This window comes from Paraburkholderia sp. RL17-373-BIF-A (genome assembly GCF_046030175.1).
Taxonomy (GTDB): Bacteria; Pseudomonadota; Gammaproteobacteria; order Burkholderiales; family Burkholderiaceae; genus Paraburkholderia.
On record NZ_JARESO010000014.1, the window covers coordinates 1 to 57,325 of the forward strand.

Here is a 57,325-nt window from a genome sequence, read left to right on the forward strand (position 1 = left end):
GCGCGCGCGGCGCTGCGGCCGCGTCGCGCTCTAAACAATTCCCCCATCGCACGCGGGCGCGCCGACAAGGCGGCGCGCATGTCGATACCGACTTCACACTGCTTGCTGACAGACTACTGCATCTCGTTCGAGGCGAAACGCCGCCCGGTTGATGCGCGCGCTTTCGCCTCGATCGACGTTATGCAAGGGCCTCTGCCACTACGGCTTGAATCCAGGCCCGCAAGCGGCTCCCTCGCTGGCTTAGTTACCGAAGTACACCGACTTCGGGCCCGACATCGGCTGAACCACGCCGCCCGCTTGCGACGAACCACTTGTCGCACCACCGTAACCGCTGGTATCGGCGACCGGCTCCTGGGTCTGCGCGACGGCTGGGTTCTGCGCCTGTACGCGCTGTTCGGCAGCCTGAATGTCGGCCGGATAGGTCGAGTCGTTCGACGCACCCGGGTTGTAGCCGGCTTGTTCGACCCGGATCAGATCGGCGCGAACTTCCGCGCGGGTGATGGGCTGTTGGCTCGACTGAGCGAACGAAGCGATCGGAGCGGCGAGCACGGCTGCAATGGCGACTGCCTTGATGAGCGATTTCATGATGATTTACCTCCAGACCTGGTTTTATTTGCGACGCTTGCCACACCATGTGAGAAGCGAGTGATTTCAGTCTAGTCACCAGATCGCCAAGGGAAAACCCTAGATTTCGAGATACATAATTGTCGCAATCGCAAGAATGGGTCGAAATTTACCGCAGACCTCAATCCAAATAGCATGTTTGGCGTAATAATTGTCGGGATCGTAACCCTTTGTGTCTGAAGTTTCAAAAATGCATCTGATCTGAGCGTGTTCTGCCGGCATACGCGTGATCGCCGGGCAAATTTACGCCCTCTTCGGCGCACCGGATTGGGGCGTCAGCAGGAGCTTGCGCGGCCCGCTGACAAAGGCGCTGCCGGGTTCGAAAAACCTGAGCGGCCGATGCATTTCGCGCGACAAGCCAATGCGCGTCGTCACTCCCACCGGTAGTTCGCCCCGCTCCATGACGCCGATCCACAAGCTGCGGCCCGAGCACAGATCCCAGCCGTCGAACGCCGGGCCGATGCCGAGCGCCGTCGTGAGCCGGCCGGGTCCGCGCGCAAGATCGCGCAACGGCACGCCGGGCCGCCGCGCTTCCATGAGCGGCAGGCCTTCGAGCGGCTCGATTGCACGCAACAGAATACCGGCGCCGACCTCCTCGGCTTCGGCGGACATGTTGAGCATGTACGACAGCCCATAGGTGAGCCGCACATACGCGTGACCCGGCGCGAGAAACATCGAACCGTTATGCGGACGTCGGCCCATGAACGCATGACTGGTCGAATCGCCGAGCGGATACGCCTCGGTCTCGACGATGCGTCCGCTCATGCGCCCTTCGGGCAGATCGTGCACGAGGTATTTGCCGATCATGAAGCGCGCGAGTTCGACGGTATCGAGCGGTAATTCGTCACGAAGCAATGGCAGGATGGGAAGTTGATGTTTCCGCATGCGTTAGACCTTATTCTTAAAGCGCATGGTGTGGGACCAAAAGCTATGCAAACGGTATGGGATGGGATGCGTGCAACCGCGCCGTCGCGAGCCGCCAACGGCGCGAGCCAACGCTCTGGTTCCAGCGGTTGAGCGCCATCGGTCAGTTTTCATCGGCCCATTCGTTGTACCAAAACCTCACTTCCGTGCTGCGCTGCCATCACCATGGCACTAATTGGAGTATCGTGTGTTTCCGGCCTGCAGCACAGCCTTTGCCGGCTCGCGTGTGTTTCGGCCCGCCCGAATCAGCATACAGTTTGAAAGCATTCGCACGATCCGCAGCACCGTTCCATTCAGTTTTGATCCCGATGTACCTGCTGGTGTAGCGCACTGCCTCATTCGGGGGCGGTTGTACCCATGACAATAGGAGAGAGTTGAATGAAAGCATTCCCGGCAATCAAGATGATCGGCAGCGCGCTGATCGTTCTCGCGTCCCTCAATGCGTATGCGCAAACCAGCGACGCCGCAGCTCCGGCCGCGGCATCGGAGTCGGCGCAACCGACGGCCAAGCAGACCAAGGCGGCCAATCGCGCCCTGGGACGCAAGGTCCGCACTGCACTGTCGAAGACCAAAGGCCTGAGCGTGGCGAACATCACCGTGCGTGCACGCGGCGGCGCAGTGACGCTGGCTGGCTCCGTGCCCGAGCAGCAGCAAGTCGACCTGGCCACTCAGGCGGCGCAAGGCGTGGCCGGCGTGACGTCGGTCAAGAACGCCCTGACGATTCGTCCGGTCGGCCAGTAATCGAGTGAACCTGCTGTAATCACATAGCCGGACGCCAATGCCCTGTCACAGGGGCGTTGGCACCACCGGAGCGGTTTCGCCGCACGCGGCACCCGTAGTATCCTCGACACACCGGGGTTCGCCCGACATCCCGCGTTTAGCCGACGGAACCTCAATGCCTACCGGTCGCCGTAGCCACCGCGCATTCGTCACACACCAGCCACGTCCGCCACGCGTTATCCGCGCAATTCTGCGTGACCCGATCCCTTTCTCCAGCAGTCGCCGTTTGCGCTACAGCATGCCGGACGCACGCCATCGTCGTGTGTCCCTGAGCATGGACAAAGCCACGATCACGAACAATTATCCTTTATAATTTAATGTGTTAGGGCGTGTTGTTTAGAAGTTGCATGAACATATGCGCTCGCTTCAAGCCAAGGCGGAAGCCGTTCGCGCCCCGCCGGGCCACTCAATACAAGCATTAAAAGGAAGCCCAATGACCACGCCTGCGACCGTTCTGCCCCGCTGGACCATTGCCGTGCCATTCGTCGCGTGGATCGTGGTCGGTATCGCGTATGCCATGCCGGACAGCGGCCTGCTGCTCGTGCTGGTCGGCGTGGCGTTGTGTGCCGCGGTCTTCACGGCGGTGCACCATGCGGAAGTGGTCGCGCATCGGGTCGGCGAACCGTTCGGCACGCTGGTGCTGGCGGTGGCCGTCACTGTGATCGAAGTCGCGCTGATCGTCTCGGTCATGCTCACGTCCGGTCCGGAAAAGGCCGGTCTCGCGCGCGACACGGTATTCGCCGCGGTGATGATCGTCTGCAACGGCATTGTCGGCATTTGCCTGCTGGTGGGCGGTATCCGCCATCGCGAGCAGGATTTTCAAAGCCGTGGCGCCGCTGCGGCGCTGGCCGTGCTCGCGTCGCTGTCCGTGCTGACGCTGGTCATGCCGAACTACACCACCACGAACGTCGGCCCGGTCCTGTCGTCATCGCAACTGGCGTTTGCCGGGGTGTCGTCCCTCGTGCTGTATGGCGTGTTCGTGTTCGTGCAAACCGTGCGCCATCGCGATTACTTTCTGGCCGGCACGCCGGACGAGGACGTCCATGCCGCGCCGCCGAGCGCCGGCCAGGCGATGGCGGCCGGCGGCTTGCTGCTGGTGTGCCTCGTCGCGGTGGTATTGCTTGCAAAGGTGCTCTCGCCGGTGGTCGAAACCGCGGTCAAGAATGCGGGCGCGCCGGCCGCCGTGGTCGGCATTGTGATTGCCGCGCTCGTGTTGCTGCCTGAAGGGCTGGCCGCGGTGCGCGCGGCGCGCGCCGACCGTTTGCAGAACAGCCTGAATCTCGCACTCGGCTCGGCGCTGGCCAGTATCGGCCTGACGATTCCGACCGTCGCCTGCGTCTTTCTGTACACCGGCCAGCCGCTGGTGCTCGGCATCGACGGCAAGGAAACCGTGCTGCTCGTCCTCACGCTGATAGTCGGCACGCTCACGCTCAGCTCAGGCCGCACGACGATTCTGCAAGGCGCCGTGCATCTGTCGCTGTTCGCGGCGTATCTGTTTCTGTCGTTCGCGCCTTGACCTTGGGCGCCAGAGCCTGAAAGAGCGGCGTCGGGTCGGCTGACCCACGCCGCCACGACAACCGGACTACTCTTCCCAGTGCGCCGCGATCCAGTCGCGGAACAGATTCAGCTTCTGCTGATGCGCGACCGAGTCCGGGTAGACGAAGTAGTAACGCCAGCCGGTCTTGAGCACCGTATCGAACGGCCGCACGAGACGCTTGGCCGCGACGTCCTCGTCGATCAGCGCAAGATCGCTGATCGCGACACCGAACCCCTGTAACGCGGCGTTGGTCGCCATATCGAGCGTGTCGAAGCTCGGGCCGTGCTCGGCGTCGATCGCCGCGGCGTGCGCGGCATCGATCTCGGTTACCTTGGCAAGCCACATCTTCCAGTCGCGATGATCGCGCGTGGGATGCAGCAGCGTGTGACGCGCGAGATCAGCCACCTCGGCAAGCGGCTTGTCTTTCAGCAGATCGGGCGCGCACACGGGCGTCAGACGCTCCTCGAACAACGGCACCGCCTGCACGTCCGCCCCCGGCGACGAGCCGTAAATGATTGCGGCGTCGAACGGTTCGAGCTGGAAATCGACGTCGTGCTGCCACGTGGTCGTGATCTGCACGTGCAGTTCGGGATACTCGGCCTGGAAGCGCATGATCTTCGGCAGCATCCAGCGCATCACACAGGTCGGCACTTTCAGCGCGAGATCGGTGCGCTGCCGGGTAAGGCGCAGCGAAATTTCCTCGATGCGCGCGAAGCTCTCCTTCACGGCCGGCAGCAACAATTCCCCTTCGGCGGTGAGCGTCAGGCCTTTCGCGTGGCGCTTGAAGAGCGGAAACTTGTAGTAGTCCTCGAGCGCGATGATTTGCCGGCTGACCGCGCCCTGCGTCAGGCATAGATGGTCGGCGGCGCGCGTGAAACTGCGATGCCGCGCCACGGTTTCGAAAATCTGCAGCGCGTTGAGCGGCGGTAGGCGGCGCATCGTGGGTGTCCAGTACGATCAGGAAAAATCATTGCGTGGGCGTGGCGGCGCGGGTCGTCGCCTGCCGCCAGAATGCCTCTCGCGGGCCTACAGGATACGCGATCACAAATTGCCGCACGAGCAGCGGTGAACACGACGGTCATGCATTCGGCTCATGCCGATGCCACAACTTGCCGTTAACCAGGCCAGCATGCACCGGCACAGGGCAAAACACGTCCGCAACCGCACCAGAACCGAGCTTTCCTCATACCTCCACGAGGGCGCGAATCGTCGACGAAACATGGACGTTAACCCGCATGCGCTACTGCCTCGGCGCTCCCGCCCTCTGACGGGCGTGCGCCGCCCCAGTCGCGCGACGGCCTTCGCATGAGCTTACGTCATGCCCTCCATGCGCATATTTCGTTTGTTGAGGGATTTTGGCAAACCTAGAGTGCATCCACACGCAGCGCAGGCAAGCAACGCAAACGAGCGATGCAGCGGCGGCGGTCACAGCGATATCACCAGGCAACAGGCGTTCAACACAGGAGACCGCCATGGAAGAGATCAAACGGGGTAGAAGGCAGGCCATCAAGTCGATCGGCGCGGCTCTCGCGGCATCCACCTTGCCGATGCCGTTCATCAATCTGCGCGCGCAGGAACACAACTTCAGCGGCAAGACGCTGCGTCTCTTGACGTGGTCGGACGACACGGGCGCCGCCGCTCTGCGCAATATCGCCGCCACGTTCACGGCGAAAACCGGCGCCAAAGTGATCGCCGACCGCGCCGACGGCACCTCCGGCATGGTCGCGAAGGTCAAGGCCGCGGGCGATCGTCCCACCTACGACGTCATCACCTTGGCCGGCGTCGGCGCAGCCGGTCTCGGCGACGCCGGTCTGCTGATGAAGCCCGATCTGGACAAGCTGCCGAACCTGAAAGACGTCGCGGCGCAGTACCGCACGGGCGCGAACGGCTTCGGCGTCGGCTACCTGCTGTGGTCGGACGGGTTGATCTACAACACGTCGACAGTCAAGACCGCGCCGGCATCGTACGAAGCATTGTGGGATCCCAAATACGCCGGCCGCCTGTTCCTGCCGCCGCCCGAGTGGGCCGAAGCGGTGGACCTGGCGATCATCGCCGCGAAGATGAACGGCGGTTCGCAGCAGAACATCGAGCCGGGTTTCAAGAAACTGATGCTGTTGAAAGATCGCGTGATGACGCTCGGCGAGAACCCGAACCAGGTGGCCGATCTGTTCCGCACCGGGTCGCTCGATATCGGCGGCATCTATTCGCCAGCGTTCTTCCCCAACCAGATCCGCAAGCCCGAGTACAAGATGGGCGTGACCTACGGCATGAAGGAAGGCTTCGCCACGCAGCTGATGTTCACCGTGATCCCCAAGGCGCATCCGGGCGACAGCGATCTGATCCACGCCTTCATCAACCATTCGCTCGACGCGGGCGTGCAAGGCCGCATGGCCGCCGACGTGCTGAACGGCCCGGTCAATTCGAAAGCGGTGATTCCCGCCGAGAGCCGCGCGTTCGTGCCGAGTCCGCAGCAGATCGCCGAGAAAGCCGTGCTGCATGACGACAAGGCGCTCGCCGTGGTGCAGCCGGCGTGGATCAAGCGTTACACCGAAATCTTCTCGGCATGACCGCGATGCTCGCGCGCTTTTCGCGGCGTGCTTCACCGGCGTCCGATCCGGCCTCGGACGCCGCGGCGGGCGCGTCCAGTCTCGGACCGGACACGCCTGCCGCCAACGCGATGGCAAAGGCGCGGCCGTGGCTACTGCTCGCGCCGATCCTGCTGTTTCTCGCCATCCTCGGCGCGGCGGCGCTGGTCGTGCTGCGCATGAGTTTCGGCACGCAGGGCAACGAGTGGCGCGGCTTCACGCTGCAAAACTACACGGACCTGCTCGACGGCTACTTCATGAAGTCGTTGTGGCTCACGTTGAAGCTCGCGTTCCAAAGCATGATCTGCGCAGTGCTGCTGGCGATTCCGGTCGCACTGGCGATGGCGCGCACGAAGTCGCGGCTCGCACGGCGGCTTCTGCTCGCGGGCGTACTGCTGCCGCTGCTCGTCAATCTGCTGCTGCAAGGCTATGGCTGGCTGATCATTCTCGGGCCGGCCGGCCTGCTCAATCACGCGCTGCTCGGCAGCGGCCTCGTGCAACGTCCGTTGATGTGGCTTTACCGCGAAAACGGCGTGCTGCTCGGCTTGATCCAGACGGCGTTTCCGCTCGCCGTGCTGCCGCTCTCGAGCGCGATGCGCGCGGTCTCGAGTTCCTACGAAGAAGCCGCCGCCACGCTCGGCGCGACGCGCTGGCAAACGCTGCGTCACGTGCTGTTGCCGCTCGCCATGCCCGGTCTCGTGTCCGGCGCGCTGCTCGTATTCGCCTATAACGCGAGCGCGTTCGCCGTGCCGCTGCTGCTCGGCGGACGACGCGTGCCGATGCTCGCCGTGCTAGTCCACGATCAGGTCGCGCCCTTGCTGAACTGGCCGGCGGCCTCCGCGTCGGGTGTCGTTTTGATGGTCGCCACGTTGACGGTGATGGCGCTGTCGCAGCGCCTCGTGCGCCGTACGCAGCGTCTCGCCGAGGAGCCTCACGCATGAGCACGCCCATTCAAACCGCGCCGCCGCCGCGCTTGCAACCGCGTGCACCACGCTTGCCGGCTGTCATGCCCGGCCAGCTCGGCAAGGCCACCGCCCTGCTCGCGGCTATCGTTCTGTTCCTCGCCGCGCTGCCGATCCTCACGATGATCACGATGTCGTTCAGCGCGGCCGACACGCTCGAATTCCCGCCGCATGCCTACGGCTTGCACTGGTATCGCGCCGCGTGGCACAGCTTCGTGTCGCCGGACGCGAGCGACACGCTGTCGATGGGCGGCGCATTGCGCACGAGCCTGATCGTCGCGCTATCGACCATGGTGATCGCCACGCTCGTCTCGGTGCCCGCCGCCTACGCGTTGAGCCGCTACCGCTTTCGCGGCAAGCCCGCGGTCGAACAACTGGTCGCGTTGCCGCTCGTCTATCCGCTCGTGATGCTCGGCCTGTCGCTGCTGTTGGTGTTCAACGTGCTGCCGGTCGAACTCGGCGTGTTCCGCCTGATCATCGCGCACGTGATTCTGGCGCTGCCGTTCACCGTGAAAAATTGCGCGGCGTCGGTCGCCTCGATTGGTCCGGAGTTCGAAGAGGCTGCCTGCGTGATGGGCGCGAGTCCCAGCCGCGCGCTCGTCGACGTGATCCTGCCGCTGATGCGCCCCGGCATTCTCGCCGGCATGCTGTTCGCGTTCATCATCTCGTTCAACGAATTCACGGTCACGTTCTTCCTGTACGGCATCGATACGATGACGCTGCCGGTGTGGCTCTACAGCCGCACGGTGTCGTCGCTCGATCCGACCGTGTTCTGTTTCGCCGTGTTCATCGTCGCGATCGACTTCGCGCTGATCTGGCTGCTCGAAAAGCTGATCGGCGACGAAGGCGTCGCTTTGTGATCGCGCTCTCATGACGCCCTCTTCTTGCTGGAGCATCCGATGACCCATTTAACGTTGCAGGCCGTGACCCGGCGCTTCGGCGCGGCCCATGCCGTCGACAGCGTCGATCTGAGCGTGCCCGACGGCAAGCTGGTGTGCTTCCTCGGCCCGTCCGGCTGCGGCAAGACCACCCTGCTGCGGATGATCGCCGGCCTGGAAACGCCGACCTCGGGCAGCATCCATTTCGCCGGGCGCGACATCACGCGACTGCCGGCGAACCAGCGCGACTTCGGCATGGTGTTCCAGTCGCTCGCACTGTTTCCGCACATGACGGTCGCGCAGAACATCGCGTATCCGCTGAAGCTGCGCAAGACCGCGAAGGACCAGCAGACGCGCCGAGTGGCCGAGTTGCTGGAACTGATCCAGTTGCCGCACATGGCGAACCGGCCGGTCACGCAACTCTCCGGCGGCCAGCGCCAGCGCGTGGCGATTGCGCGCGCGATCGCCTCGCAGCCGAAACTGCTGTTGCTCGACGAACCGCTCTCCGCGCTCGACGCCAAGCTGCGTGAAGCCATGCAGGTGGAGATCCGCCTGCTGCAACAGCGTCTCGGCATCACGACGATCATGGTCACGCACGACCAGCGCGAAGCAATGACGATGGCCGACGAGATCGTCGTGATGGAGAAAGGCCGCATCGCACAGGTCGGCAAGCCGCTCGATATCTATCGCGATCCGGTCAGCGAGTTCGTCGCAGACTTCATCGGTCTCGGCAATATCCTGCCGGTCACCTACGACGGCGCGGGCGGTGTGAGCCTGCCGGGCGGCCGGCGCATCAGCGTGGTGCAACCGGCGCGCGTGCCGGAGTCCAGCAGCGATATCCGCCTGCTGATCCGCCCGGAAGACGTGTGCGTGAAAGCCGCGTCCGACGCCGCGGGTCCGAACCGGCTGCAAGGCACCGTGACGTTTATCCGCGACGTGGGCGCGTCGCTCGAAGCGACCATCGACTGCGCCGGCTTCATCTTGACCGCCGCCACCACGCCGCGCGAAACGCCGGGGCTTACGCTCGGCATGCCGGTGCTCGCGGAATTGCCGCCTCATGCGTGCAAACTGATCGCCGCGCGAGTCGGGCATTGAAGCGCACTGACTCCCACTGAATCGCACGCCACTCAAACCCATTCCAATACCGACATTTTCGACAGAGGAAAGATCATGAACCACCGCCCCGCTGCCCCAACCCGCACCCGCCGCGTGTTCGCCACGCTCGCCGCGACGCTCGCCTTCACCGCCCTCGGCGCACTGTGCGCGTTGCCGTCGGCCGCGCATGCGGACGCGCTCGACAACATCGCCAAGTCGGGTACGGTGCGCATCGGCGTGTTCGAGGACTACCCGCCGTTCGGCTCGATCGGCCCGGACATGAAGCCGATGGGCTACGACATCGACGTCGCCAACCTGATCGGCAAGGCGCTCAACGCCAAGGTCGAACTCGTGCAGGTGACGGGCGACAACCGCATGGCCTACCTCGCCGACCACAAGGCGGACATGCTGCTGTCGGTCGGCCAGACGCCGGAGCGCGAAAAAGTGATCGACTTCTCGCAACCGTACGCGCCGTACTACCTCGCCGTGTTCGGCCCGAAAGCCCTGCCTGTGAAGAACGCCGCCGACCTCGCCGGCAAGTCGATTTCGGTTGCGCGCGGCACGCTGGAAGACCTGAGCGTGACCAAGATCGCGCCGCCCACGGCGAACATCAAACGCTTCGACGATCCTAACGGCGCAATTTCGGCGTTTCTTTCTGGTCAGGTACAGTTGATGGTAGTCGGCAACGACGTCGGCGCCACGATTCTCGCGCGTCATCCCGCCAACGATCCCGAGCAGAAGTTCTCGCTGTTCAGCTCGCCGGATCACGTCGGTTTGAACAAGAACGAGCCGCGTCTGAAGCAGAAGGTCGACGAAACGATTGCCAAGGCCCGCAAGGACGGCACCATGAACGCGATTTCGCAGAAGTGGCTGCGTGCGCCGCTGCCGGCCGACCTCTGAACCTTTTTTGCGCGGACCACGAAGCGTGGTCCGCGCCGGAGTTTGACCTCACGATGAGCGCCACGCCATGACCTATGCGTTCGATTTCAGCGGCTTCGGCCTCTATGCGGGGATGCTCGCGCGCGGCGTCGCCGTGACCTTGGGACTGACAGCCGTCTCCACCGTGCTCGGCGGGATCGTCGGCATTGCCGGTGCGAGCGTGGCGGTGGCCGGGCCGAAATGGGCGCGCTGGGTGGTGGCGAGTTACGTGGAATTGATCCGCAACACGCCGTTCATCGTGCAGTTGTTCTTCGTGTTCTTCGGTTTGCCGAGTCTCGGCATTCATATCGATGAAGTGCAGGCCGCGATTCTCGCCATGACCGTCAATCTCGGCGCTTACGCCATCGAGATCGTGCGCGCCGGCATCGACTCGATTTCACGCGGCCAGGTGCAGGCGGCGCAGGCTCTCGGTCTGCATGGGCGACAAGTGTTTCGCTTCATCGTGCTGCCGCAGGCCATCGCCAACGTGTTTCCCGCGCTGCTGAGCCAGGTGCTGATCGTGATGCTCGGCTCGGCGGTGGTCTCGCAGATCTCCGTGCCCGATCTCACGTACGCGGCCAACTTCATCCAGTCGCGCAACTTCCGCTCGTTCGAGAGCTACCTGATCATCACCGCGACGTATCTGGTGCTGTCGATCGTGCTGCGGCAAATCCTCAACCGGCTCGGTCGTGGTCTGTTCGCGGGCCGTGCGGCGCGCGGCAACGAGAGCGCGCCGCGTAACTGGCGCAACCGCCTGATGTGGCGTGGCGCCCGCACCCTGCCCACGGAGCGTTGATCATGGTCGAATTCACGCTGTGGGACATTGCCCGCAATCTGTTGCTCGCCGCCCGCTGGACGGTGCTGCTGTCGTTGATCGCGTTTGTAGGCGGCGGTATTGTCGGCCTGATTCTGCTCGCGATGCGCGTGTCGCCGATCGCCTGGCTGCGGCGCATCGTCGTGGTGTATGTGGAAGTGTTTCAGGGCACGCCGCTCCTGATGCAGCTCTTTCTGGCGTTTTTCGGCTTGCCGCTGCTCGGTGTCGACGTGTCGCCGTGGGTCGCGGCCACCGTCACTTTGACGCTTTATACGAGCGCCTATCTGGTCGATATCTGGCGCGGCTGTGTGGAAGCCGTGCCGCGTGGTCAGTGGGCCGCGGGTGCGAGTCTCGGTATGACGTTCGCCCAGCAGTTGCGCTATATCGTGTGGCCGCAGGCGCGGAAAATCGCGGTGGCGCCGACGGTCGGCTTTCTCGTGCAAGTGGTGAAAAGCACGGCGCTCGCGTCGATCATCGGCTTCACCGAATTGACCAAGACCGGCACCATGATCACCAACGCCGCGTTCCGCCCGTTCCCGATCTACGGCATGGTCGCAATGATCTACTTCGCGATGTGCTTCCCGCTGACGTGGTACGCGCGGGTGTTGGAGAAACGACAGAAGGTGGGCCAGCATCGTTGAAATTGGCTGCAGCGTGTGAATAAATAAAGCGGCAACCGTGCAGAACGGTTGCCGCTTTTTTATTACTGCCGTGAGAGGACTAGCGAGCCGCGTGTGTCGACTTGCGCAACTTCGCCACGTCGTCCGCAGTCACCGCCGGCGCGCCGTTGTTCCACCCGGCTCGCACGAAGGTCAGCACATCGGCGATCTGCTGGTCGTTGAGCACCGGCGCGTACTTCGGCATCGGATACGGCGCGGGAATGCCGCCAATCACCAGGTCCTCGGTGCCGTTCAGCGTCACGTTGATCAGCGACGACGGATCCTTCTCCAGCACGTTCGGATTGCCGGACAAGGGCGCCAGCATCGGTGCGAAGCCGCGTCCGTCGACACCGTGGCAGTGCATGCAATACGCCGTATAGACCCGCGCGCCGGCATCGTTCGCGGGACGGTTCAGCGACACCTTCGTCGCCTGCGGGTCGTACTTATAAGGCGGCGCACCGCTGCCGCCCGCCGGCGGCAGCGACTTCAGATACGTCGACATGGCGGCGATGTCCGTATCGTTCATGCCCTGCGTGCTGTTGTTGATCACGCTGGTCATCGAACCGAACGCCGAGGCATGGCGATTCGCGCCGGTCTTCAGAAACGCCTGCAGGTCCTGATCGTTCCAGCGGCCGAGACCGACGTTCTGCTCGCCGGTGAGGTTCGCCGCGAACCAGCCGTCGAGCAGGCCGCCGGTGAGGAACGCGCTGCCGCTTTCATCGAGCGCCTTCTCCTGGAACGCGATGCCGCGCGGCGTGTGGCACGAACCGCAGTGCCCGAGCCCCTGAATCAGATACGCGCCGCGATTCCAGGCCACGTCCTTGCCCGGCTTGTCCTGATAGACGCCTTTCTCCAGGAAGACCATGTTCCAGAACTTCAACGGCCAGCGCATGTTCATCGGCCACTTGATGTCGGGCTCGCGATTCGCCTGCTGCACCGGCGCCACGCCGCTCATGAAATACGCGTACAGCGCTTTCATGTCGTCGTCGTTGACCTTGGCGTACGACGGATACGGCATCGCCGGATAGAGGTTGTGGCCGTCTTTGGCGACGCCTTCGCGCATCGCCCGCGCGAAGTCCTCTTCTGTATAGCCGCCGATGCCGGTCTGCTGGTCGGGCGTGATGTTGGTGGTGTAGATCTGGCCCATCGGCGTGGTCATCGGCAGGCCGCCCGCGAACGGCTTGCCCTTCGGTGCCGTGTGACAGGCGACGCAGTCGCCGACCTTCGCCAGATAAGCGCCGCGTTGGACCAACGCCTGATCCGCTGCCAGCGCCGGCGTCTGCGCGAGGAACGGCAGCGTAACGCACAACGCCGCACCGAAACCCTTCAGAGTGTTTTTCATGTCGGGCTCCGATCAGGCGGTTTGCAGTTGGCTGCCAACCGGCAATTGCCGCAGCCGCTTGCCGGTGGCCGCAAAAATCGCGTTGGTCAGCGCGGGCGCAAGCGCCGCCGTGCCGGGTTCGCCGATACCGCCGGGCGCCTCGCTGCTCTTCACGATATGCACCTCGATCGGCGGCGTCTGATCGATGCGCAGCATCCGGTAGTCGGTGAAGTTGTTCTGCTCGACGCGGCCGTCCTTGATCGTGATCTCGCTGTAGAGCGCCGCCGTGATGCCGAAGATGATGCCGCCCTGCACCTGCGCTTCGATCGTGTTCGGATTGACCACCATGCCGCAATCGACCGCGCACACCACGTGCTTGACCGCCACCTCGCCCTGATCCACCGCGACGTCGACGACGATCGCAAAGAAGCTGCCGAACGCATGCATGACCGACACGCCGCGCCCCTGTCCCTTCGGCAGCGCGCTGCCCCAGTTCGCCGCCTGCGTGGCGACGTTGAGCACGTTCAGCGCGCGCGGTGTCTTACCGAGCAGATCCTGACGGTATTTGACGGGATCGACTTTGGCCTGCGCCGCGAGTTCGTCGATGAAACTCTCCACCACGAAGGTGCCGCGCGTCGGTCCCACGCCGCGCCAGAATGCGGTGGGCACCGCGTGCGGCTCCTCGCGAACGTAGTCGATCAACTGGTTGGGCAAGTCGTACGGTAAATCCGAAGCGACTTCGACCGCATCCGGATCGATACCGTTCTTGAAGGCGGGCGGTGCAAAACGCGCCAATATCGACGAACCGACGATCCGATGCTGCCACGCGACCGGTTTGCCGTTCGCGTCGAGCCCGGCCGAAATCTTGTCGTAGTAATACGGGCGGTACATGTCGTGCTGAATGTCTTCTTCGCGCGTCCAGACCACCTTCACCGGCGTCGACACCTGTTTGGCGACCTTCACGGCTTGCGTGACCATGTCGAACTCGAGCCGCCGCCCAAAGCCGCCGCCGATCAGATGGTTGTGCACGACGATCTTGTCGGCGGGCAAGCCCGTGACCGCCGCGGCGGCATCCACCACGCGCGTCGGCACCTGCGAGCCGAGCCAGACATCGCAACCGTCGGGGCGCACGTGCACCGTGCAGTTGATCGGCTCCATGGTGGCGTGCGCGAGGAACGGCTGCTGATACACGGCGTCGACGCGCGTCTTCGCACTGGAGAAAGCATTGCCGACGTCGCCGTCCTTGCGCGCCACCGCGCCGTTGCGTTGCGAGGCGTTGGCGAGATCGTCGACGATCTGCTTCATCGACAGATTCGCGCCCGCACCCTCGTTCCACTTGATGACGAGCGCCTGCACGCCGCGCTTGGCGGCCCACGTGTGGTCGCCGATCACCGCGACCGCGTTGTCGATCTTGATGACCTGGCGCACGCCGGGGATTTTTTTCGCATTGGTGTCGTCGACGCTGGCGAGCGTGCCGCCGAACACCGGGCAGTTCGCAATCGCCGCGTAGACCATGTCGGGCACGCGTACATCGAGGCCGAACATCGCGGTGCCGTCCACTTTCTCCGGTGAATCGAGGCGCTTGACCGCCGTGCCGATCAGCTTGAAGTCCTTCGGGTCCTTCAGCTTGACGTCTTGCGGCGCAGGCAGACCGGCGGCCACGGTCACCAGTTGACCATAGCCGACACTGCGCTTGCTGGCCTCGTGGATCACCTGCCCAGCCTGCGCATGGCAGCTTGCCGGATCGACCTGCCATTGCTGCGCGGCCGCGCCGATCAGCATGGTGCGCGCGGTGGCGCCCGCTTTGCGCATCGGCTCCCACGCATAGCGGATCGAGGTCGAGCCGCCCGTGAGCTGGCCGCCGAGCAGCGGGTCCATGAAGAGCTTTTCATTCGGCGGCGCGTGATCGATAGTGACCGCGTCGAGCGGCACTTCGAGTTCTTCGGCGATCAGCATCGGAATCGACGTGTAGACGCCCTGGCCCATCTCGACCTTCGGAATCACGAGCGTGACCTTGCCCGCAGTATCGATCTGGATAACGGCGTTCGGTGCGAAGACGCCGCTTTGCGGTGTTTCGACACCGTCGCCGCCGATCACCGATTTGCCGGCCTTCTGATCCTGGCTCGCGGCCGGCATGCTGAAGCCGAGCAACAGGCCACCGCCTGCCGCCGCGCCTACCGTCACGCCAAATTTCAGAAAGGTGCGTCGTGAAAAGCCACGTGCGGCACGCGCGCCGCTCTGTGCATCGAGCAATCCCTGGGACATGTCATGCCCCCTTTGCGGCGTGCTTGATCGCCGCGCGGATGCGGTTATAGGTCCCACAGCGGCAGATATTGCCGGCCATGGCGGCGTCGATGTCCGCATCGGTAGGATTAGGGTTGCTCGCCAGCAGCGAAGCCGCCGACATCACCTGCCCCGACTGACAGTAGCCGCATTGCACCACGTCCAGTTGACGCCAGGCCTGCTGCACCTTCTGACCGGCCGGCGTGCTGCCCACCGCTTCGATCGTGGTGATCTTGCGGTCGCCAACAGCCGCCGCCGGCAACACGCACGAGCGTACCGCCACGCCATCGAGGTGCACCGTGCAGGCTCCGCATTGCGCGATGCCGCAACCGAACTTCGTGCCGGTCAGACCGACCAGATCGCGTAAGACCCACAGGAGGGGCATGTCGGGCGGCGCGTCGACGGTGTGCGTCTGGCCATTGATATTCAGCGTTGTCATTGAGCGGCTCCGAGTGGGGTTTATTGTTTATCAGGTTGTTTAGGCAGAGACGTCGAACCAAAACGTAAAGACTCGCCGCGTTTATTCGACAAGCCGGACTAATGCGCGCTGCGGCTTTCCAGTCGTTTAAAACGGCGGTGAATGCATGGGCGCGAACGCGCCAATACTGATCGGCGAATTGTAGACGCCCTTTAAAAAGTTCGCCTCGAAGCTGCATGCCGCCAGCCGGCTGGAAGATTCTCGCGGGCGCCGATCGCGTGGCTGAAAGGTGTTTTTAATCGGCGGAAACTATCCGCGCGGCGGTTCGAGCGGCCGGCCTTTATACGATCAGTGAATCTTGTTGAATCAATGCCGGGCGATTTTGTTAGCATGGATCCGGTCTGACTGACTATCCGAAGGAGCAGCACACATGAACGACTCGCAATGCACTCAATTCCTCTCGGACATTCGCCGACCGCTATTGGCGCTGCACAAAGCCATCCTCGATCACGAGCGTGCCGTGTACGAAAAGGAATTCGGCCCGGTCACGCCGGCGGCTTTCCTGCAGGTGCTCATCAACGGTTCGGGGTTCCGCTGGCTCACGCCGCTCTCGACGATCATTGCGAACGTCGACGAAATTCTCGACGATAAGGAAGCCGAAGCCGCCGACCGCACCGCCGCGGCCGAAGCGGTGACCGGGCTCTTCTCGCCCGACCAGCCGAACAATGCTTTCCTGCCGCGCTATCTGCCGCTATTGCAGGCCGATCCGGCGATCCTGCATCAGCATGGCCAGGTGTCGCAGCTGTTGCGCGGGATTGAATCGAAGTAGCCGGTTGCGCGCGGCTTCGTGTGCTCGCGTCGTGCGGGTTCGGGCCGCGCGTTGCTTGCGCGTGGTTTGCGCGTGGTTTGCGATTCGCTGTCGGCATGGTCGCGAGCGCGGCGCGCAGCGTTCATGCGGCCTCGGCTCCCGAATTTCCTCACCATTGAAAAGCGCGCGTTTCGATCGAGCGGGACTCGTCTGCATGACGGCGGCACGGCGGCGGCGTTGACGGATTACCAGGCTTTTTGAATGCGGCCAACGCAACGAGGCCTTATTTCAGGCCAATTTATGCACGATTCGTAAGAGTGTGTGGTGTGCGGTGGATTCGTTTGCCGTTGAAACGAGTGCGCGACCGAGTCAAGGTTGAATTTGCCTGGCTTTGCTGACTAAAACAAAGGTGAGCTTCTGCGGGAGGCATCCTGATGCAGGCTACGAAAAGCCGGTCAGCATGCTTCACAAAGCCCTGCTAAGGTAAGCAGACTTTCTTGCGACGCTCATCGCTATGCAAAACTGGCCGCTCCCCGAAAGCTATACCTTCCGCGATCAAGCCGTGCGCTTCAACGTGAGCGGCAATGGCCCGCCGCTGGTGCTGGTTCACGGCACGCCCTTTTCTTCGTATGTGTGGCACCGCATTGCTCCGCATCTCGCGCAGACTCGCACCGTCTATTACTACGATCTGCTCGGCTATGGACAATCCGAACAGTGCGACGGCCAGGACGTCTCGCTCGGCGTGCAGAATGGTTTGCTGGCGGAATTGCTCGCGCATTGGCAACTGGAAAGCCCGGATGTCATCGCGCACGATTTCGGCGGCGCGACTTCATTGCGCGCCCATCTGATCGACGGCTGCGACTATCGCAGCCTCACGCTGATCGATCCGGTGGCGGTCGCGCCGTGGGGTTCGCCGTTCGTGCGGCATGTGCGCGAACACGGTGACGCGTTTGCCGGACTGCCGTCCTACATCCACGAGGCGGTGGTGAAGGCGTACGTGCGCGGCGCGATCGCGCGCGAGATTCCGGATGACGAACTCGCGCCCTATGTGACGCCCTGGCTCGGCGCAACGGGTCAAGCCGCGTTTTACCGGCAGATCGCGCAAATGGATCAGCGCTACACCGACGAGGTCGAGGCGCGCTACCCGCAGCTACGCTGTCCGGTGCAGATTCTGTGGGGCGAAGAGGACCAGTGGATTCCACTGGCGCGCGGCCGTCAACTGGCCGCGGCCATACCGGAAGCGCGCTTTCAGTCGGTGCCGAAAGCCGGCCACCTGATGCAGGAAGACGCGCCGGAAGCGATCGTTGCCGCGGCGCTGCTGTGGCTGGATTGAGGTCGCGCGCCTAGCCGCGTCCGTGCGGCAGGTACGGCATGGGATCGATCGGCTTGCCGTCGCGGCGCAATTCGAAGCCCACGGAAACGCGCGAATTGTTTTCGTCGCCCATCTCGGCGATCTGCTGTCCTTGCACGACAATGTCGCCGGTTTTGACCAGCAGCTTGCGGTTGTGCGAGTAGGCGGTCAGAAAGTCCTTGTTGTGCTGGACGATGATGAGGCTGCCGTAGCTGTTCAGGCCCGTGCCGGCGTACATCACCTTGCCGTCGGCCGCGGCCCGCACCGGATCGCCCGGCTTGCCGCCGATTTCGATGCCACGCGTTTCGCCCGGCTGGAATCCTTCGACCACGCGCCCGCCCGCCGGCCAGGCTAGTGATACGCCGTTCGCGTGCCGCGCGGTTTGCTGCGCGACTTCGCGTGCTTCAGCGGCACTAAGCGTCGGCGACTGCACGGCCTGGGCGGACTGCGACGTTGACTGCGTCGCACCCGACGTGGTGCTCGGCGCCGTCGCTTGCTGCGCCGCAACCGAAGTCGCCGGCGTGGACGCCGCGGCGGCCTTCGCTGCCGCATTAGCCGCGTTCACCGCCCGCACCGTTTCCGGCGACGCGACGTGCAAGACCTGTCCCGACTTCAAGTGCGAGGACGCCTTCAATCCATTCCAGGCCTGCAACTGCTTCACGCTGCAATGATGATGCTGCGCGACGCGCGCCAAGGTGTCGCCACGTTTGACGCGATACACCAGTGGCGGCGATTTCTTGAGCAGCGCGCTCTGCTCGGGGGTGATCGCGGGCGGCGCGGCCGCCGTCGCATCGGCTGCCGGCGCGCTTGCCGCCGGCACGCTGGACGCAGCCGCCGCGGCTGTCTGCGCGTCCTGCTGGCCCACATTCGCACAACCGCTGACCGCCAGCGCGACCCATACGCCAGCGAGACTGGCCATCTTTGTTCTGTCGAAGCGCTTTCCCATCTTGTTCGACTCCTGCCTCGTTCATTGGCGAGCCGGATGCCGCCTTGTCGCGTGCGATGCGCGCGCCCGAACGGCGCGCTGCTTTCCCCTGCGACACGGCAAAGCCGCCTCGTGCGGCGCTCACCCATGCCCTGCCGACCAACCCAACCCTCGCCTTCACAAGCTGCCGGATGCCCGGGACGCGTACATGCCGCCCGCCAAAACAGCCCATCGTCCGCGAAAAGGGCCAGACTGCCGATTAAAATTCAAGCGGAATTGTAAAGTGCGTTTTATAAAAAACGCGCCAACCCACATACTTTGATACAAACCTTACGCACAGTATTGCGGACATCGTTGCGCGTGCAACGTGTACGGCGGCGCGTGCCCGTCAGGCATCCGCGTGGCCGCCGCAAGTTCGTCATTACCTGACCGCGTTTCATGCGCCGATGGCGGATCAGGCTGCGCATCTGCAAGCCATGCAGGACGCACGCACGCCGAAGCCCAGGCAAGCGCACGATAACGTTTGCATTAACGGCAGAATGGCGTCAAAACTTGAATTGCCAGCGGCGGCGGTAGGCGTCAAGGAGGATCGTGTCGGCGCGCGGACGGCCCGGCGTCCGTCCGGCTCGATGGAACGAGGCTAGCTGTAGTACTGCCCCTGGTACTTCACGTAGCCGATCGGATGATGCGTGAAGTGCAGCACCGGCAGAACGGGATTGCGATTGTCTTCGGTGGGATAGGCGCTGGCGTCGGGGATGTATTCGCCTTGCGCTTCGATTGGCTGCCCTGCCTGCAAATTGGGGATCTCGTGCGCGAGGCCCTCGTTGTCGCCGAAACGCACGGCGACGAAGACCTCGGTGCCCACCAGTTTTTCCGTACCGCCTTCGAACTTCACGACCGTGTCGATCTTGATGACGAAGTGCTGGTGATTGGCGCCGTTGTGATTCTCCGGGCTGGCGAACACCTTGCTGATCGTGCCTTGCACACAGGCCAGCGGCGCGCCCAGCGAATAGACGTAACTATGATGAGGAAGGATCTGCGTCGCGCGATTGTTCATGAAGTCTCCGTGAAAGGAATCTGTCTTGCCTACGGCGAAACGTAAGGCGCGCCGCAAGCCGGCAGCGGCGCGATACCATTTGAGCAGACCGCAGCGCGCGAGTTCATTGCGCGCCGTTCACAGGAGACATCATGACTGAGCCTGCGCAGGCGCAAATCATCAGCGTCCACATCGCGCGTGACTGGCGCGAGGTTTACGCTTTCACATCGGAGCCGGCGGCATTTCCCGAATGGGCATCAGGATTGGGCCGGCCCTTGGGCCATGACGGTGCGACATGGCGTTTCGAAGGCAGCGAAGGCACGACGACCGTGCGCTTTTCCGCGCCGAACGAGTATGGCGTGCTCGACCATTACGTTCTCTTGCCGGACGGCAGCGAGATCTACGTACCGCTGCGGGTGATCGCGAACGGCAGCGGCTGCGATGTGCAATTCACACTGTTTCGCGTGCCCGGCATGACGGACGGGAAATTTGCCGCTGACGCGCAATGGGTCGAACGGGATTTGGGCAAGCTGAAGGCGTTGGTCGAAGGGCGCGATTGACGAAAGTGCGTGCGCGGCCTTGACGGTTTTTGTCCACGCTGCTGCTTGCGCATGACCCTCACGCGTAAAAAAACCGGCGCCCTTAACGAAAGAGCACCGGTTTCTTTGAACGCTTCCTGGCGCCTGATATCAAGCGCCAGAAGTGCGGCTACGGTTCAGCGCAGCGCTTTCACCGCATCCGCCGTCACATCTGCAGGCTGGCCGCCCCACGTCGCGCGCAAATAATTGGCGAGCTGCGCGAGTTCCGCGTCGTTGAGTTGCGTGGCGAAGCCCGGCATATCCTGCATCCGTTCGAGGCCCGGAAAATCCTGCGCGCCGATGCCGTCGAGCATCGCCACGATCAGATTGTGGGCATCGCTTTGACGCAGCGTCGAGTTGCCGTGCATCGGCACGGCGACATGCGGCTTGCCTTCGCCGTTCAGACCATGACAGCCCGCACACACGGCGAGATACACGTTGCGCCCTGCTTCGAGCTGAGCGGCATCCGCGGAAACCGACTGCAGCGGTTGCGGCGCGGGCGCCTGGTCGCCGAGCAGATAGGTCGACATGGCGCGCAAGTCGTCGTGCGTCAGGTACTGGCTGCTCAGATGCACCACCGGATACATCTCGCCGAATGCCGAGCCCTGCGGCGCGATGCCGGTGGCGAAGAACGTCTGCAGGTCGGCCGCACTCCAGCCGCGCGCCGCGAGACCGTGCGGCGTGATATCCGGCGCCGCGATCCGGCCGAGTGCCGCGCCGGTCAGCGGCTTCGCGCCGTCGAGCTGGCCGAACGTGCCGCGCGGCGTGTGACACTCGGCGCAATGGCCGAGCGCGCTCGCCAGATAGCGGCCGCGATTCCACTCCGCCGTGCGTCCAGTCGATGCATCCGGCAACGCGTCCTTCAGGAACACCCAGTTCCAGAAACGCACGCCGAATCGCATGTTGAACGGGAACGACAGCTCGGGCTCGTGATTCGCCACCGCGGCCGGCTTCTGCGCCATCAGGTACGCGTAGATCGCATCGCTGTCCGCGCGCGACAACTGACGGTACGACGTGTACGGCATCGCCGGATAAAGCTGCTTGTCCGGCGTGACGCCGTCATGCAACGCCTTGTACAGATCGTCCGCGCTCCAGTTGCCGATGCCGTGGTCCTTATCCGGCGTGATGTTGGTGCCATAGAAGGTGCCGAACGGCGAAGCCAGCTTCACGCCGCCGGCGAACGGCGCGCCGTCTGCCGTGGTGTGGCAGGCAGCGCAATCGGCGGCCTTGACGAGGTAGCGGCCGCGCGCGAGCGGATCGGCGGCGGTGGATTGCGGTCCCAATGCGGCGGCCGCGGCCAGCGCGCCGGAGTCGTCGTGCTTGCCGCAAGCGCTCAGCGCGAGCGTCGTACCGAGCAGCAGCAGCGCGCGGCGCAAGGTGATCGGTCGGCTCATCATGCGGCGTCCTTTACGAGGCCAGGCGTCGTCAGCACGACTTCCTTCACGGCTTCGTAATAGCGCACGTAGCCCGTACAGCGGCAGATGTGATCGTTCAGCGCTTCCGTAATCGTGGCCTCGACCTTGTCTTTGGCAACCGGCTCACGCTTCAGGCGTTCGATCAACACGGTCGCCGCATTGACGAAGCCCGGCGTGCAGTAGCCACACTGAAAACTGAAGTGCTCGAGAAACTTCTGCTGGATCGGCGACAGTTCGACGACCTCGCCCGCTTCGTTGCGCTTCGCGTGGCCTTCGATCGTGCGAATGGATTTGCCGTGGAAAAAATTCGCGCCGGTGATGCAGGTGCGCACTTCTTCGCTCGTGCCGTCCGGTTTGTCGACGATCACCACGCACGCGTGGCAGATGCCCTGGCCGCAGCCGAGGCGCGAGCCGGTCAGGTGCAGATACTCGTGCAGGTAGTCGATCATCATCAGCCCGGCGGGCACATCGGTCGGACCGACGATCTCGCCGTTGACCTTGATCGACAGCGGCATCGAACGGAAGTGCGTCAGCGGACGCTCGACCACGGCGGGAGCAGGCGCGCTCGCGGCGACGCCGACCGAAGCCGTGGAAGCGCCACTCGCGGGAGCCGCGCCGAATGCAGCGGAAGCGCCACTTGCAGCGGCAGTACTCACCGCGCCGCTAGCGACAGCTGCGTTGGTTTGATTGGGGGCCGTCATGCGAGCACCTCCTGAATACGTTGCGGGGTGACCGGCAGATCGGTAAAGCGATGTCCGATCGCATGCGCGATGCCGTTCACGATGGCGCCGACCACCGGAATCATCACCACTTCGGCGATGCCCTTCGGTGGATCGGTCTCGGTCAGCGGCGGCAGCACTTCGTCGGTCTGGGTCCAGACGGCAACGTCCGTCGCGCGCGGCAAGTGGTAACGATTGAAGTTCCACGTGCCGTTGCCGGGACCGTCTTCGTAGAGCGGCAGATATTCGTGCAGCGCGTGGCCGATGCCCATCGCCAGACCGCCCTGCAACTGGCCGGACACGAGTTGCGGCGAGATCTGATTGCCGCACTCCATGATCGAGTGATGCGCGAGCAGATCGACCTTGCCGCTCGCTTCATGCACCGACAGTTCGACCAGCGTGCCGACCGCGCTGTAGTACGTGACGGCCGCGTTGTTGCGCTGGACCGGCGGAATGAACACACGCTGGCGGTCCAGCACGCGGTAGCGATTCGCCGTGGTCTGCATCTTCTGCTTGTCGGCCGACGCGTTGTCGCCATAGCGCACAGCGAGCCCGTCGAGCGGCCAACGCTCGACGCTGCCGTCGATCTCGAAGTCCGCTTCGGTCCACTGCCACCGGTTGAACACGTGCACGGTCGCGCCGGTCACGAGTCCAAGTTCGTGCGCCTTCTTCGCGAGCTGCTCGAACGGCAGCGCTTCGAGGCCGGCCGCGGAGAGCTTGCCGTCGACCCAGCGCGCGTCTTCGATACGCACCACCAGCGGCGCGGCCTGACCGCCGCCGCTGCCCTGGCTCCAGATCGACATCGCCGCGGGCCACAGGCCATGCGCGAACACCACGCGCGCCGCTTCACGCGTGCTGTGCGTGAAGTAGTAAGCGGAATTCGTCGCGCTCGACGGCGATGCGTAGCCCGGCGACCAGCGCGGATTGGCCGCGAGCTTGTCCTGATCGGCTTGCGACATCATGTACGGATCGCCGCTCGTGACGACCGGCAGATCGGGCCAGTCGGTGATGGCGACATGCACGTCGGTGGCCGGCTTGCCGAGCCACTTCGCCACCGCGACGGCCTGCGAGGTCGACATGCCGGTGCCGATTTCGGCCGCCGTGTGTTGCAGGCTGATCTTGCCATCGGCGCTGAACTCGACCTTCGCGAACGAAGTCTCCGCGCCGGTGCCGAAGTCCTTCTGCACGCACGCGAAACCGACGCCGTAGCGCTTGCCCGGATGCGCCGCTTCGAACTCGGCCTTGCGCTTCGCGCGGTTCAGCCACAGCGGATGCACCTTCGCTTTGTTCAACACATCGTCGACGCGAATCGCGCCGGCCGGTACCGCGCCTTGCGTGTTCTTCATGCCGGAACGCAATGCGTTCTTCAGGCGGAACTCGATCGGATCGAGTTCGAGCCGCGCGGCGATTTCATCGACCATCATCTCGGTCGCGGCCATGCTCTGCAGCGTGCCGTAGCCACGTGCTGAACCGGCGTCGATCGCGCGCGTTGCGAGCGCCACCGCCGACAGATCGTTCTTCGGGAAGTAGTAGATCGACTGCGCGGCGGTCGCGCCCACCATCGCCACCGACGGCGAGAAGTTGCAGCGTCCGCCGCCGTTCGCTTCCATCTCCGCCTTGAACGATTGCAGCAAACCGGACTTCCTGTCGACGGCGATGCGGTAGTTCATCTTGAACGCATGGCGCTTCAACGAGGTCTGGAACTGCTCGTAGCGATCGTTGGCGAGGCGCACGGGACGGCCATCGGCATACATCGCGCAGACGAGGCCGTAGAACGGCACATTGAAGTGATCCTTGGAACCGTAGCCCACCGTGTAGCACGGGTAAATGAACAGGTGCTTCACCGGGAACGCGCACTTCGCGACCATGCCGGCCGCGCTGTCGGCGACCTCGGACGGCGCCTGGGTCGGCACGACCATGTGAAGCGATTGCGTCGCCGCGTCGTACCAGCAGTTCGCGTTGTCGGGCTCGAGCGCGGCCGTGTCGATGGACTGCGTGTTGTACTCGCGCTCCATCACCAGCCAGTCCGCCGACGGCTGATCCAATTCCTGCTGGATCCGCGCGGCGTGGAACATGCCCTGCTCGTCGAGCTTGCCGTGCTCGCCGCCGTCCGGCCACACCGCCTGGTGCTTGCGCATCATGCTCGGAAACACCGGCGCGTCTTTCAGACTGGAGAAGGTGTCGTCGTCGTACGGGGTCTTGCCGCCGACGCGCACGAAGCGGAACGTGCCCCACGGATCACGTTCGAGCGCGCCGGTTTGCGCGCCGTAACGGATGATCTGATCCTGGAACTTCAGCTTATCTTTCGCGAAGCGGAAGCGCGCGAAGTCGTGATAGATCAGGATCGCCACCGCCTGGCCGAGATACGCGGGCGTCTTGCCCGGCGGCAGCAGCATGTCGTCGCCATAGAAGGCCGGGAAGATCAGGCCATCGCGCGCCAGATCGGCGGCGGTGATCACGCGGTCGGGCTTCAGGTCGTCGCCGAGCAGCGTGAGGTCGAAGCCTTCGTAGCTGCGGTCGGCTTGCGTCGTGCGCAGAATGAAAGCGTGCGACTGCTGCTGCGGCCAGTGCGGCATGTCGGCGGCGCGGATGTCGCGGGCGAACACTTTCGAGCCGGTTACCTTGGCAATGCCGTCGATGCGGAACTTTGCCTGACCGTTGGCCGCATCCCACTGCACCGGCGTCAGGATTTTTTCTTCGAACAACGCAGCGAATGCGCGGCTGCCCATCGGCGCGATATACACCGACACACCCGCCAACACGCTGGCCTTCAGAAAACTACGACGCGAAAGGTCGAGTTTCCCCATGGACTTCTCCTTTAGTGAATACGGCGGCAATACGGGCCATCAAGGCCTTTCCTTCCCGGCGTCAGGAAGACACGGACCGTCACGCGCGCGCGGCCGCGTGCGTGACGGCACGCGACGAACCTGCGCTGGACGGCTATCACCACGAGGGAGGTGTTCGAACCGCGGACGCTATTTAACGCCCGGGCGTACCGGCGACCTGCGACGACCGTCACTTCGGTCGTGCCGCAGTCGATCTGATTGACCTTGAACTACCGTGAGTTGCCTTGTCCTCGCCCCACAGAGGGCAAGGGGCGGGATTATCGCGCTGATTTGCCGCGGGGTGCGTCAAATTTTTTGCCCTATCTCGCAAATAACGGATCTCGTATGGTCCGCTATATTCGCGGGTTTACAGCGGTTTCTGGCGGTTTTTCTACTTTTTAATCAGCATGCCCAACTATGCCCGCACGATCGTGATACCCAACGCTTCGAACGGCGCGGTCAAGGCCTCGTCCGTATTCCGTTCGACGACGATCGTGCTCGCCGCCGTCACATCGGCGATCTTGTACGGCGAGGCCGCATTGAGTTTTTCCGCCGACGCCAGCACCACCGTCTCCGCCGCGTGTTCCGCGAACGCGCGTTTCACGTAGGCCTCTTCCCTATCGCCGGTGCTCAGGCCTGCTTGCGGATGCACGCCGGTCACGCCCATGAAATACAGATCCGCGCGAATGTGGCTGAGCGCTTCGATTGCCGCGGCGCCGACGTTGACCATCGAATGCCGAAACAGGCGGCCGCCGATCATCACGACTTCCAACTCGGCATGCTCCGCGAGTTCGACGGCGATGCTCGGGCTATGGGTGACGATCGTCGCCCGCAAGTCACGCGGCAGATGACGCGCGAGTTGCACCGCGGTCGTGCCGCCGTCGACGAACGCAATCTGGCCACGCACGATCATGCCCGCGGCCGCCCGGCCGATCGCCGCCTTCGACGCCGACTCGATACGCTCGCGCCCGGCAAAGTCCGCCGCCGCCGGCGACGCCGGCAGTGCGCCGCCATGCACGCGCTGAAGCTGACCTTCGGCAGCGAGCTCACGCAGATCGCGGCGAATCGTGTCTTCGGAGACGTCGAATTCGGCGCTCAAGGTTTTGGCGACCACTTGCCCGTTACGCTTGAGCGCATCGAGTATCAGTTGCTTTCTTTGCGATGTGAGCACGGCGGCGGTCCTTAGCGAGTCTTATCGACTTGCACGAAATTACTTGTTTTTGCACGATATCGCACGATACCATGATTCGCATGCGGAGCGAACCGCGTTTCCCTACAGGACAGGATGCGAGCCATGAACGAAATCGCCGAACGGGTCAGGATTGTCGACGTCGAGGTGCTGTCGGACGACTGGTACGTGCTGAAAAAAACCACCTTCGACTTCCAGCGCGCCGACGGCAGTTGGCAACGCCAGAGCCGCGAAACTTACGACCGCGGCAACGGCGCGACGCTGCTGCTCTACGAACCGCACCGGCGCACGGTCGTGCTAACGCGGCAATTCCGCTTGCCGGCGTTCGTCAACGGTCATCACGGCATGCTGATCGAGACACCGGCCGGCCTGCTGGAGACCGCGTCGCCGGAGGAACGGATTCGCGCGGAAGTCGAGGAAGAAACCGGCTACCGGGTGCGCGACGTCCGCAAGGTATTCGAGGCCTTCATGAGCCCGGGTTCGGTCACGGAGAAACTGCACTTTTTCGTTGCTGAATACGATGCGGTGGCGAAAGTCGGCGCGGGCGGCGGCCTCGCCGACGAAGGTGAAGATATCGAGGTGCTGGAGCTGCCGGTGGACGAAGCGCTGGCGATGATCGAGCGCGGCGAAATCGTCGACGGAAAGACCATCATGCTGTTGCAGTACGCCCAACTGAATCTGTTCGGGACGTAGTTCGAACGTGGCGCGTTTCCGCGCTTTTCGGAATCATCCTACCCGGCATTAGGAAAAGGACGATAGGTTGAACACGGCAGTAAAAATATTCTTACGCATCCCAGTGAGATTGACCGGCGCCGCAGTCAAGGCGACGCCGGTTTATCGAATGGAAAACCCTTTCCGTCAGAATATTTTTAATTCGCCGCCTTTATCAAGGCTGCGGGTAAAGCCGAGGTTCAAATGGATTCTCTCAGTTCCGCAAACCGATTCATGAACGGTTTTTTCTTCGGCACCCTGATTGCCGCCGTCATCATGGTGCTCCTGTGCAATGCAGGCGAATTTTCGCCGTTTATGGCCAAACTGCATGCACTCGAACAGGTTACGATGACCGCGCTGATTTCCATCGTGATCGTCGACGCGAAACCATTGGCCTATAAAACCGTCTGGCGCGAGCGCCGCTGCAGCTTCGTCCTCGACGAGGACATCAACGCCACCCTTCGCGGCCGGACGTTCGGTATTCCGTTTGGCGTTATCGTCGGCATTCTGTTTCAGAATTACGTGATGAATTGAGCGCTAATCCGTTTTAATACGCCGCTCGATATTCATAGTCTGAAATTCGCGCGCCTTGTGATAATCCCTTATCCAAGGCGCGCGATTCGTTTACGTCTTTCCTTTTCCCAATAGCCGATCAGCCGATCAATGCCCGCTGCGTTCGCTGTCGAGATGCGCCATCTGCACCTCGTTGTAGCGCGAACCCGCCACGGCTTCAGGCGGAATCGCAGCTTCGATGCGCGCCAACTCGTCGGCGCTCAGGCGCAACTCGGTCGCCGCGAGCGCGTCCGTCAACTGGCTGCGGCGCCGCGCGCCGACCAGCGGCACGATGTCGTCGCCGCGTGACAAGGCCCATGCGATCGCCAGTTGCGCCGGATTCGTGCCGCGCGCGTCGGCGATAGCGCGCAGGGTTTCGACCAGCGCCAGATTGCGCTCGAGGTTCTCGCCCTGAAAGCGCGGGCTCACGCTGCGGAAATCCTTCTGCGCGCCACGCTCCTTCGACCACGTGCCGCTCAGCAAACCCCGCGACAACACGCCATACGCGGTGATGCCGATGCCGAGTTCACGGCACACCGGCAAAATCTCGGCCTCGATTCCACGCGACATCAGCGAGTATTCGATTTGCAGATCGTCAATCGGCGCGACGGCCCGCGCCCGGCGTAGCGTGTGCGCGCCGACTTCCGACAAGCCGATCTGGCGCACGTAGCCTTCCTTGACCAGATCGGCAATGGCGCCGACGGTCTCTTCGACCGGCACCGCCGGGTCGAGTCGCGCGGGGCGGTAAACGTCGATATAGTCGGTGCCGAGCCGCCGCAGCGTATACGCGAGGAAATTGCGCACCGCCGCCGGCCGCGCGTCGAAGCCGATCCAGCCGCCGGCCGGATCACGCATCCCGCCGAATTTCACGCTGACCACCACGTTCTCGCGCTGGCGCCCTTGCAGCGCGTCGCGGATCAGCATTTCGTTGTGACCCATGCCGTAGAAGTCGCCGGTGTCGAGCAGCGTGATGCCGGCGTCGAGCGCCGCGTGAATCGTGGCGATGCTTTCGTCGCGGTCGGCCGGACCGTACAGATCGGACATGCCCATGCAGCCGAGGCCGATGGCGGAAACTCGCGGGCCTTGCTGGCCCAGTTGACGTGTATTCATTGCGTGCATTCCCGAAGTCGTTTGATCACGTTTAGGATGACGGCGAACCGGCCTGCGTGAAGCCGCGTTTGAAGCCGGATCCGCCACGCCTGAGCGGCATTCTGCGCCCGAGCCGACAAGCGATAAAGGCGCGGCGTTCGATCAGATTGGTCGAAAACGGTTAACAATCAGGGTAATGGAAAGCCACCCGAACCCGGTCCGGCTGGGTCTCAGACGGAGAGCGTCGTCGATGGATCACTTGCAAGCCATGAGAGTCTTCGCGCGCGTCGCGCAACTCGGCAGTTTCACCAAAGCCGCCGAGCAGATGCAACTGCCGCGCCCCACCGTCAGTAACGCGATCCAGTACCTGGAAAGCCATCTGCGCGTGCGGCTGCTTCAGCGCACCACGCGGCGCGTCGCGCTCACGCCCGAAGGCGCCGCCTATCACGAGCGCTGCGTCCAGGTGCTGGCCGAGATCGACGACGCCGAGGCGCTGTTCGCCGACGTCGCCAACGGCCCGCGCGGCGTCATCCGCGTCGACCTGCCGGAGCGCTTGGCGCTGCACGTGGTGATCCCCGCGCTGCCGGAATTCTTCGCGCGTTATCCGGACATTCGCGTCGTGCTGAGCGCGACCGACCGCATGATCGACCTGATCGAGGACGGCGTGGATTGCGCGGTGCGGGTCGGCAGCATGGGCGACACAACGCTGGTCGCGCGGCGCATCGGCGAGTTCGAGCAGGTCAATTGCGCGTCGCGCGGGTACATCGAGAAACACGGCCTGCCGCGTACGCCCGCCGATCTGGACGACCATGTCGCGGTCGGCTTTTTCTCCAGCCGCAGCGGGCGCGATCTCGACTGGGAGTATCAGGAGCAAGGCGAACTGAAGACGGTCGCGATGCGCAGCGCCGTCTCGGTCAACAGCGCGCATGCCTATATAGGTTGTTGTCTCGCCGGGCTCGGCATGATTCAGGGGCCGGTCGGCAGCGTGGACGCGCCGCTATTCGCAAGCGGCGAATTCGTCGAAGTGCTGAAGGACTGGAAAGCGCCGCCGCTGCCGGTGTCGGTGGTGTTTCCGCACGGCCGGCATCTGGCGCCGCGGGTGCGGATTTTTGTCGACGGGGTGGCGGAGTTGATCGGCACAAAGACGCCCGCTGTGGCGGCGCCCAAACACAAACGGCCGCGCGGCGCGGCCAGGTAAAGTTAGCCGAGGTGGTTAGCCCAGGTGAAGTCAGAACTTGTGCCGGATCGCTGCGCGCACCACGACCTGCCTCGAGGTCGATGAAGGAGACTGCGTGCCGACGTTGAACGCGTCGTCCAGAATCGAATAGGTCGCGTCGCCCGTCACCTGCTGATACTCGCCCTGGATGTAGACGTCGGTGCGTTTGGACAGGTTGTAATCCGCCATCAGGCCGAACGAGTGAATCTTCGGCTTCACGCCGCCGGTCGAGGCGTCGTAGGTTTCCATCGTGTACACGTACTGTGCACCGACGAACAGCATCGGCGAAATCTGATACTTGCCGTTCACCTCGAAGTTCTGATACTTCAGCGAGTTCAGCAATACGCCCGGCGGCACGAGCGGCGTCACGCCGAGATAGCCGTTGCCGGTCGGGTCCAGATAGTTCGAGTTGGTATAGACGAAGCCGGCCGTCGCCGGACCGAACGTATAGGTGATGCCACCGCCGAACACACGCATACGGGCGGCGATGAAGCTGGCGTCGTTCGCCGTGATCGCCCCGTTCGCTCCATTGCCGGGATTGTCGGCTTGCAGATAGGCCGCGGCCACCAGCAGGCCGCCATAAGAATACTGGCCGCCGAAACTGTACGCGCGATTGTTGGCGAAGTTGGTGTCGTTGCTGAAGCTATAGACGCCGCCGAACTGGAAGCCGGACAGCGACGGACTCGTGTACTTGATCGAGTTGTCGAGCCGGAACGAGTTGTCCGTGTTGTCGTTGTCGTACGGGTGGGAGAAGAGCAAGCCGGCCCAGTTGCCGTTGGCCGTGGTCTGGGCCAGATAATCGACCACCGAATCGTACTGGCGGCCGAACGTCAACGTGCCGTAGCGCTCCGCGCTCAAGCCGACGAAGGCCTGGCGGCCGAACATCCGGCCGCCCTGGTTGAGCCGCCCGGAACTCACGTCGAAACCGTTTTCCAGCTGGAAGATCGCTTTCAGGCCGCCGCCCAGTTCCTCGGCGCCCTTCAGCCCCCAGCGGCTGCCTTGCGCATAGCCGCTCGCCAGCTCATAGACATGGCCGCGGCCGACATTGTTCGTGTAGTTGATGCCTTCGTCGAGCACGCCATATAGCGTGACACTCGTCTGCGCCAGGGCGGGCGCGGCAAAAGCGGCGGACATAGCGGTGGAGACAGCTAGCGCGAACACTTGCTTGTTCATGACGATCTCCCTGCACTCGAGCAATGGGACAACTCGATCCGGCCGCTTTGTTCTTTGCGCCTTACAAGGTGCTGCATCGACCTTGACGCGCTTTCAGAAATCCTCACACGCCGTTAGGTCGCCGTCCATTGGGTGTCGTATCGATATCTCAAAACGTTGCGAAATCTCCACTTGGTGCGTTGGGCCCTTTTGTCGCGGCGCTCATTCAGGTAAACGGCGCAACGCCGCGCGGACTTGATACCGGCTGCGGCCGACGCGCGCTGACTTGCCCTGCCGCAGGCAGATTTGTCACGAAAGGAAATATAATCGCAACCTTCTTGCGGCGGCGCAGCGGAACTCCGCGCCGCCACGTGGGTCATTTTTACTGCCCCCTGCAACCGCGCCACGTCCGGCCGGTTGAAAGCGGCGACGCGGGTCGCGTATCCGCCGCAGCATCCAATCCAATTTCTAAAAGCCTTGTGAGACGCCTGCCGCGCTGAACCAGCGCGCCGTCGCACGGGGTTTGCTTTTGGCGCCACACAATGCAAAAGTCGCAATCCCGCCTGATCGAACTCGATTTTTTTCGAGGGCTGGTCCTTCTGATCATCGTCGTCGATCACATCGGCGGCAGCATTCTGTCGCGCGTCACCCTACACGCCTACGCGCTGTGCGATGCCGCCGAGGTCTTCGTGTTCCTCGGCGGCTTCGCGACCGCCACGGCCTACGCCGCACTGGCCGAACGGCGCAACGAGACGATCGCGCGCAGCCGCTTCTTGCGGCGTTCGCTGGAGATCTATCGCGCGTTCCTCGTCACCGCCGCGCTGATGCTGCTGGTCAGCGCCGTGCTCACCGCCTTCAGCATCGACGGGCCGAATCTCGCCACCACCGATCTCGACGATCTGATGGACACCCCGCTCGCGGCTCTCGGCGACATCCTGCTGTTCCGCCGCCAACCGTATCTGGCCTCGGTGCTGCCCATGTACGCGTTCTTCGCCCTGCTGGTGCCGATGATCCTGCCGCTCGCGCGCAGCAAGCCGTGGCTGCTGCTGGCCGGCAGCGTCGCGCTGTGGGCCGGCGCGCCGGCCATCGACGCCTACCTGCCCGCCGCGCCGGACATGCATTGGGATTTCAATCCGTTCGCCTGGCAATTGCTGTTCGTGCTCGGCGTGCTGGCCCGTTGCCAGCCGGTTTATCAGCGCATCAGCGCGCACCGCCTTAGCTGGGTCGTCAGCCTGCTGGCGTTTGCGGTGGTCGCGGCCGCCGCTTACTACAAGCTCTTTATCGAGCACGAGCCGCTCGATGGCAGTCTCAAACAAAACCTCTCGTACCTGCGCGCGGTCAATTTCCTCGCCATCGCGTGGCTCGTCGCGAATCTGATTCAGCTCGGCTGGGCGAAGAAGCTCGCGCAATGGGTGCCGTGGGTCGGCGTGATCGGCCGCAAGGGCTTGCTGTGCTTTATCGCCGGCGCGGTGATCTCGCTCGTGGTCGATTCCGTGCTGTACGCGGCGACGGACGGCTATCTGAACTATCCGCTCGGACTGCTCGCGGATGCGATTGCGATCGGCGCGCTGTTCGCGGTGGCGCTGGGCGCGGAACCGCTCAAGCGTCTGGCTGGCCGGCTGTATGCCGGGCGGCTGCGGACATCGCCCTGAGCGGCGTGCGCCGGCCGGAGACCGTTGCTCAAAATTCACCGCCGATCCTGATAGCATGACGGCCGCGCGCGACCCACGCCGCGGCCTCCTACTCTGACATGCGTCTATTCCTACGTTCCGCCCTCGTTGCGCTCTGCGCGGCCTCGAGCAGCGTGCCAGTGCTCGCTAGCACCGTGATCAGCCGCAGCTTCCATTCCGACGCCCTCGGCCGCGACTCGGCCTACACGATCTATCTGCCGACCGGCTATCGCCATGACGCCGGCCGCCTGCCCGTGCTGTATCTCCTGCACGGCAACAACGGCGACGCCAACGACTGGATCGCGCAAGGCCACCTGCAGAGCGCCGCCGACGCGCTGATCGAGCACAAGGACATGCCGCCCGTCGTGATCGTGATGCCGCAGGGCGGCACGGACTGGTACGTCGATCGCAAGGAGAAGATGGAGACCGCGTTCTTCGAGGATCTGCTGCCCGAGATCGAAGCGCGCTACGCGGTCTCGACGCAACGCGGCGGACGGATGATCGGCGGCGTCTCGATGGGCGGCTTCGGCGCGCTACGCTATGCGATGACGCAACCGGAGCGCTTTTGCGGCGCGCTGCTGCTGAGCCCCGCGATCTATCCGAACGAGCCGCCGCGCGCGTCGGCTGCGCGCCGCGTCGGCGTGTTCGGCGAGCGCGAGTTCGACGCGCGGGTCTGGCACGAACTCAACTATCCGGCGCAGTGGGACCGCTATATGAGCCGGCCGTACCGTCTGCCGATGTTCATCGCCGCCGGCGACGACGACCTCGCGATCCAGGCCGATGCGTCTTCGCTCTATACGCACTTGCGGCTGGCGGGCAATCCGGCGGCGTTGCGCATTATCGACGGCGGCCACACCTGGGACGTCTGGAGCACGCTGCTGCCCGCGGCGCTCAAATACACGCTTGGTTGCGTGAAGCCGCAACCGCAGTCGCGACCGCAGCAACCACAGCAGCCGCCGCTGGAACATCCTTCGTATCAGCGGCCCTGAACGGCTCAGCAGTACTGGCTGAAACGGGATGGGCCTGAAAAAACCGTGCAACTATTGCACGAGGTCGGTCCACAACACCATCAGCACGGTCATCAGCGCGGGGCCGATGAAGATGCCGAGCAGCCCGAACGTTTCCGCTCCGCCGAGAATGCCGAACAGCACGAGCAGGAACGGCAAACGCGTCGAGTTGCCGATCAGCACCGGCCGCACGAAGTGCTCGGCGATGAACACCACGACCGAGCCGAACACGGCGAGGCCGACGCCCGCTGCCACCGAGCCTTGCGCGACCAGCCACAAGGCCGCGAGACCGAAGGTGATCGGCGCGCAGAACGGCAGCATCGCGGCGATCGCGGTGACGAGCGCGAGCAGCGCGACATGCGGCAGGCCCGTCACGAAATAGGCGACGCCCATCAACGCGCCCTCGCCGAGTCCGACCACGACCAGTCCCGACACCGTGCCGCGCACCGCCGTGGCCATCCGCAGCAGAAGCTGCGCGCCGTCGTCGCCGAAGCCGCGCCGCACGCCCTTCAGCAGCGAGCTCGACAAGCGCGGCCCCGCCTGAAAGATCACGAATAGCGTGATCAGCATGAAGCCGAACACCGCCACGGCATGCACCGCGCGCGCGCCGAAGTGGCGGCCGAGCGTCATCACCGTGGTGCTGTGCAGTCCTTTCATGGCGGCCGATTCGCGCAGCGGCTGAGCGAGGTTGGCCTGCCACCACGTGGAAGCCTGCTGCACGCCGAACGGCAGATGCTGGATGAAATCCGGCAACGGAATGCCGTTTTCCTGCGCATCTTTGAACCACTCGTTCATGTCATGCGCTTCGCGTAGCGCCTGGGCAATGCCGATGCCAACCGGCAGCACGACCAGCAACGCGATCGCCAGCGTCAAGACAGCCGCGATCAGCGTCGTGCGTCCGGTGAACCAGCGGTTGCCCTCGACCCTGCGCAACAGCGGCCAGAGTGCGATCGCAATCACGGCGGCCCATGCCACGACCGCGATGAAATCGCGCGCGACCCACAACGCCAGCAGCACCAGTCCGATGTACAACACGAGGGAAGCCGCTTTCTGCTTCTTCAGGCAGTCCGACGCGTCAGGTGGTTCAGGAGGTGCGACAGGCCGGCGTGAATTCATGTGAGCTCTTATGGTTTTGTGAAGGTGCCCCCAAGGGACTTCCTTCGGTGTGTGTGCGCGAGCCGACCGGAAAAATGCAAAACCGCTACACTGCCGTTGCACGGTCGCTCATCAATAACCACATCTTAAAGGAAGCGCCGGCGCCCTTTGCGGGTCGAACGCTTGTCTCACTGCGTACAACACTGCGTTGCAAAAATCCGCCCTATCGTAAATTCAACTTAACAATGGCCCGCGGAGGCCCGTCTTTTCGGGATAGCGCGAATGTCAAGTTTCATTGTTGCTATTTGAAGAACAGTGTTTCAACCGCGATACAATGGCTATCCGACGCGCGCGGGACTACATTCGGCACACCACACAATACGGAGCCGACGACGATGACCTTAGAGTCCATCCCCCTTGACGGTACCAATGGCGTCCGCATCGAGATTCTCGAGCGTTCGGACACGACGCTGGTAATTCGCTGGGTCGAGCCGGGTAAATGTCATTACGGCGAGCAGCGGTGGCGCCGCAGGTCGGCACATACCTCGGGAACCTGCGCGGTCTCGCGCCGCAAGATTCGCCGCGGCGACGCGGTATTCAAACCGGCCGAGCGGCCGGCGCCTTTGAACGCTTCCGCTATGATTTGCGCTGAACTGCTGGAGTGCGTCGAAGCCTGAGCCTCATCTGCCTGCCGGCGTCGCGCGTGCGTTCTGCCCAATGCGCCTGACGCGCCCGATCTGCCCGGCGGACCAACCCACATAGCGGCACGCGCCTCGCGCGACCCACTCCGCGCCGTGGGTAAAACACCCTCTGATTGCGGCCCTTCGCCACGTGCGTTAAGGTGGACGTCGTTGCGTCAAGTCACCTGCCGGCTCCACGCGCGGCGCTATCGTGACCCGCACGTCCACCCACCGCGCCGTGCCCCGTGCGGCGCCGATTGAGGGCATACCATGGCCGAAGACACGCCGGAAACCCGCGCGCAAATAGCGCCCCCCGCGCCGCCCGCTCCACTCGTCGCACCGCAACAATTCTCCCTCGACGTCCTGCTAGAGAAGTACGCGAAAGGCGACGAACAATCGGCCGACGATGTGTTCAAGCGCGTCGCGCGCGGCGTCGCCGAGGCGGAGCCGCAAGCGTTGCGCGAATCGGTTGAAGCGCTCTTCGTCGACAACCTGCGGCACGGCGCGCTCGGCGCCGGCCGCATCATGAGCGCGGCGGGCACCGGCATTGCGGCCACGCTGATCAATTGCTTCGTGCAACCCGTGGGCGACGCGATTCAGGGCGTCGACGAACAAGGCCTGCCCGGCATTTACGTCGCCTTGCTGCAGGCGGCCGAAACCATGCGCCGTGGCGGCGGCGTAGGCTATAACTTCTCCGCGATCCGTCCCAAGGGCGCGCGCGTTCACACCACCAGTTCGTCGGCGTCCGGGCCGTGCAGTTATATGGACGTGTTCGACGCGTCGTGCCGCACCGTCGAGAGCGCCGGTTCGCGGCGCGGTGCGCAGATGGCCGTGCTCGACTGCAATCACCCCGACCTGCTGGAGTTCATCGAGGCCAAGCATTCGAAGGGCCGCTGGAATAACTTCAACGTCTCGGTCGGCGTGACCGATGAATTCATGCGCGCGGTCGAGGAAGATCAGCCCTGGCAACTCGTGCATCGCGCCGAGCCTTCGCCCGCCCAACGCGCGGCCGACGACGTGCGGCAACGCGAAGACGGCCTGTGGGTCTACAGCGAACGCCCCGCGCGCGCGATCTGGGATCGCATCATGCGCTCCACGTACGACGTCGCGGAACCCGGCATCGTGTTCATCTCGCGCATGAACGAGGACAACAATCTGCGCGCGGTCGAAACCATCCGCGCCACCAATCCGTGTGGCGAACAACCGCTGCCGGCGTACGGCTGCTGCAATCTCGGGCCGCTGAACCTCACGCGTTTCGTGATCGATCCGTTCGCGCAGATGAAAGGCCGCAAGCCTTCGTTCGACTGGGACGGCCTCGCCAAACGCACGCGCACACAAGTGCGCTTTCTCGACAACGTGCTCGACGTCACGCTGTGGCCGCTGCAGCAGCAATACGACGAGTCGCGCGCCAAGCGGCGCATCGGCGTGGGCTTCACTGGCCTCGGCGATACGCTCGTCATGCTCGGCTTGCGCTACAACTCGCAGGAAGGGCGCGACTTCGCCGTGCGCATCGCGCAACTGATGCGCGACGAGGCGTATCGCGCATCCGTGGAACTGGCGCGCGAGCGTGGCGCATTTCCGCTCTTCGATGCCGCGCGTTATCTGGAAGCCGGCACGTTCGCCTCGCGTCTGCCCGAGGACATCAAGCAGGCGATTCGCAGCGATGGCATTCGCAACAGCCATCTACTGTCCATCGCGCCGACCGGCACGGTGAGCCTCGCTTTCGCGGACAACGCGTCGAACGGCATCGAGCCGGCCTTCTCGTGGACCTACACGCGTATGAAGGTGATGGCCGACGGCGGCCGCGAATCCTTCGATGTCGAAGACTACGCGTATCGGCTCTATCGCGAACTCGGCGGCGACACGAGCAAGCTGCCGGACTATTTCGTCAGCGCGCTGGAAATGTCGGCGCGCGACCATCTCGACATGATGGCGGCCGTGCAACCGTACGTGGACACGTCGATCTCGAAGACGGTGAACGTGCCCGCCGACTATCCGTTCGAAGCGTTCGAAAGCCTCTACTTCGATGCGTGGAAAAACGGCCTCAAGGGTCTCGCCACCTATCGGCCCAACGAAACGCTCGGCGCGGTGCTCAGCGTGAGCCCGCCGCAAGCCGACGACACGCTGGCCGAGAGCGACCTCGACCCGTTGCGGATCGCGATCGATCATCGGCCCAAAGGCGAGCTGCCCGCGATCATCGAGAAAGTCGAATATCTGACGCAGGCGGGCAAGAAGTCGCTCTATGTGGCGGTATCGTTCATCGAGGTCACGGGACGGCTGGGCGGTGAAGACGTCACCATCGAACGGCCTATCGAGTTCTTTATTCCGACCGGTCAGCGCGACGAATCGCAGCAATGGATCACAGCGACGATGCGTTCGCTGTCGCTGGCGGCACGCGGCGGTTTTGTCGCGCGCAACTTGCAGGACATGCGCAAGGTTTCGTGGGATCGCGGCCAGGTCCGGCTCGGTGAGGTGCAGCGTCTCGACGGGCATCGCACGCCGCGCTGGCACGATTCGGAAGTGGCCGCCCTCGCCTTTGCGATCCAACAGATTCTGCATCGGCGCGGGTTTCTCGATGCCGAAGGTAACCAGGTGCCTTCGCGCATGCTGGCGCGTTTGCCGCGCGGACAGATGCGGGCCGAGACGGCGTTGCCGGCGGATTTCGGCATCCGGCCGCATCCCGTTGAGACTGACGCCGACGCGCTCGCGTTGACGCAGCCCGGCGGAGCGCAAGGCCTGCATACGATGCTCGGGCGTAAGTGCGGGTCGTGCGGGGCGAATGCGGTGATTCGCAAGGACGGGTGTGACTTTTGCACGGCGTGTGGTGAAGTGGGGGCGTGCGGGTAGATTGGGTGGGTCGTGACGTCGACCCACCTATTCAAAAACGATAAACCCAGATCGCTATAGCTTCCTTTTCTTCAGCGTGTAGGCAAACAACGCGTACTGCGTGTTCGTATCGGGATCGAAGTAGCCGCCTTGAGCAGCCCCGTCATTCAGGTCGTTCCATGACTTTCCGAAATCCTTGCTGACGAAGGTGAGATCCCGTGGTGCGCCATCGCCCGTCGCATCCGTGGCATAGACCAGCAGCACGCCTTGCTGACCTACGCTGAGACCGTCGAGCATCAAGCGGTCGTCAAACGTATGCAACTGCTGCGCACTGGCCTTCTGGACGTTTCTCCATACTGAAACAGCGCCTGTGCGATGCCCCTTGTCGCTCGGGTCATCCCAATTGCGCGGCGCCCCCAACCGGGACAGCGCATACAGCGAGTAACCGCCGCTCGTTTGCGGGGATGATTGCAGGTCGACTACCGTCTGATCCGGCAGCACGACATCCGGCTCGAAGTCAGCCTGGTCCCAACTCAGCCGGTAGACAAGACTGGATGTTTTGATGTCGCCGGCTTGTTCGACATAGTAGGCAACACGCAGCACACCATCGGGGCCGAGGTTCACCCCGTCAAATGTTTTGCGGGGATTACCTGCGTTGGCGAGCGGCGGCACCTTGACCTCGTGCCAGGACTGACCGCCATCCGCCGTGCGCCATATGTGAGGTCCCCATCCAATTGCATAGCCGCGTTGCGGATCGAGAAACAGCAACTGTCCGATGTTGTGATCTGCTTGCCAGTTCAATTGCGTCCAGTTGCGGCCGCCGTCGCTGGAGCGCCAGAGTTTGGTAATTTGCGGTGCCAGGCCGTTCGATAGGCGAGGTGCTTTGTAATCCATCCAACCCGTGCTGATATAGACGGTACCCCAGTCTTTTGAATACCACCATGCGGCATCCTGACCTCGTTGCTGGAACGTGCGCTTTATCCCAGCTTCCATGGTCCCCTGCAAGAAATTTACAGTTGACCGGTTTAGGCGCTCGCCGGAGTCATTCATCCATTCTTCGGTTGGCTCTGCCACCTGCGGATCCTTCAACTGACTCGCTGGCTTGAAAGTGATTTCTGGATCTGCGAGCTTCAGACTGATCACCTGGTTTCCGCGAATACGAAATTCTCCGCCACCATAGGGCTTGTCACCTTTTGAAAAGGCGGTCGCAATCGTTTCCCAACCTGTCGTCATGCTCTGGTATCCATAGGTTACAGCGGCGAGAAGCGCGAGCCCGCCGATCGAAATTTTCCAGCGTTTAGCTTTTTGCATATCACTTCGCCAGCAGTCGGCCGAGAGCCTTGCCGACGGGATCATCCATATCCGAGCGGTTAATCATGTTCGGGAGGACCACTTTGCCACTGTCGACCGCCTGCTCCCACGTTCGTGCGTCACCCCACTCCTGAATGTTTGGTTGCGCCGTAATTTTTGCGAGGTCCGAAACCGGAAGATCTGCGAGATCGCCATCCAGATAGGCCAGAGGGTGTGTCCTGAACGCGAAGGCCTTGAACATATCGTCGTCGAGTTCAAGTTCGTATTGCGGAACCATCATCTTGAAGCTGCCATTCCCAGGCTTCTGGCTGCTCATCCGAATCAAATCTCCCATCATGTTCTTGTTGAGTCCATCTTCCATATTTTTCTGAAGATGCCACCGCGCTTTTTGTAGCCACGCCTGCCCTTCCGGACTCAACTTCGGATAAAGCTTGGCTCCATAAGTAGAGCAATAGTAGTACCCATAGCTCACGTAATACGAGGGCGGTTTATGCTCGCAACCGACATGTCGCATCATGAAATTGCCATGACGAGACCAATCGGAATCGGTGCTCTCAGGCGCTATCAACTGCTCGCGACGACGCAGCAAACGACGCGCGACCTCCTTGTCTTTCCATGGATCCCACGAGGTGGCAAAAGCCTTGACCGTTTCCCAGGCACTTGAGACGCTAACCTTTTCTACCGTTTCAAGATACTCACCGTGTAATGGCTGATAGTAGTACGGACATTTCCCGATTATCGAAGCCGCTGCGGGCGGCACGATCCTGTTGCAACTGCTTAGCGCGACTTTCGGGCGAACCTGGTAGCCGCTGGGCGTCAGCATTGCCGTGCCCGTTCCAAGGACTGTGCCCTGCTTGTCACCCATCAATGGTTCTCCAGAAATTTAATGACCACGTCTTTGGGCACGTGACTCTGCGTCAGCCCTGTTTCACCGAGATCGTTCGTGACACCCTGCGAAATGAGCGTGCCGTCAGAGAACATCTGGAACCTCGTATTGGCCGCGGGGATATCCGTGCCTGCCCAATGCGCGATAAATGCCTGATCGTAGTTACCTTCCGAACCGGGCATGGTGGGAATGGCAGCGGACATTTGGGTTGGCCCTGCGAACGAATGCTGGCCGCCCTTGACATCGATCTTGCCAGGCGCATGAATCTCGATGTTGCCGTCCCTAACTCGGATATACGCACCGCCCGATGTAAGCAGGATTTCCTGCTTCGCTGCCGCCTCGACCTTTTCCGTTGCCGACAACAGCTTCAACGTCTTTTGTGCGGTCAGTTCGATGTTGTCCGCGTGCGCCTGAACTTCCACCTTGCCTTTGCCCGCAAACAGTTTCATCCCGGCGCTCTGCACGAACAGACTGATTTTCTCTGAGACGCTCGCGATCAGTGATCTACCGGCCGCGATATGCATGTTCTGTCCGCCGACGAGGTTCAGATGCTGGTCAGCGGACAAATGTGCGGACTTCTGCGTGGACATGGCGATGCCCGACGGACTGCCAAACAGCATGACCGGCTGCTTGAATGCGTTCGCACTCCCCGTTTCGCCGCCCGCGGTGTTTCCACCTGATGATGAGCCCGACACGCTGTTCTGTGTCGCGTCACTGAATGACTTCAGCGAGTCGTACCCATCCTTGAGGCTTTCCGCCTGATGCGTGGTACTGGAATTCGACATCGCTTCCAGCACGCTTTCCGAATTGACCAGTTGGGCGGACGTTTCCCGCGCGTCCAGCGGTTGGCTGGCCGCCGGATAGGTGGTGACGTACAGACCTTGACCCGCGCGCACTGCACCGTAGGCATCGGACTTCAGATCGAAGCCGCTGCCGAGGTAACGTCCTCTCCTATTACCGGACTGATCGATCAGGTACCCCAAATGCAATTGGGCATTGGAGTTCGTGGAATATAGATGAACGCGATTCTGGCCGGTAGAGTCATCCATTAACATCTGGCTGTAGCCGCTGCCCTGATATTCCCTGGATTGGTAGCCGGACAGCAACCCGTTGGAATGCCAGTGAGGTTTTGTTGCGCCGTTGTAGACGCGGCCCGTGACTAGCGGCCTGTCACAGTCGCCGTCCAACCAACTGATCAGAACCTCTTCACCGACCCGTGGCACATGTACGCCACCATATCCACCACCCGTATCGGACATGGCAACGCGCACCCAGCATGACGAGTTTTCATCGCCGTTATTGAGCCGATCCCAATGGAAGCGCACCTTGATGCGGTTCAGCGAGTCCGTGTAGACCTCTTCATTGGCAGGGCCGGCGACAATCGCTGACTGCAAATGCATGTCAGGTTTGTGATGCTCGATATGGAGCGGCCTTGCGTTGTGCCTCAATTTCGACAACGAAGAAGCCTTCACTACCATCAGCGTGCCGAACTTTCAGTCCGTCTTCAGCGGCATAGTTTGTTCTGATGGCCGCGAGGTCGCCCTTCAGGCCATCAGGGAAATCCGCAGCGTGGCCGGGCGCGGGCAGGTTGTTCTCAACGAACCAGGTGGCCTCGATAATTGCGAACCGCCGGTTCTGGGCGCTATCTGCGGCGTGCGCGGGGTGATTGTCGAGTTCGAACCAGCGGCCGGCATCCGCGCCTCGCACACCGCCCGCACCGAAGAACCGCTTGGCTCGTGATTCCCACTCTTCCACGCGAACTTTGGACAGGCTATCGCCCCGGTCCTGTTTGCCGTAGCTATAAGCCCCGGTATATTCATACACTTCCGCTTGCTGGGGCAGGCTTCCTTGAGTAGGAAGCGTCGGGATGTTAGTCCCCTTCGGATTGCCCGGCGAAGCGGGCGCCCTGTAATCGAAGGTGCGAGTCGTGAGCGTCACGCTTTGCAGCATTCGCGTGCCCGACCAGAGAACAAACGCATCGGTCTCGCTGTTCGTGCCGGCGCGATAGAACTGAACCGTCTGCGGTGAAAGTGAGGGGAGCGAGTCCAAGCTGTCCGTGACGATGAACGTATGCGACTTGCCGTCGCCCGCCTGCTCGAAATAGCCGAACAGTCCCTCACTTTCCATGAGCCGGTGAACGAAATTCCAGTCGCTCTCGTATTGCACGCAGAACGAACGCGAGGGCAAGGGCTTGCTTAGGGCGAAGCGGAATGCACCTTGGGCCTGCGGGTGCATGTTGAATACATCGGTCAGGATTTCGTCGGCCGGCTTGTCTTGCCAGATACGCGCATCTTTACGGAAGCGCAGAAAGTGCATCCACGATGCAAACGCGATCTGGTAGCTCGTGAGCCCGCTCTCCGATCCGAGGCGACGTGCGGTATGCACATATCCGTGATGAGGCAGATAGGACTTGTCTGTCTGCTGGATCCACAACGTCGCCGGCTGGGCGATCAGGGTCTTGAGCTCAACCGCGCCCGATGTGGAAACGACATCGGCAGTGAACTCGTAGTCACGACCGATTCGTGAGCGACCGACGACCCGCTGGGGCACCAGGACATCAGTTCCCAGTGAGGTATCCAGCTTCAACATGCGGTCACTCTGGACAAGCCCGCCGGTTATCGCCCCGATTATGTCCTGCGCACTCATACCGCCTCTTCTTGTTAGCCGACTGCGCGACCGCGCTCTGCGCGATTCTACAAAACATCCGAAGAATCGGCGAGCCATTAACGGTCAGCAAGCGTGAAGCGACATTAATCTTTGGATTTTAAATATGCGTCGGGCATACGGGGAAATGCTTCGGCATGAGAGGCGTTGGATGGGTAAACACGTCATACAGCGGCCACGGCCATACGGGTCTGCGCTTTGGCTGACCTTTGACTTAGCAGTGTGTCGTTCTTTTATCGGCAATGAACTGACCGACCGGTACAGCGGAGCCCTCAGAAAAAATGCAGGCCTTATGAATTCGCTTTAGAAGTCAAAATGATTCGGATTTTCTGATTCTTCTATTGCAGGATGATTTTCCCACCGTTTTTTCACATGGCGAATGGCTCGTCAATAACCCAAGCCCGCGCGACCCCGCTCCTCACCCCACCCTCGCGTAATAAAGATTCTGCGGATGCTTCGCCTCTGCAAAGAAAAACCAGCGCTCCGCCACCAGCCCCGCGTACTGCACGAGACACGCCGCAGCCAGCAGACCGAGCGAAACGCCGATCGAATGCAAGCTCGCCCCTAACGCCATCAACAACACCGGCGCGACGAACGCCGTCGCGAGAAAGCCCCATTTGACACCGCGCAGCGTCCCCGCCGATTTGCCATGAAAGAACTCGCGCAGATTGAACGCCCCGGCGGTGAAGCCGCGCGACACCTGCACCAGCTTCGGATTGTGAATGCCGGTGGCGCTCTGTACCGTCGACTTCGGCCGCAACCGCGCATTGCGCATGAGCGACGCCGAGCGGCTCGCGAGACCCGCGAGCGTCAGCACGCATGCGCAGACAGCGAGCCCAGCAGTCCACTCAGGCGCAAACCACGCGGTCAAAGCCGTCGCCAGCGTGAAGCCTGACGCGCAGCCGAGCAGCGCGAAGTTGACCAGTGTGAGCGGCGTAGCCCACTCCTGCAGAAAGCGCAGACACGCGTAGATCATCGCCGTGCAGACGAACAGCACGGCGCTCGCCAGCACGCCGAGCCAGCCGATCGCGAGCGACCACGGCGAGCCGAACCAATGCGCGACACCGTAGAAAAACGCACAGGCGAGAAACGCCGGCAGGCACAGACATTCGCGCGACAACCACGAGGTCCGCCACATCGCGATCGCACGCCATGCGCGTTCGGGATGGCCGAGATGGAAGAACGATGCGATCAGTCCGAGCCCGCCCAACACCACCGACACGCCCGCGCCAGCGACATAGAACGCCTCGACAGGCGACGCGAGCAGGCCAAGATGCGCGGCAGTTTCCACGCCGACGAGCGCGATCAGCAGCCCCTGCGCCGCGCCGCTCAAAGTGGTCAGAAAAACCACGGAGAATGCGGGATTCATCGTGAGGTCCTATCGGTTCATTAGATGCGCGTCGCCATCGACGCGAGATGCAACTCGCCGCGCTCGAATTGCGCATCGAGCGATTCCGGCGACACGCCCGGCTCCTGCAGCGAGCCGGACGATTTGCATGAACAGGAACCGCTGCCGCAACCCGCGGCCTCGGTCGGCACACGCGGCAAATAGTGATTCGCCGGCCGCGTATTCCACTCGGGCATCAACTGGTAGCCACCGCGCTCCTCGATCGCCTTCGACACCACCGATTCCGGATCATGAATATCGCCGAACAGCCGCGCCGAAGTCGGGCAAGCGAGCACGCAGGCCGGCTGACGGTCGCGCTCCGACAGATTTTCATCGTGGATCCGATCGACGCACAGCGTGCACTTGGTCATCTCCTTGCGCCCTTCGTCGAGCTCGCGCGCGCCGTACGGACACGCCCACGCGCAATACTTGCAGCCGATACAGCGGTCGAAGTCCACCAGCACGAGCCCGTCTTCCTTGCGCTTATAGCTCGCACCGGTCGGACAGACCGGCACGCACGGCGGGTCCTCGCAGTGCAGACACGACTTCGGAAAATGGATCGTCTCGGCGTTGGGAAAACTACCGGCTTCAAAGCTCTGCACCCGGTTGAAGAAGGTGCCGGACGGATCCGCGTCGTACGGATTCAGATCGGCGAGACTGCCCGATTCGCCCGACGTGTTCCACTCCTTGCAACTCGTCACGCACGCATGGCACCCCACGCACACGTTCAGATCGATCACCAATGCCATCTGTGTCATCAAAGGCTCCTTGCGGCTGTCTCGATGCTATTTGCGCCCCGTCGCGCCGCGCAGCCGCGCCGCGAACTCCCCTCGTCCCGCGAAGTAGGTCTGCACGATCCGCGAGATCACGCCGTTCTCACCCGGCACCGCGGCCATCGCCGCGAATTGCGGCAGCGTGTGCCGCGCGTCGGCTTCCGCTGGATAGATGCGCACGCGCACGTCGTACCACGCGGCCTGGCCCGTCACCGGATCGGAATTCGACATGCGCCGCGCCACGTCGTCGTCGCGGCCGGGCAGCTCGTCGGTGATGAGGTGATTGAGCAGGAAACCGCGTTGCGATTCATTCGCGCCCGGGCCGAGGTTCCATGCACCCGACGCCTTGCCGATCGCGTTCCATGTCCATACCGTGCCCGGCTCGACGGTCTCGCTGAAGCGCGCCATGCAACGTACCCGGCCCCACTGCGATTCGGCGTAGATCCAGGCGCCGTCGGCGATACCGTTCTCGGCGGCCATCAACGGATTCATGTAGAGATAGTTCTCGCCGTGAATCTGCCGCAGCCACGCGTTCTGCGAGTCCCACGAGTGGTACATCGCCATCGGCCGCTGGGTCACCGCGGCGAGCGGAAACTGGTCGAGGTCGGTGGCCGCGCTTTCCAGCGGCGCATACCAGAACGGCAGCGGATCGAAGTACTTTTCGACGCGCGCGCGCAAGTGATCCGGCGGCTGCCTGCCGCTCGTACGGCCTTGCGCGGCGAGCCTGAACTTCTGCATCACATCGGAATACAACTGGATCAGAATCGGCTCACCGAACTTGCGAAAACCGTGCTTGACCGCCCACTCGAGATACGGCCCGTTGCAGTTGCGCATGTACTGCAGCGTCTCGGGCAGCCGGTAATGGAACACGCAATTGTTCTTCGCGTACTGCTCCCACTGATTCGGATTCGGTTCACCCACCAGCGCCTTGTCGCCATCCTTGCCACGCCAGCCGATCAGAAAACCGACGCCGGAATCCGGCGAAGTCGTGAAATTGACCACGAAGTCGGGATAGTCGCGAAAACGCCTTGCGCCCTCGGCGGTCGTGAACGCCGGGAATTTCAGACGCGACGCAAGCTCGATCAACACTTCCTGGAACGGCTTGCATTCGCCGGTAGGCGGCACGACCGGCACGCGCACCGAATCCACCGGGCCGTCGAATTCGGAGATCGGCCGGTCGAGCATGGACATCGCGTCGTGCCGTTCCAGATACGTCGTGTCGGGCAGGATCAGATCGGCGAACGCCGTCATCTCCGACTGGAACGCGTCGCACACCACCAGAAACGGAATCTTGTACTCGCCGCTGGCGTGCTTGTCGACCAGCATCTCGCGCACTTTCATCGTGTTCATCGACGAATTCCACGCCATGTTGGCCATGAAAATCATCAACGTGTCGATCGGATACGGATCGCCGCGCCACGCGTTGGTAATCACGCTGTGCATCAGGCCATGCACGGCGAGCGGATATTCCCACGAGAAGGCCTTGTCGATGCGCACCGGCCCACCCTTATCGTCGATGAACAGGTCCTCGGGCGCAGCGGGCCAGCCGAGCGGACCGGTGGCGAGCGGCGTGTTCGGCTTGACGGCGTCGGGGCTGTTCGGCGGTTTCGCCGACGGCGGCACGGCGCGCGGAAACGGCGACTTGTGACGAAAGCCGCCGGGCGTGTCGATCGTGCCGAGCAGCGACATCAGCACGGCCAGCGCGCGGATCGACTGGAAGCCGTTGGAGTGCGCCGCGAGGCCGCGCATCGCGTGAAAGGCAACCGGGTTGCCGGTGACCGTTTCGTGCGTCTCGCCCCATGCGTCGGTCCAGCGGATCGGCAAGGTGATGCGGTGATCGCGGCTCGTCTGGATCATTTCACCCGCGAGGCGGCGAATCGTGTCCGCCGAAATGCCGGTGATGCCTGCCGCCCACTCGGGCGTGCAATCGGCCACGCGTTCGCGCAGCAAGGCGAACGAGGGCGTAACCGGCGTGCCGTCGTCGAGCGTATAGCGGCCGTCGAGCGCGGGTTCGACGCCGGGCGTGTGATGCGGCACGGCGCGCGCCGCTTGAGCGTCCCACCAGAGATGATTCTGCGGAAACAGCGGGTTGCCGACCGGCCGCTCGGGATCACGCACGAACAGGCCGAAGTTTTCGCTGGCTTCGTCGAGATCGACGAGTTCCGCCGCGTTGGTGTAGCGGCGCACGAATTCGTGATCCCACGCGTCGGCGGCAATCAGTTCGTGCAGAAATGCCATGAACAGCGCGCCATCGGTGCCGGGCTTGATCGGCACCCATTCGTCGGCGATTGCCGCGTAGCCGGTGCGGATCGGATTGATCGCAATGAAGCGGCCGCCCGCGCGCTTGAACTTCGAAATGGCGATCTTGAGCGGATTCGAGTGATGGTCCTCCGCCGTGCCGATCATGAAGAAGAGCTTGGCGCTGTCGAGATCCGGCCCGCCGAATTCCCAGAACGAGCCGCCGATCGTATAGATCATGCCCGCCGCCATGTTGGCCGAGCAGAAGCCGCCGTGCGCCGCGTAATTAGGCGTACCGAACTGTTTGGCGAAGAGGCCGGTTAGCGCCTGCATCTGGTCACGCCCGGTGAAAAGCGCGAATTTTTTCGGGTCGGTGGCGCGAATTTCGCCGAGGCGCTTTTCCAGCACGTCGAACGCATGCTCCCACGACACCGGCTCGAACTGCGCGCTGCCGCGCTCCGCGCCTGGCTTGCGCATCAGCGGTTGAGTGAGGCGCGCGGGCGAGTACTGCTTCATGATGCCCGAGGCGCCCTTCGCGCAAATCACGCCCTGGTTCAGCGGATGCTCCGGATTGCCGTCGATGTAGCGCACCTCGCCTTCACGCAGATGCACACGAATGCCGCAGCGGCAGGCGCACATGTAGCAGGTGGTCGTCTTGATGTCGAGCCGTTCATCCTGCGTGCGGGCGTGGTGTTCCATGCGGGATCTCCGTCGCTGCTCCGGTGGGGCCGAAGCGGTGGTGATGCGATACCGCTCATCCTATGCGCCGTGGCCTCACAAGGGAAATCGCCATTTTCGAGAGAAACTATCCGCCACGCCGATAGTTTCCGTTTGCCTTTCAATGGCGCGCCGGCTGTGGCGCTTCCTCGACGCCGGCTAACTGCTACCTTCGAGTTGTGCGATCAGCGCGTCCGGAATCTCCACGCCGTCTTTCTGCGCCGTGTCCGCGAGACGCTCTCTTCGATCACCGGGCAAGCGCACGTCGTCGTCCGCGAGCATCATGTCGATCAGCGCTTCCACGCGCGACAAATAGGTTTCGTCGCCGGCGAGCGCGCCAGGATCGATCGCCCAGAACAGATGGCCGATGCGCGAGCGCTCTCCCTCTTCAGTCAGAAACGAGCCGGCTTCGTAGCCGAAGTTCGCGCCCGTCAGCGCCGCCGCCAGCAGTTCGACGACCAGAGCCAGCATCGCGCCTTTGGCGCCGCCGAACGGCAGCATCATGCCGTCGAGGGCCGCGCGGGCGTCGGTGGTCGGCTGGCCGTCGCGGGTGGTCGCCCAGCCTTCGGGAATCGGCTTGCCGTCGCGCGCGGCCAGCGCGATCTTGCCGCGCGCGATCTGCGACAGCGCGAGGTCGATCACGAGTGGCTCGCCATGGCGACGCGGGAACACGGCGGCGATCGGGTTGGTCCCGAACAGCGCACGGCGGCCGCGCCACGCGGGCATCGCCGCCGGCGAATTGCTGAACGCAAGAGCAACCATGCCAGCGGCGCCGAGCGCGGCCAGATGGGCCGCGCCCACGCCGAAATGGTGGCTGCGCTTCACGCCCGCGACCGCGCTGCCGTACTGCTTCGTGCGCTCGGCAAGCGTCGAGACCGCCAGGTCGCACGCGGGATAGGCCAACCCGTCCGCGCCGTCGATCAGCACCGCCGCGCCGCGATCCGCCACGATCGTCGCTTGCGCGGCGGGATCGACGCGGCCGTTGCGCAACTGCGCGCAATACATCGGCAAACGCGATACACCGTGCGACGACAAACCGCGCAGGTCCGCATAGACCAGCGCGCGAGCCGTGGACTCGGCGGTGGCCGGCAACGCGCCCGCGCGGCGCAGCGAGTCGACGGCAAGCATGGTGAGCGCGTCGGGAGACAATCGGGCCATCGGGTCATTCCTCAAGTTGTTGTGTTGTTGGTATTGGTCGGGCGCCGCGGCGAACCGTTCAACCGGAAACCCAGCCACGCACTGCGCCGAGCATGCGATCGAAGCGCACACGAAGCAATGCCGCAATGCATCGATTGCGGCATTGCCCATGACGATCCTCATTCGGATCGCTGTCGTGATTGTCCTACTTAGCCGCCCTTTTCCAGCAGCGTCGTGCCGGCGGCCGGGCGTCTCTCCTCGAGGCCGGGTTGAGTCGACGGCCCCTGAGCCTGCGGTTTCGACTGCGACTGCGGCTGCACCTGATCCCGGACTTCGCGCGGAGCCGCGAGGAATTCCCGCGCCGCGCGCGCATCGAAAGCCCCTTCCCAGCGCGCAACCACCAGCGTCGCCACCACGTTGCCGATCATATTAGTGAGCGCGCGGATTTCGTTGAGCACGCGATCGACGCCGAGAATCAGCGTGATGCCCGCCACGGGAATGATGTTGTGCGTCGACAGCGTCGCCGTCAATGCGACCAGCGGCGCGCCCGCCACGCCCGCGCCGCCCTTCGACGTCAGCATCAGAATCGCCAGCAAGCCCAGTTGCTGCATCAGCGACAGATGCGTGTTGGTGGCCTGCGCGATGAACAGCGAGGTCATGGTCAGATAGATCGCGGCGCCGTCGAGGTTGAACGAATAGCCCGTGGGCAGCACGAGGCCGACGATCGCCCGCGGGCAGCCCATGCGTTCGAGCTTCTCCATCAGGCGCGGCAGCACGGATTCCGTGGTGGACGTGCCCAGCACGATCAGCAGTTCCTCGCGGAAGTAGCGCAACAGCGGCCAGAGTCCGACGCCTGCCCAGCGCGCCGCCGCACCGAGCACGACGACGATGAACAGGATGCTGGTGATGTAGAAGCAGAGAATCAGCAGACCGAGTTGCTGCAAGGTGCCGATGCCGTATTTGCCGACCGTGAAGGCAATCGCGCCGAATGCGCCAAGCGGCGCGAGCCGCATGATCATCTCGACAATGCGCATGAGCGTATCGCCGAACTGTTCGATGCCACGCATGAGCAACCGGCTGCGCTGCGACATGATCGACAGCGCGATGCCGAACAGCACCGAGAACAGCAGCACCTGCAGCAGATCGCCACGCGCGAACGCGCCGACCACCGAATTCGGCACGATCATATCGAAGAAGCTCGAGGACGCCGAATGCGCGTCCGCCACGTAGTGCGTCACGGCGTGCGCGTCGAGCGTGGCGGGATCGATGTTCAGCCCCGCGCCGGGATGCAGCACGTTTGCCACGACCAGCCCGATCACGAGCGCGATGGTGGTCACCACCTCGAAGTAGAGCAATGTTTTGAATCCGACGCGGCCGACCTGCTTGAGGCTTTCCATCCGCGCAATGCCGACTGACACGGTGCAGAAGATCACCAGCGTGATCAGCATCTTGATGAGGCGGATGAAGGTATCGCCGAGCGGCTTCATTTCGACGCCGAACGCGGGCGCGAAGTAACCGACGAGAATTCCGGCCGCAAGTCCGATCAGGACCTGCACGTAGAGATGTTTGAGCACGCGCAAGATGGTGTCTCCTCCACTCGCTGCCGCCAGGTGTCGAACCGGCGCCGTAGCGGCATGGCTTGCCGGCAACGGGCGGCGTCGTGGCCGTTCTCCGTGCCGGCGCGCGCCGGGAATTGGGGGTCCACTGCGATACTACCAGGCAAGCGCGAGGCAACCGCGCTTGCCCGGCCGCCAGACTCAGGCGCTTTCGAACAGCCGGGTCAGCACGAACTCGCGATGACCGAGCGCTTCCGCGGCGGTAAAGCGGCCGTTGATCGTGGCCATCATGCATTCGAGCAGTTTGTCGCCGCTCTGATCGAGGTTCTGTTCGCGCTGCAGGATGCCGGTCACATCGACGTCGATATGCTCGCCCATGGTGCGCACCGTACGCGGGTTCGCGCAGATCTTGATGACCGGCACGATCGGGTTGCCGATCACGTTGCCCTGCCCCGTCGGGAAGAAATGCACCGCGAAGCCGGACGCCGCGCACAAGGTCACCATCTCCGCCGCCGCCGACGACGAATCCATGAACCATAGACCGGAGTGCGTCGGTTCCTCGGCTTTGTCGAGCACGCCGTCCACCATGCACTTCTTGCCGATCTTCTGGATATTGCCGAGCGCCTTTTCCTCGATGGTCGTGAGGCCGCCCGCGATATTACCCTTGGTGGGTTGCGACTCGGAAAGATCGTCCGTCTTCCAGCGGTTGATCATGTCCTGATAGCGGTCGAACATGAACTGGAAGCGCTCGCGCACGCCGTCGTTGGCGCAGCGCGCTGCGACGATCTGCTCGCCGCCGGTCAACTCCGAGGTCTCGCCGAACACGAGCGTGGTGCCGAGTCCGTACAGCTTGTCGAAAGCATTGCCGACAGTCGGATTGGCGCCGCAGCCCGAGGTCGTATCCGACTCGCCGCATTTGGTGGAGACCCACAGCTCCGAGATCGGGCATTCCTCGCGATCGAGCGACGTGGCGTACTGCACCATTTCCTTGGCCGCCTTCGAAGCGCGCATGATCGTGTCGTGGTCGCCGTGCAGTTCGATGCCGAAGCCCATCACCGGCTTGCCGGTTTTCGCAATGCCGTCCACCACACGTTTGGTCCAGCCTTCCTCGATGCCGATCACGACCACCGCCGCGACATTCGGATTGCTGCCCGCGCCGATCAGCGTACGAAAGTGCAGGTCGAGGTCGGCGCCGAACTGCAGTCGCCCGTACGGATGCGGCAGCGCCATGGTGCCCTTGATGTTGTTCTCGACGGCTTGCGCCGCGGCGTTCGATAGATCGTCGACCGGCAGGATGATCACGTGGTTGCGTACGCCAACGCGGCCATTGTCGCGACGATAGCCGCGGAAAGTCGTATCCAGGTCAATCACGCTCATGGTGTATCTCTCGTTCAGGTGTGGGGGCGATTCAATTGCGGCAGTCTGTCCGGCGCGACTTACCAGCGCTTCGTCTTGATGTTGTGCACGTGGGCGTGTTCGCCGGCGCTGATCGGCGCGACCACCTTGCCGATATCGACGCCGTACTTGAACACCGTGTCGCCCACCGCCATGTCCTTGAGCGCCACCTTGTGACCGATGGGAATGTCCTGCTTGGCCGGGAAAGTCACGATCTCGTCGTCGTCCATGATCCACGCGTTGAGTTGCGTGCCCGCCTTGATGCCCTCGACGACCGCCACACCGACTGTGTCCTTCGCCTCGTGCAACACGATGTGAATCGTCTTGCGTTCGGGCGATGCGCCCGCTGCCGCGGTGCCCTTGATGTCTGCCGTGGGATTGCTCATTAGCGTCTCCGTTCGTGTATTGAATGCGGTGTCGTGCCGCCGGGGAAAGCGCAGCCAGATGCGCTGCTGTGAATCGATAGTAGGCGCCGCATCGATGGATGTCAACTAGGTCATCTATATGTGTTAGATGTGTGTTTTCCAGTAGTGTCGAGATAATCCATCTCATCTAGATGGACTAGATGAGTTTGTCGTTTAAAATCCGGGCAGGTTTAACCTTCGCGAGCGGCGTCGCGCGACTCGCGTATTTCAGAGGTTGTCATGAGCACGCTCGCCATCAATCCGCCCGCGCTGGGCGGCACGCGCTACAAAGAGGTCAAGAGCGCGATTCTCGCCGCGCTCTCGGCAGGCGAATGGAAAGGCGGCGAATGCATTCCTTCGGAGAAGCGGCTCGCCGAGCGCTTCGGCGTGTCCATCGGCACGCTGCGCAAAGCGATCGACGAACTCTGTGCCGAGAACATCCTGATCCGTCACCAGGGCCTGGGCACGTTCGTGTCCATGCATCAGCGCGACCGGCATTTTTTCCGTTTCTTCAGGATCGTGCGGCGCGACGGCGACAAGGCCTATCCCGTCGTCACGCTGGTCGATTTCAAAAAGGCCCGCGCCTCGCGCGACGTGGCGGCCGCGCTCGGCGTGGAAACCGGCGCGCGCGTGTTCCAGTTCGTCAACGGCCTGGCGCTGCATGGCAAAACGGTGCTGATCGAACATATCACCGTGCCGGAGGCCCATTTTCCAGGCCTCACCGAAACGAAACTGCGCAACCGGCCGAACACGCTGTACAACTTCTATCAGGACGGCTTCGGCATCAACGTGGTCGAAACCGATGAACGCGTGAGCGTGGGTCTCGCGAGCGAACTGGAGAGCGCGCAACTCGGCGTCGAGGTCGGTGCGCCGTTGCTGGAGATCCGGCGTATCGCCTACTCGTATCACCGCAGCGTGGTCGAGCTGCGTGTTTCACGGGTCAATACCGAAGAGTACGAGTACATCGGCAACCGGCCGGGCGGCAACGAAGAGAAGTAACCGCGGAACGCGCTTGCGACGTCAGATTGGCGTCAATACCGGCTCGCCCGCAAAATGCCGCCGGGCGTTGCTCAGAAAGTTGTCGACTGAGGCGGTGATCGCTTCCGGCGAGCGGCCGCCCACGTGCGGCGTCAACACCACGTTGCGCAGTGCCAGCAAAGCCCCCGGTGGATTCGGCTCGCCCTCGTAGACGTCGAGCGCGGCGCCGGCAATCGTGCCGGCTGTAAGCGCGTGGGCGAGCGCCGCCGTGTCGAGCACGCTGCCGCGCGAGACGTTGACCACGAAGCCGTGCGGACCGAGCGCCTCGAACACCGCCTCGTCGATCAGATGACGCGTGCCCGCACCGCCCGGCGTCGCGACGATCAAAAAGTCGCTCCAGCGCGCGAGCCCTTCCGCGCTGTCGAAGTACTGATGTGGCGAGCCTTCACGCGGCTTACGGTTGTGATAGCCGATTTCCATCTCGAAGCCCGCGCCGCGGCGCGCGACCTTCTCGCCGATATTGCCGAGCCCGACAACGCCGAGGCGCTTGCCGGAGACGTTCGGGCGCATCGGCAAGGTGTCGCGCCAGACGCCCGCGCGCGTGGCCTGATCGAGTTGCGGCACGTCGCGCACCACCGCGAGCAGCAAGGCGAATGCATGATCAGCCACACAATGATCGTTGGTGCCCGCGCCGTTGACGAGCACGATACCGCGCGAGCGGGCGTGGTCGACGGCGAGGTTTTCATAGCCCGCGCCCAGCGCGCTGAGCAGTTCGAGCTGCGGCATGCGATCGATGTCCGCGGCGGCGAGCCCGGTCGTGCCGTTGGTCAGCACGGCGCGAATCGTCTTGCCGTGCGCGTCGAGCGCGGCGGCTCGTTCGGCGGCATCGGGCGCGTAGACCACTTCGAACGCCGCCTCGATCTTGGCGCGGCTTGCATCGTTGAGGTGGATCAGAACTAGCAGGGATGGCTTCATGGCGGCGCTTTTCTTGGCAACGTGGATGGACCGGACAAGTTTCAGGCCAGTGTAACAAGGCTCCAGACCGCTTGCCGGCAAGCGTCCCGAGAGCTGGATGCCCCGCCGGGCGCACCTCAAGTCGATCGGAACCGCGCCGTTATCTTGTTTGACGCCCTGACGCAAAAATGATGCGTAACTGGTCTTTCTTTTCAGCCACAGCCCAACCCGTCTTAAAATGGCGGCACTTCCGATCCTGAGAATCTCATGCTGGACATCCTCCCGCGCGGCCCTGCGCCCGCCAACGACGATTCCGAGATGTTCGAACTCGCGCCCGTCTCGCTCTGGCTCGAAGACTTCAGCGGCGTGCGCAGCTTGTTCGACGCATGGCGGGCAGACGGCGTGACCGATCTGCGCGCGCATTTCGCCGCCAATCCGGGCTGTGTCGCGCAATGCGCGCACAGCATCCGCGTCATCAAGGTGAATCAGAAGACGCTGACGCAATTCGAGGCCGCCGATTTCGAGGCGCTTACCGGCAATCTCGCCTCGGTATTCCGCGACGACATGCTCAAGACCCACCTCGAAGAGTTATGCCAGTTGTGGGCCGGGCAATCGCAGTTCACCAGCCAGACGGTCAACTACACGCTCGGCGGGCGGCGCCTCGACGTGCTGCTCAAGGGCGCCGTGCTGCCCGGCCACGAGGCGCGCTGGGACCGCGTGCTGGTGTCGGTCGAAGACATTACGGAACTGGAAGGCGCGCGGCATCGCGTGACGCTTGCCGAGCAGTATGTGCGCGGCCTGTTCGAGTATTCGCCGGTGTCGCTCTGGGTGGAGGATTTCAGCGCGGTCAAGCGTCTGCTCGACGAAGCGCGCGCGGCCGGCATCAACGATTTCCGCGTGTTCACGGACGTGCATCCCGAGTTCGTCGAACGCTGCATGCAGGAAATCCATGTGCTCGACGTGAACCAGCACACGCTCGACATGTTCGCGGCGAAAGACAAGAAAACGCTGCTCGCGCGTCTCGCCGACGTGTTCCGTGATGACATGCGTCCGCATTTCCGCGAGCAACTGGTCGACCTGTGGGACGGCAAGCTGTTCCAGCAGCGCGAAGTGCTCAACTATTCGCTCGACGGCAGCGAGGTGCACGTGCACCTGCAGTTCTCCGTCCTGCCGGGCCATGAGAAGACCTGGGATCTGGTGCTGGTGGCGCTCACGGACATCACGGCGCGCAAGAAGGCCGAAGCCTATCTCGAGTTCCTCGGCAAGCACGACGTGCTGACCAAACTGCGCAACCGCTCTTTCTATGTGGACGAACTGAACCGGCTCGAACGCAAGGGCCCGTGGCCCGTGACGATCATCATGGCCGATCTGAACGGTTTGAAACGCGTGAACGATCAGCTCGGCCACGCCGCGGGCGACGCGCTTTTGCGGCGCGCCGGCGAGGTGCTGGCCAAGGCGACTGAGACGCCGTTTCACGCGGCGCGCATCGGCGGCGACGAGTTCGCGATCCTGATGCCGGACACCGACGAGCGCGGCGGCGCCGCGATGGTCGATGCGATCAGGCAACTGGTGGAGTTAAACAATCAGTTCTATCCGGGCTCGCCGCTCAGCTTCTCGATGGGCGCGGCCACCTGCCAGCGCGGCGACCGGCTCGAAGCAGGCGTGCAGCGCGCCGATCTGCTGATGTACGAGGAAAAGCGCGCGACCTACGCGAATCAGCCGGCTGCGAACGCGTCCGACGCGGCAGGCGGCTGACAAGCGCACGCGCCGGATCGCGGCGCGGCGCCGGCGCTGCGTCGGCGTGATAAGCGCCATTTTCCGCGTTGCAGTGGCAGCAAACGGGAAGGCCGTGCGACCGGCCGCGCCGTCAGCGGCTCGTTCAGCCCGGCAATTTGGCCGCCAGCACGTCGACCTTTTCGATAGTGGGCGGCGAGGCGAACAGTTCGCCCGCCTTCGCCATCAACGCGGCCGCCACCTTGCCGTTCAGGTGCGCGTCACGGCCGCTTTCATCCGGAAAGGCGTCGAAGATGCCGAACGTGGACGGCCCGAGCTTCAAACCGAACCACGCGACGGTGCCCGGCTCTTCCTCGACGAGCGGCAAGCCGCCAAGCAGAAACGCTTCGACCTCTTTTTCCTTGCCGGGCTTGGCTTCGAGACGAACGTACAGTGCGAGTTTGACCATGACAGAACTCCTGTTGTGAGATTCGAGCAATCGGTGTGCCTTGCAAAGCTTCGCCAGGCGTGACGAAACTTGCGGGACCGCCAGGCGATCGGAAAAGTATA

Annotated in this window: 47 protein-coding genes and 1 pseudogene; 21 read left to right on the forward strand and 27 right to left on the reverse strand. The window is 63.2% G+C overall.

From position 1 onward, the window contains the following. Positions 1-240 precede the first annotated feature (240 nt). Entirely contained in the window at positions 241-585 is a 345-nt protein-coding gene (locus tag P0D80_RS18675) for a DUF4148 domain-containing protein (RefSeq protein ID WP_408285937.1), read from the reverse strand. A 282-nt stretch (positions 586-867) separates the two neighbouring features. Beyond that, complete coding sequence (locus tag P0D80_RS18680; RefSeq protein ID WP_408285939.1) at positions 868-1,509, reverse strand: DNA-3-methyladenine glycosylase; 642 nt, start codon at positions 1,507-1,509, stop codon at positions 868-870. A 417-nt stretch (positions 1,510-1,926) separates the two neighbouring features. On the opposite strand from P0D80_RS18680, the gene P0D80_RS18685 reads away from it, so the two are divergent. Together P0D80_RS18685 and P0D80_RS18690 are read left to right on the forward strand one after the other, a co-directional pair. Then, the gene (locus P0D80_RS18685; protein WP_132383043.1) at positions 1,927-2,289 is read left to right on the forward strand and encodes a BON domain-containing protein; all 363 of its coding nucleotides are present in this window, start codon (positions 1,927-1,929) and stop codon (positions 2,287-2,289) included. 472 nt (positions 2,290-2,761) lie between these two features. Then, positions 2,762-3,844, forward strand: a complete 1,083-nt coding sequence (locus tag P0D80_RS18690; protein ID WP_408285941.1) for a calcium:cation antiporter — start codon at positions 2,762-2,764, stop codon at positions 3,842-3,844. A gap of 66 nt (positions 3,845-3,910) precedes the next feature. On the opposite strand, the gene P0D80_RS18695 is transcribed toward P0D80_RS18690, so the two are convergent. After that, positions 3,911-4,804, reverse strand: a complete 894-nt coding sequence (locus P0D80_RS18695) for a LysR substrate-binding domain-containing protein (protein WP_132383039.1) — start codon at positions 4,802-4,804, stop codon at positions 3,911-3,913. Between the two features lie 533 nt (positions 4,805-5,337). Between P0D80_RS18695 and P0D80_RS18700 the strand changes: the two genes are divergently transcribed. From P0D80_RS18700 to P0D80_RS18730, 7 genes are all read left to right on the forward strand, one after another. Beyond that, entirely contained in the window at positions 5,338-6,432 is a 1,095-nt protein-coding gene (locus tag P0D80_RS18700; protein ID WP_132383037.1) for an ABC transporter substrate-binding protein, read from the forward strand. Beyond that, positions 6,429-7,391, forward strand: a complete 963-nt coding sequence (locus tag P0D80_RS18705) for an ABC transporter permease (RefSeq protein ID WP_408285944.1) — start codon at positions 6,429-6,431, stop codon at positions 7,389-7,391. Before P0D80_RS18700 ends, P0D80_RS18705 begins: the two co-directional genes overlap by 4 nt. After that, a complete protein-coding gene (locus P0D80_RS18710; protein WP_132383035.1) occupies positions 7,388-8,272 on the forward strand; it encodes an ABC transporter permease in 885 nt (294 codons plus the stop codon). Before P0D80_RS18705 ends, P0D80_RS18710 begins: the two co-directional genes overlap by 4 nt. 39 nt (positions 8,273-8,311) lie before the next feature. Beyond that, a complete protein-coding gene (locus P0D80_RS18715; protein WP_408181914.1) occupies positions 8,312-9,385 on the forward strand; it encodes an ABC transporter ATP-binding protein in 1,074 nt (357 codons plus the stop codon). A 75-nt stretch (positions 9,386-9,460) separates the two neighbouring features. Then, positions 9,461-10,285 carry a transporter substrate-binding domain-containing protein gene (locus tag P0D80_RS18720; RefSeq protein WP_408285946.1) on the forward strand — a complete coding sequence of 275 codons (825 nt, stop codon included), beginning with the start codon at positions 9,461-9,463 and terminating at the stop codon, positions 10,283-10,285. Positions 10,286-10,352: 67 nt separating this feature from the next. Further along, positions 10,353-11,099: an amino acid ABC transporter permease gene (locus tag P0D80_RS18725; RefSeq protein ID WP_106277825.1), complete on the forward strand. Its 747-nt coding sequence runs from the start codon at positions 10,353-10,355 to the stop codon at positions 11,097-11,099. A 2-nt stretch (positions 11,100-11,101) separates the two neighbouring features. Next, entirely contained in the window at positions 11,102-11,758 is a 657-nt protein-coding gene (locus P0D80_RS18730; protein WP_132383029.1) for an amino acid ABC transporter permease, read from the forward strand. Between the two features lie 79 nt (positions 11,759-11,837). On the opposite strand, the gene P0D80_RS18735 is transcribed toward P0D80_RS18730, so the two are convergent. Genes P0D80_RS18735 through P0D80_RS18745 form a run of 3 tightly spaced genes read right to left on the reverse strand, consistent with a single transcriptional unit; the run spans position 11,838 to position 15,819 of the window. After that, positions 11,838-13,118, reverse strand: coding sequence for a cytochrome c (locus P0D80_RS18735; RefSeq protein ID WP_408285947.1), 1,281 nt, complete (start codon positions 13,116-13,118; stop codon positions 11,838-11,840). A gap of 12 nt (positions 13,119-13,130) precedes the next feature. Beyond that, entirely contained in the window at positions 13,131-15,362 is a 2,232-nt protein-coding gene (locus tag P0D80_RS18740; RefSeq protein WP_408285949.1) for a xanthine dehydrogenase family protein molybdopterin-binding subunit, read from the reverse strand. A gap of 1 nt (position 15,363) precedes the next feature. Next, positions 15,364-15,819: a (2Fe-2S)-binding protein gene (locus P0D80_RS18745; protein ID WP_408252169.1), complete on the reverse strand. Its 456-nt coding sequence runs from the start codon at positions 15,817-15,819 to the stop codon at positions 15,364-15,366. A gap of 409 nt (positions 15,820-16,228) precedes the next feature. Between P0D80_RS18745 and P0D80_RS18750 the strand changes: the two genes are divergently transcribed. Together P0D80_RS18750 and P0D80_RS18755 are read left to right on the forward strand one after the other, a co-directional pair. After that, complete coding sequence (locus P0D80_RS18750; protein WP_132383021.1) at positions 16,229-16,627, forward strand: hypothetical protein; 399 nt, start codon at positions 16,229-16,231, stop codon at positions 16,625-16,627. A gap of 493 nt (positions 16,628-17,120) precedes the next feature. Next, a complete protein-coding gene (locus P0D80_RS18755) occupies positions 17,121-17,939 on the forward strand; it encodes an alpha/beta fold hydrolase (protein ID WP_408285950.1) in 819 nt (272 codons plus the stop codon). 10 nt (positions 17,940-17,949) lie between these two features. Here the strand turns inward: P0D80_RS18755 and P0D80_RS18760 are convergent, their stop codons facing one another. After that, the gene (locus P0D80_RS18760) at positions 17,950-18,903 is read right to left on the reverse strand and encodes a peptidoglycan DD-metalloendopeptidase family protein (RefSeq protein ID WP_408178351.1); all 954 of its coding nucleotides are present in this window, start codon (positions 18,901-18,903) and stop codon (positions 17,950-17,952) included. 619 nt (positions 18,904-19,522) lie between these two features. After that, the gene (locus P0D80_RS18765; RefSeq protein WP_408178352.1) at positions 19,523-19,939 is read right to left on the reverse strand and encodes a hypothetical protein; all 417 of its coding nucleotides are present in this window, start codon (positions 19,937-19,939) and stop codon (positions 19,523-19,525) included. Positions 19,940-20,070: 131 nt separating this feature from the next. On the opposite strand from P0D80_RS18765, the gene P0D80_RS18770 reads away from it, so the two are divergent. Next, the gene (locus tag P0D80_RS18770) at positions 20,071-20,478 is read left to right on the forward strand and encodes an SRPBCC family protein (RefSeq protein ID WP_408285953.1); all 408 of its coding nucleotides are present in this window, start codon (positions 20,071-20,073) and stop codon (positions 20,476-20,478) included. 155 nt (positions 20,479-20,633) lie between these two features. Here P0D80_RS18770 and P0D80_RS18775 read toward each other — a convergent pair whose 3' ends face one another. The 4 genes from P0D80_RS18775 to P0D80_RS18790 all read right to left on the reverse strand — a co-directional run bounded on the left by P0D80_RS18775 (position 20,634) and on the right by P0D80_RS18790 (position 26,626). Further along, positions 20,634-21,893: a c-type cytochrome gene (locus P0D80_RS18775; protein ID WP_408285955.1), complete on the reverse strand. Its 1,260-nt coding sequence runs from the start codon at positions 21,891-21,893 to the stop codon at positions 20,634-20,636. Then, entirely contained in the window at positions 21,890-22,612 is a 723-nt protein-coding gene (locus P0D80_RS18780) for a (2Fe-2S)-binding protein (RefSeq protein ID WP_408285956.1), read from the reverse strand. Before P0D80_RS18780 ends, P0D80_RS18775 begins: the two co-directional genes overlap by 4 nt. Then, on the reverse strand, positions 22,609-25,437 hold the full coding sequence (locus P0D80_RS18785) for a xanthine dehydrogenase family protein molybdopterin-binding subunit (protein ID WP_408285957.1): 2,829 nt from the start codon (positions 25,435-25,437) through the stop codon (positions 22,609-22,611). Before P0D80_RS18785 ends, P0D80_RS18780 begins: the two co-directional genes overlap by 4 nt. 433 nt (positions 25,438-25,870) lie before the next feature. Beyond that, positions 25,871-26,626: a DeoR/GlpR family DNA-binding transcription regulator gene (locus P0D80_RS18790; protein WP_408178357.1), complete on the reverse strand. Its 756-nt coding sequence runs from the start codon at positions 26,624-26,626 to the stop codon at positions 25,871-25,873. 123 nt (positions 26,627-26,749) lie between these two features. Here P0D80_RS18790 and P0D80_RS18795 point away from each other — a divergent pair, with 123 nt between their 5' ends. Both P0D80_RS18795 and P0D80_RS18800 read left to right on the forward strand, forming a co-directional pair. After that, positions 26,750-27,337 (forward strand): NUDIX domain-containing protein, encoded by a 588-nt coding sequence (locus P0D80_RS18795; protein WP_408178358.1) that lies wholly within the window; start codon positions 26,750-26,752, stop codon positions 27,335-27,337. 222 nt (positions 27,338-27,559) lie between these two features. Next, positions 27,560-27,889: a hypothetical protein gene (locus tag P0D80_RS18800; RefSeq protein ID WP_342960527.1), complete on the forward strand. Its 330-nt coding sequence runs from the start codon at positions 27,560-27,562 to the stop codon at positions 27,887-27,889. 126 nt (positions 27,890-28,015) lie between these two features. Here P0D80_RS18800 and P0D80_RS18805 read toward each other — a convergent pair whose 3' ends face one another. Further along, positions 28,016-29,017, reverse strand: a complete 1,002-nt coding sequence (locus tag P0D80_RS18805; RefSeq protein ID WP_408285960.1) for an aldo/keto reductase — start codon at positions 29,015-29,017, stop codon at positions 28,016-28,018. 229 nt (positions 29,018-29,246) lie between these two features. On the opposite strand from P0D80_RS18805, the gene P0D80_RS18810 reads away from it, so the two are divergent. Continuing rightward, positions 29,247-30,194: a LysR family transcriptional regulator gene (locus P0D80_RS18810; RefSeq protein ID WP_408285962.1), complete on the forward strand. Its 948-nt coding sequence runs from the start codon at positions 29,247-29,249 to the stop codon at positions 30,192-30,194. 30 nt (positions 30,195-30,224) lie between these two features. On the opposite strand, the gene P0D80_RS18815 is transcribed toward P0D80_RS18810, so the two are convergent. Next, on the reverse strand, positions 30,225-31,385 hold the full coding sequence (locus P0D80_RS18815) for a porin (RefSeq protein WP_132382999.1): 1,161 nt from the start codon (positions 31,383-31,385) through the stop codon (positions 30,225-30,227). 521 nt (positions 31,386-31,906) lie between these two features. Between P0D80_RS18815 and P0D80_RS18820 the strand changes: the two genes are divergently transcribed. Together P0D80_RS18820 and P0D80_RS18825 are read left to right on the forward strand one after the other, a co-directional pair. After that, complete coding sequence (locus P0D80_RS18820; protein ID WP_132382997.1) at positions 31,907-33,016, forward strand: OpgC domain-containing protein; 1,110 nt, start codon at positions 31,907-31,909, stop codon at positions 33,014-33,016. Positions 33,017-33,114: 98 nt separating this feature from the next. Then, positions 33,115-34,023 (forward strand): alpha/beta hydrolase, encoded by a 909-nt coding sequence (locus P0D80_RS18825; protein WP_408285965.1) that lies wholly within the window; start codon positions 33,115-33,117, stop codon positions 34,021-34,023. Positions 34,024-34,074: 51 nt separating this feature from the next. Here the strand turns inward: P0D80_RS18825 and P0D80_RS18830 are convergent, their stop codons facing one another. Beyond that, the gene (locus tag P0D80_RS18830; RefSeq protein ID WP_408285967.1) at positions 34,075-35,157 is read right to left on the reverse strand and encodes an AI-2E family transporter; all 1,083 of its coding nucleotides are present in this window, start codon (positions 35,155-35,157) and stop codon (positions 34,075-34,077) included. Between the two features lie 374 nt (positions 35,158-35,531). Here P0D80_RS18830 and P0D80_RS18835 point away from each other — a divergent pair, with 374 nt between their 5' ends. Continuing rightward, positions 35,532-35,813, forward strand: a complete 282-nt coding sequence (locus P0D80_RS18835) for a DUF3331 domain-containing protein (protein ID WP_106311561.1) — start codon at positions 35,532-35,534, stop codon at positions 35,811-35,813. A 273-nt stretch (positions 35,814-36,086) separates the two neighbouring features. Beyond that, complete coding sequence (locus P0D80_RS18840; protein ID WP_408178364.1) at positions 36,087-38,663, forward strand: adenosylcobalamin-dependent ribonucleoside-diphosphate reductase; 2,577 nt, start codon at positions 36,087-36,089, stop codon at positions 38,661-38,663. A gap of 54 nt (positions 38,664-38,717) precedes the next feature. Here the strand turns inward: P0D80_RS18840 and P0D80_RS18845 are convergent, their stop codons facing one another. The 10 genes and pseudogenes from P0D80_RS18845 to P0D80_RS18890 form a co-directional block, all read right to left on the reverse strand. After that, positions 38,718-39,875 carry a glycosyl hydrolase gene (locus P0D80_RS18845; RefSeq protein ID WP_408286126.1) on the reverse strand — a complete coding sequence of 386 codons (1,158 nt, stop codon included), beginning with the start codon at positions 39,873-39,875 and terminating at the stop codon, positions 38,718-38,720. 79 nt (positions 39,876-39,954) lie between these two features. After that, positions 39,955-40,818, reverse strand: a complete 864-nt coding sequence (locus P0D80_RS18850; protein ID WP_408285969.1) for a hypothetical protein — start codon at positions 40,816-40,818, stop codon at positions 39,955-39,957. Then, positions 40,818-43,485 (reverse strand): annotated as a pseudogene (locus tag P0D80_RS18855) (type VI secretion system Vgr family protein). The gene P0D80_RS18850 and the pseudogene P0D80_RS18855 overlap by 1 nt, the downstream one beginning before the upstream one ends. A gap of 436 nt (positions 43,486-43,921) precedes the next feature. Beyond that, positions 43,922-44,872, reverse strand: a complete 951-nt coding sequence (locus tag P0D80_RS18860) for a dimethyl sulfoxide reductase anchor subunit family protein (RefSeq protein ID WP_408285971.1) — start codon at positions 44,870-44,872, stop codon at positions 43,922-43,924. A 20-nt stretch (positions 44,873-44,892) separates the two neighbouring features. Further along, positions 44,893-45,648 carry a 4Fe-4S dicluster domain-containing protein gene (locus P0D80_RS18865; protein WP_408252199.1) on the reverse strand — a complete coding sequence of 252 codons (756 nt, stop codon included), beginning with the start codon at positions 45,646-45,648 and terminating at the stop codon, positions 44,893-44,895. Positions 45,649-45,675: 27 nt separating this feature from the next. Next, positions 45,676-48,600 carry a molybdopterin-dependent oxidoreductase gene (locus P0D80_RS18870; RefSeq protein WP_408285973.1) on the reverse strand — a complete coding sequence of 975 codons (2,925 nt, stop codon included), beginning with the start codon at positions 48,598-48,600 and terminating at the stop codon, positions 45,676-45,678. Between the two features lie 177 nt (positions 48,601-48,777). Next, positions 48,778-49,776 carry an Ldh family oxidoreductase gene (locus P0D80_RS18875; RefSeq protein ID WP_408285975.1) on the reverse strand — a complete coding sequence of 333 codons (999 nt, stop codon included), beginning with the start codon at positions 49,774-49,776 and terminating at the stop codon, positions 48,778-48,780. 188 nt (positions 49,777-49,964) lie between these two features. Next, positions 49,965-51,335, reverse strand: coding sequence for a C4-dicarboxylate transporter DctA (dctA, locus tag P0D80_RS18880; protein WP_408285976.1), 1,371 nt, complete (start codon positions 51,333-51,335; stop codon positions 49,965-49,967). Positions 51,336-51,512: 177 nt separating this feature from the next. Beyond that, a complete protein-coding gene (locus tag P0D80_RS18885) occupies positions 51,513-52,688 on the reverse strand; it encodes a UxaA family hydrolase (RefSeq protein WP_132382976.1) in 1,176 nt (391 codons plus the stop codon). Positions 52,689-52,747: 59 nt separating this feature from the next. Next, positions 52,748-53,092, reverse strand: a complete 345-nt coding sequence (locus tag P0D80_RS18890) for a UxaA family hydrolase (RefSeq protein ID WP_240975458.1) — start codon at positions 53,090-53,092, stop codon at positions 52,748-52,750. 258 nt (positions 53,093-53,350) lie between these two features. On the opposite strand from P0D80_RS18890, the gene P0D80_RS18895 reads away from it, so the two are divergent. Next, a complete protein-coding gene (locus tag P0D80_RS18895) occupies positions 53,351-54,109 on the forward strand; it encodes a GntR family transcriptional regulator (protein WP_132382974.1) in 759 nt (252 codons plus the stop codon). A gap of 21 nt (positions 54,110-54,130) precedes the next feature. Here P0D80_RS18895 and P0D80_RS18900 read toward each other — a convergent pair whose 3' ends face one another. Continuing rightward, on the reverse strand, positions 54,131-55,063 hold the full coding sequence (locus P0D80_RS18900) for a 2-hydroxyacid dehydrogenase (RefSeq protein WP_408285978.1): 933 nt from the start codon (positions 55,061-55,063) through the stop codon (positions 54,131-54,133). A 246-nt stretch (positions 55,064-55,309) separates the two neighbouring features. Between P0D80_RS18900 and P0D80_RS18905 the strand changes: the two genes are divergently transcribed. Continuing rightward, the gene (locus tag P0D80_RS18905; protein WP_408178371.1) at positions 55,310-56,797 is read left to right on the forward strand and encodes a sensor domain-containing diguanylate cyclase; all 1,488 of its coding nucleotides are present in this window, start codon (positions 55,310-55,312) and stop codon (positions 56,795-56,797) included. A 124-nt stretch (positions 56,798-56,921) separates the two neighbouring features. Here P0D80_RS18905 and P0D80_RS18910 read toward each other — a convergent pair whose 3' ends face one another. Next, entirely contained in the window at positions 56,922-57,224 is a 303-nt protein-coding gene (locus P0D80_RS18910; RefSeq protein WP_132382968.1) for a putative quinol monooxygenase, read from the reverse strand. Positions 57,225-57,325 lie beyond the last annotated feature (101 nt).

Coding starts and splice junctions, on each gene's coding strand:
- P0D80_RS18675 (WP_408285937.1), bottom strand. CDS start 585: ATGAAATCGCTCATCAAGGCAGTCGCCATTGCAGCCGTGCTCGCCGCT.
- P0D80_RS18680 (WP_408285939.1), bottom strand. CDS start 1,509: ATGCGGAAACATCAACTTCCCATCCTGCCATTGCTTCGTGACGAATTA.
- P0D80_RS18685 (WP_132383043.1), top strand. CDS start 1,927: ATGAAAGCATTCCCGGCAATCAAGATGATCGGCAGCGCGCTGATCGTT.
- P0D80_RS18690 (WP_408285941.1), top strand. CDS start 2,762: ATGACCACGCCTGCGACCGTTCTGCCCCGCTGGACCATTGCCGTGCCA.
- P0D80_RS18695 (WP_132383039.1), bottom strand. CDS start 4,804: ATGCGCCGCCTACCGCCGCTCAACGCGCTGCAGATTTTCGAAACCGTG.
- P0D80_RS18700 (WP_132383037.1), top strand. CDS start 5,338: ATGGAAGAGATCAAACGGGGTAGAAGGCAGGCCATCAAGTCGATCGGC.
- P0D80_RS18705 (WP_408285944.1), top strand. CDS start 6,429: ATGACCGCGATGCTCGCGCGCTTTTCGCGGCGTGCTTCACCGGCGTCC.
- P0D80_RS18710 (WP_132383035.1), top strand. CDS start 7,388: ATGAGCACGCCCATTCAAACCGCGCCGCCGCCGCGCTTGCAACCGCGT.
- P0D80_RS18715 (WP_408181914.1), top strand. CDS start 8,312: ATGACCCATTTAACGTTGCAGGCCGTGACCCGGCGCTTCGGCGCGGCC.
- P0D80_RS18720 (WP_408285946.1), top strand. CDS start 9,461: ATGAACCACCGCCCCGCTGCCCCAACCCGCACCCGCCGCGTGTTCGCC.
- P0D80_RS18725 (WP_106277825.1), top strand. CDS start 10,353: ATGACCTATGCGTTCGATTTCAGCGGCTTCGGCCTCTATGCGGGGATG.
- P0D80_RS18730 (WP_132383029.1), top strand. CDS start 11,102: ATGGTCGAATTCACGCTGTGGGACATTGCCCGCAATCTGTTGCTCGCC.
- P0D80_RS18735 (WP_408285947.1), bottom strand. CDS start 13,118: ATGAAAAACACTCTGAAGGGTTTCGGTGCGGCGTTGTGCGTTACGCTG.
- P0D80_RS18740 (WP_408285949.1), bottom strand. CDS start 15,362: ATGTCCCAGGGATTGCTCGATGCACAGAGCGGCGCGCGTGCCGCACGT.
- P0D80_RS18745 (WP_408252169.1), bottom strand. CDS start 15,819: ATGACAACGCTGAATATCAATGGCCAGACGCACACCGTCGACGCGCCG.
- P0D80_RS18750 (WP_132383021.1), top strand. CDS start 16,229: ATGAACGACTCGCAATGCACTCAATTCCTCTCGGACATTCGCCGACCG.
- P0D80_RS18755 (WP_408285950.1), top strand. CDS start 17,121: ATGCAAAACTGGCCGCTCCCCGAAAGCTATACCTTCCGCGATCAAGCC.
- P0D80_RS18760 (WP_408178351.1), bottom strand. CDS start 18,903: ATGGGAAAGCGCTTCGACAGAACAAAGATGGCCAGTCTCGCTGGCGTA.
- P0D80_RS18765 (WP_408178352.1), bottom strand. CDS start 19,939: ATGAACAATCGCGCGACGCAGATCCTTCCTCATCATAGTTACGTCTAT.
- P0D80_RS18770 (WP_408285953.1), top strand. CDS start 20,071: ATGACTGAGCCTGCGCAGGCGCAAATCATCAGCGTCCACATCGCGCGT.
- P0D80_RS18775 (WP_408285955.1), bottom strand. CDS start 21,893: ATGATGAGCCGACCGATCACCTTGCGCCGCGCGCTGCTGCTGCTCGGT.
- P0D80_RS18780 (WP_408285956.1), bottom strand. CDS start 22,612: ATGACGGCCCCCAATCAAACCAACGCAGCTGTCGCTAGCGGCGCGGTG.
- P0D80_RS18785 (WP_408285957.1), bottom strand. CDS start 25,437: ATGGGGAAACTCGACCTTTCGCGTCGTAGTTTTCTGAAGGCCAGCGTG.
- P0D80_RS18795 (WP_408178358.1), top strand. CDS start 26,750: ATGAACGAAATCGCCGAACGGGTCAGGATTGTCGACGTCGAGGTGCTG.
- P0D80_RS18800 (WP_342960527.1), top strand. CDS start 27,560: ATGGATTCTCTCAGTTCCGCAAACCGATTCATGAACGGTTTTTTCTTC.
- P0D80_RS18805 (WP_408285960.1), bottom strand. CDS start 29,017: ATGAATACACGTCAACTGGGCCAGCAAGGCCCGCGAGTTTCCGCCATC.
- P0D80_RS18810 (WP_408285962.1), top strand. CDS start 29,247: ATGGATCACTTGCAAGCCATGAGAGTCTTCGCGCGCGTCGCGCAACTC.
- P0D80_RS18815 (WP_132382999.1), bottom strand. CDS start 31,385: ATGAACAAGCAAGTGTTCGCGCTAGCTGTCTCCACCGCTATGTCCGCC.
- P0D80_RS18820 (WP_132382997.1), top strand. CDS start 31,907: ATGCAAAAGTCGCAATCCCGCCTGATCGAACTCGATTTTTTTCGAGGG.
- P0D80_RS18825 (WP_408285965.1), top strand. CDS start 33,115: ATGCGTCTATTCCTACGTTCCGCCCTCGTTGCGCTCTGCGCGGCCTCG.
- P0D80_RS18830 (WP_408285967.1), bottom strand. CDS start 35,157: ATGAATTCACGCCGGCCTGTCGCACCTCCTGAACCACCTGACGCGTCG.
- P0D80_RS18835 (WP_106311561.1), top strand. CDS start 35,532: ATGACCTTAGAGTCCATCCCCCTTGACGGTACCAATGGCGTCCGCATC.
- P0D80_RS18840 (WP_408178364.1), top strand. CDS start 36,087: ATGGCCGAAGACACGCCGGAAACCCGCGCGCAAATAGCGCCCCCCGCG.
- P0D80_RS18845 (WP_408286126.1), bottom strand. CDS start 39,875: ATGACGACAGGTTGGGAAACGATTGCGACCGCCTTTTCAAAAGGTGAC.
- P0D80_RS18850 (WP_408285969.1), bottom strand. CDS start 40,818: ATGGGTGACAAGCAGGGCACAGTCCTTGGAACGGGCACGGCAATGCTG.
- P0D80_RS18860 (WP_408285971.1), bottom strand. CDS start 44,872: ATGAATCCCGCATTCTCCGTGGTTTTTCTGACCACTTTGAGCGGCGCG.
- P0D80_RS18865 (WP_408252199.1), bottom strand. CDS start 45,648: ATGACACAGATGGCATTGGTGATCGATCTGAACGTGTGCGTGGGGTGC.
- P0D80_RS18870 (WP_408285973.1), bottom strand. CDS start 48,600: ATGGAACACCACGCCCGCACGCAGGATGAACGGCTCGACATCAAGACG.
- P0D80_RS18875 (WP_408285975.1), bottom strand. CDS start 49,776: ATGGCCCGATTGTCTCCCGACGCGCTCACCATGCTTGCCGTCGACTCG.
- P0D80_RS18885 (WP_132382976.1), bottom strand. CDS start 52,688: ATGAGCGTGATTGACCTGGATACGACTTTCCGCGGCTATCGTCGCGAC.
- P0D80_RS18890 (WP_240975458.1), bottom strand. CDS start 53,092: ATGAGCAATCCCACGGCAGACATCAAGGGCACCGCGGCAGCGGGCGCA.
- P0D80_RS18895 (WP_132382974.1), top strand. CDS start 53,351: ATGAGCACGCTCGCCATCAATCCGCCCGCGCTGGGCGGCACGCGCTAC.
- P0D80_RS18900 (WP_408285978.1), bottom strand. CDS start 55,063: ATGAAGCCATCCCTGCTAGTTCTGATCCACCTCAACGATGCAAGCCGC.
- P0D80_RS18905 (WP_408178371.1), top strand. CDS start 55,310: ATGCTGGACATCCTCCCGCGCGGCCCTGCGCCCGCCAACGACGATTCC.
- P0D80_RS18910 (WP_132382968.1), bottom strand. CDS start 57,224: ATGGTCAAACTCGCACTGTACGTTCGTCTCGAAGCCAAGCCCGGCAAG.